The 56,617-nt window shown below is 68.5% G+C and carries 49 protein-coding genes and 1 riboswitch (1 of these 50 cut by a window edge); of the genes, 24 read left to right on the top strand and 25 right to left on the bottom strand.

Annotated features, from left to right (window positions below; genetic code table 11):
- Together AC1Q6E_RS25995 and fdhF are read left to right on the top strand one after the other, a co-directional pair.
- On the top strand, nt 1-756 hold the final stretch of the coding sequence (locus AC1Q6E_RS25995) for an NADH-ubiquinone oxidoreductase-F iron-sulfur binding region domain-containing protein (RefSeq protein ID WP_152793601.1). The gene continues 981 nt to the left of window position 1, outside the view; 756 of the gene's 1,737 nt are visible here — the last part of the coding sequence; its start codon lies off the left edge, out of view; its stop codon occupies nt 754-756.
- Between the two features lies 1 nt (nt 757).
- Complete coding sequence (gene fdhF / locus AC1Q6E_RS25990) at nt 758-3,568, top strand: formate dehydrogenase subunit alpha (protein ID WP_492573811.1); 2,811 nt, start codon at nt 758-760, stop codon at nt 3,566-3,568.
- Between the two features lie 21 nt (nt 3,569-3,589).
- Here the strand turns inward: fdhF and AC1Q6E_RS25985 are convergent, their stop codons facing one another.
- The 5 genes from AC1Q6E_RS25985 to AC1Q6E_RS25965 all read right to left on the bottom strand — a co-directional run bounded on the left by AC1Q6E_RS25985 (nt 3,590) and on the right by AC1Q6E_RS25965 (nt 9,647).
- A complete protein-coding gene (locus tag AC1Q6E_RS25985) occupies nt 3,590-4,936 on the bottom strand; it encodes a HipA domain-containing protein (RefSeq protein WP_296558285.1) in 1,347 nt (448 codons plus the stop codon).
- On the bottom strand, nt 4,936-5,241 hold the full coding sequence (locus AC1Q6E_RS25980; RefSeq protein ID WP_296558284.1) for a helix-turn-helix domain-containing protein: 306 nt from the start codon (nt 5,239-5,241) through the stop codon (nt 4,936-4,938). The genes AC1Q6E_RS25985 and AC1Q6E_RS25980 overlap by 1 nt, the downstream gene beginning before the upstream one ends.
- Before the next feature lie 168 nt (nt 5,242-5,409).
- Entirely contained in the window at nt 5,410-6,867 is a 1,458-nt protein-coding gene (locus AC1Q6E_RS25975; RefSeq protein ID WP_296558282.1) for an aldehyde dehydrogenase family protein, read from the bottom strand.
- A gap of 22 nt (nt 6,868-6,889) precedes the next feature.
- Nucleotides 6,890-7,861, bottom strand: coding sequence for a Bug family tripartite tricarboxylate transporter substrate binding protein (locus tag AC1Q6E_RS25970; RefSeq protein ID WP_296558280.1), 972 nt, complete (start codon nt 7,859-7,861; stop codon nt 6,890-6,892).
- Nucleotides 7,862-7,931: 70 nt separating this feature from the next.
- The gene (locus tag AC1Q6E_RS25965; protein ID WP_492573810.1) at nt 7,932-9,647 is read right to left on the bottom strand and encodes a thiamine pyrophosphate-requiring protein; all 1,716 of its coding nucleotides are present in this window, start codon (nt 9,645-9,647) and stop codon (nt 7,932-7,934) included.
- A 99-nt stretch (nt 9,648-9,746) separates the two neighbouring features.
- Here AC1Q6E_RS25965 and AC1Q6E_RS25960 point away from each other — a divergent pair, with 99 nt between their 5' ends.
- From AC1Q6E_RS25960 to AC1Q6E_RS25945, 4 genes are all read left to right on the top strand, one after another.
- Complete coding sequence (locus AC1Q6E_RS25960) at nt 9,747-10,682, top strand: LysR family transcriptional regulator (protein WP_296558276.1); 936 nt, start codon at nt 9,747-9,749, stop codon at nt 10,680-10,682.
- A 44-nt stretch (nt 10,683-10,726) separates the two neighbouring features.
- On the top strand, nt 10,727-11,962 hold the full coding sequence (locus AC1Q6E_RS25955; RefSeq protein WP_152793609.1) for an MFS transporter: 1,236 nt from the start codon (nt 10,727-10,729) through the stop codon (nt 11,960-11,962).
- A 78-nt stretch (nt 11,963-12,040) separates the two neighbouring features.
- The gene (locus AC1Q6E_RS25950; RefSeq protein WP_152793610.1) at nt 12,041-12,595 is read left to right on the top strand and encodes a hypothetical protein; all 555 of its coding nucleotides are present in this window, start codon (nt 12,041-12,043) and stop codon (nt 12,593-12,595) included.
- A gap of 18 nt (nt 12,596-12,613) precedes the next feature.
- Complete coding sequence (locus AC1Q6E_RS25945) at nt 12,614-13,195, top strand: hypothetical protein (RefSeq protein ID WP_152793611.1); 582 nt, start codon at nt 12,614-12,616, stop codon at nt 13,193-13,195.
- Between the two features lie 19 nt (nt 13,196-13,214).
- On the opposite strand, the gene AC1Q6E_RS25940 is transcribed toward AC1Q6E_RS25945, so the two are convergent.
- The 6 genes from AC1Q6E_RS25940 to AC1Q6E_RS25915 form a co-directional block, all read right to left on the bottom strand.
- Nucleotides 13,215-13,562, bottom strand: coding sequence for a DUF4870 family protein (locus tag AC1Q6E_RS25940; RefSeq protein WP_152793612.1), 348 nt, complete (start codon nt 13,560-13,562; stop codon nt 13,215-13,217).
- 74 nt (nt 13,563-13,636) lie between these two features.
- Nucleotides 13,637-14,296 (bottom strand): protein-methionine-sulfoxide reductase heme-binding subunit MsrQ, encoded by a 660-nt coding sequence (msrQ, locus tag AC1Q6E_RS25935; protein WP_152793613.1) that lies wholly within the window; start codon nt 14,294-14,296, stop codon nt 13,637-13,639.
- 1 nt (nt 14,297) lies between these two features.
- Nucleotides 14,298-15,263: a protein-methionine-sulfoxide reductase catalytic subunit MsrP gene (msrP, locus tag AC1Q6E_RS25930; protein WP_152793614.1), complete on the bottom strand. Its 966-nt coding sequence runs from the start codon at nt 15,261-15,263 to the stop codon at nt 14,298-14,300.
- Between the two features lie 82 nt (nt 15,264-15,345).
- Nucleotides 15,346-16,620: a c-type cytochrome biogenesis protein CcsB gene (ccsB, locus tag AC1Q6E_RS25925; RefSeq protein ID WP_492573831.1), complete on the bottom strand. Its 1,275-nt coding sequence runs from the start codon at nt 16,618-16,620 to the stop codon at nt 15,346-15,348.
- A 58-nt stretch (nt 16,621-16,678) separates the two neighbouring features.
- Nucleotides 16,679-18,811, bottom strand: coding sequence for a cytochrome c biogenesis protein ResB (locus AC1Q6E_RS25920; RefSeq protein WP_492573830.1), 2,133 nt, complete (start codon nt 18,809-18,811; stop codon nt 16,679-16,681).
- Nucleotides 18,812-19,021: 210 nt separating this feature from the next.
- The gene (locus AC1Q6E_RS25915) at nt 19,022-19,702 is read right to left on the bottom strand and encodes a c-type cytochrome (RefSeq protein ID WP_152793616.1); all 681 of its coding nucleotides are present in this window, start codon (nt 19,700-19,702) and stop codon (nt 19,022-19,024) included.
- 306 nt (nt 19,703-20,008) lie between these two features.
- Between AC1Q6E_RS25915 and AC1Q6E_RS25910 the strand changes: the two genes are divergently transcribed.
- The 5 genes from AC1Q6E_RS25910 to AC1Q6E_RS25890 all read left to right on the top strand — a co-directional run bounded on the left by AC1Q6E_RS25910 (nt 20,009) and on the right by AC1Q6E_RS25890 (nt 24,653).
- Nucleotides 20,009-20,533: a gamma carbonic anhydrase family protein gene (locus AC1Q6E_RS25910; protein ID WP_152793617.1), complete on the top strand. Its 525-nt coding sequence runs from the start codon at nt 20,009-20,011 to the stop codon at nt 20,531-20,533.
- Nucleotides 20,534-20,604: 71 nt separating this feature from the next.
- On the top strand, nt 20,605-21,228 hold the full coding sequence (gene yihA, locus AC1Q6E_RS25905) for a ribosome biogenesis GTP-binding protein YihA/YsxC (protein ID WP_296558265.1): 624 nt from the start codon (nt 20,605-20,607) through the stop codon (nt 21,226-21,228).
- An 82-nt stretch (nt 21,229-21,310) separates the two neighbouring features.
- Entirely contained in the window at nt 21,311-22,321 is a 1,011-nt protein-coding gene (hemB, locus tag AC1Q6E_RS25900; RefSeq protein WP_152793619.1) for a porphobilinogen synthase, read from the top strand.
- A 4-nt stretch (nt 22,322-22,325) separates the two neighbouring features.
- Nucleotides 22,326-23,534, top strand: a complete 1,209-nt coding sequence (locus AC1Q6E_RS25895; protein WP_152793620.1) for a magnesium transporter CorA family protein — start codon at nt 22,326-22,328, stop codon at nt 23,532-23,534.
- A 3-nt stretch (nt 23,535-23,537) separates the two neighbouring features.
- Nucleotides 23,538-24,653: a PAS domain-containing protein gene (locus tag AC1Q6E_RS25890; protein ID WP_152793621.1), complete on the top strand. Its 1,116-nt coding sequence runs from the start codon at nt 23,538-23,540 to the stop codon at nt 24,651-24,653.
- Nucleotides 24,654-24,665: 12 nt separating this feature from the next.
- Here the strand turns inward: AC1Q6E_RS25890 and dsbD are convergent, their stop codons facing one another.
- From dsbD to AC1Q6E_RS25870, 4 genes are all read right to left on the bottom strand, one after another.
- Nucleotides 24,666-26,594: a protein-disulfide reductase DsbD gene (dsbD, locus tag AC1Q6E_RS25885; RefSeq protein ID WP_492573809.1), complete on the bottom strand. Its 1,929-nt coding sequence runs from the start codon at nt 26,592-26,594 to the stop codon at nt 24,666-24,668.
- Nucleotides 26,594-26,935, bottom strand: coding sequence for a divalent-cation tolerance protein CutA (cutA, locus tag AC1Q6E_RS25880; protein WP_152792802.1), 342 nt, complete (start codon nt 26,933-26,935; stop codon nt 26,594-26,596). Before cutA ends, dsbD begins: the two co-directional genes overlap by 1 nt.
- Before the next feature lie 16 nt (nt 26,936-26,951).
- A complete protein-coding gene (locus tag AC1Q6E_RS25875; protein ID WP_492573808.1) occupies nt 26,952-27,761 on the bottom strand; it encodes an ABC transporter permease in 810 nt (269 codons plus the stop codon).
- A 73-nt stretch (nt 27,762-27,834) separates the two neighbouring features.
- The gene (locus AC1Q6E_RS25870) at nt 27,835-28,794 is read right to left on the bottom strand and encodes an ATP-binding cassette domain-containing protein (RefSeq protein ID WP_152792801.1); all 960 of its coding nucleotides are present in this window, start codon (nt 28,792-28,794) and stop codon (nt 27,835-27,837) included.
- A gap of 144 nt (nt 28,795-28,938) precedes the next feature.
- On the opposite strand from AC1Q6E_RS25870, the gene AC1Q6E_RS25865 reads away from it, so the two are divergent.
- Both AC1Q6E_RS25865 and AC1Q6E_RS25860 read left to right on the top strand, forming a co-directional pair.
- Nucleotides 28,939-30,036, top strand: a complete 1,098-nt coding sequence (locus AC1Q6E_RS25865; RefSeq protein ID WP_492573807.1) for a helix-turn-helix transcriptional regulator — start codon at nt 28,939-28,941, stop codon at nt 30,034-30,036.
- A gap of 138 nt (nt 30,037-30,174) precedes the next feature.
- Nucleotides 30,175-30,283: riboswitch (glycine riboswitch) on the top strand.
- A gap of 46 nt (nt 30,284-30,329) precedes the next feature.
- Complete coding sequence (locus tag AC1Q6E_RS25860; protein WP_152792799.1) at nt 30,330-31,622, top strand: D-amino acid dehydrogenase; 1,293 nt, start codon at nt 30,330-30,332, stop codon at nt 31,620-31,622.
- Nucleotides 31,623-31,628: 6 nt separating this feature from the next.
- Here AC1Q6E_RS25860 and AC1Q6E_RS25855 read toward each other — a convergent pair whose 3' ends face one another.
- The 5 genes from AC1Q6E_RS25855 to AC1Q6E_RS25835 form a co-directional block, all read right to left on the bottom strand.
- Entirely contained in the window at nt 31,629-33,308 is a 1,680-nt protein-coding gene (locus AC1Q6E_RS25855) for a GMC family oxidoreductase (protein WP_152792798.1), read from the bottom strand.
- Nucleotides 33,309-33,416: 108 nt separating this feature from the next.
- Entirely contained in the window at nt 33,417-34,889 is a 1,473-nt protein-coding gene (locus tag AC1Q6E_RS25850; protein ID WP_492573806.1) for an aldehyde dehydrogenase family protein, read from the bottom strand.
- A 139-nt stretch (nt 34,890-35,028) separates the two neighbouring features.
- Entirely contained in the window at nt 35,029-36,024 is a 996-nt protein-coding gene (locus AC1Q6E_RS25845; protein ID WP_152792796.1) for a TRAP transporter substrate-binding protein, read from the bottom strand.
- Nucleotides 36,025-36,062: 38 nt separating this feature from the next.
- Entirely contained in the window at nt 36,063-37,340 is a 1,278-nt protein-coding gene (locus AC1Q6E_RS25840) for a TRAP transporter large permease (RefSeq protein WP_152792795.1), read from the bottom strand.
- Entirely contained in the window at nt 37,337-37,888 is a 552-nt protein-coding gene (locus AC1Q6E_RS25835; RefSeq protein WP_492573805.1) for a TRAP transporter small permease, read from the bottom strand. Before AC1Q6E_RS25835 ends, AC1Q6E_RS25840 begins: the two co-directional genes overlap by 4 nt.
- 106 nt (nt 37,889-37,994) lie before the next feature.
- Here AC1Q6E_RS25835 and AC1Q6E_RS25830 point away from each other — a divergent pair, with 106 nt between their 5' ends.
- On the top strand, nt 37,995-38,942 hold the full coding sequence (locus AC1Q6E_RS25830) for a LysR family transcriptional regulator (RefSeq protein ID WP_152792793.1): 948 nt from the start codon (nt 37,995-37,997) through the stop codon (nt 38,940-38,942).
- 187 nt (nt 38,943-39,129) lie between these two features.
- Entirely contained in the window at nt 39,130-39,612 is a 483-nt protein-coding gene (locus AC1Q6E_RS25825) for a cupin domain-containing protein (RefSeq protein ID WP_296558331.1), read from the top strand.
- Between the two features lie 11 nt (nt 39,613-39,623).
- Here AC1Q6E_RS25825 and AC1Q6E_RS25820 read toward each other — a convergent pair whose 3' ends face one another.
- The 4 genes from AC1Q6E_RS25820 to AC1Q6E_RS25805 form a co-directional block, all read right to left on the bottom strand.
- On the bottom strand, nt 39,624-40,535 hold the full coding sequence (locus AC1Q6E_RS25820; RefSeq protein ID WP_492573804.1) for a LysR substrate-binding domain-containing protein: 912 nt from the start codon (nt 40,533-40,535) through the stop codon (nt 39,624-39,626).
- The gene (locus AC1Q6E_RS25815) at nt 40,535-41,527 is read right to left on the bottom strand and encodes a Bug family tripartite tricarboxylate transporter substrate binding protein (RefSeq protein ID WP_152792790.1); all 993 of its coding nucleotides are present in this window, start codon (nt 41,525-41,527) and stop codon (nt 40,535-40,537) included. Before AC1Q6E_RS25815 ends, AC1Q6E_RS25820 begins: the two co-directional genes overlap by 1 nt.
- A 120-nt stretch (nt 41,528-41,647) precedes the next feature.
- Nucleotides 41,648-43,228, bottom strand: a complete 1,581-nt coding sequence (locus tag AC1Q6E_RS25810; protein WP_296558245.1) for a hydantoinase B/oxoprolinase family protein — start codon at nt 43,226-43,228, stop codon at nt 41,648-41,650.
- Complete coding sequence (locus tag AC1Q6E_RS25805; RefSeq protein WP_492573803.1) at nt 43,228-45,318, bottom strand: hydantoinase/oxoprolinase family protein; 2,091 nt, start codon at nt 45,316-45,318, stop codon at nt 43,228-43,230. The genes AC1Q6E_RS25810 and AC1Q6E_RS25805 overlap by 1 nt, the downstream gene beginning before the upstream one ends.
- Nucleotides 45,319-45,422: 104 nt before the next feature.
- On the opposite strand from AC1Q6E_RS25805, the gene AC1Q6E_RS25800 reads away from it, so the two are divergent.
- From AC1Q6E_RS25800 to AC1Q6E_RS25790, 3 genes are all read left to right on the top strand, one after another.
- Entirely contained in the window at nt 45,423-46,352 is a 930-nt protein-coding gene (locus tag AC1Q6E_RS25800) for a LysR substrate-binding domain-containing protein (RefSeq protein WP_152792787.1), read from the top strand.
- Nucleotides 46,353-46,442: 90 nt separating this feature from the next.
- The gene (locus tag AC1Q6E_RS25795) at nt 46,443-47,633 is read left to right on the top strand and encodes an aminotransferase class V-fold PLP-dependent enzyme (RefSeq protein ID WP_296558240.1); all 1,191 of its coding nucleotides are present in this window, start codon (nt 46,443-46,445) and stop codon (nt 47,631-47,633) included.
- Nucleotides 47,611-48,699 carry a GntG family PLP-dependent aldolase gene (locus tag AC1Q6E_RS25790; RefSeq protein ID WP_492573802.1) on the top strand — a complete coding sequence of 363 codons (1,089 nt, stop codon included), beginning with the start codon at nt 47,611-47,613 and terminating at the stop codon, nt 48,697-48,699. Before AC1Q6E_RS25795 ends, AC1Q6E_RS25790 begins: the two co-directional genes overlap by 23 nt.
- On the opposite strand, the gene AC1Q6E_RS25785 is transcribed toward AC1Q6E_RS25790, so the two are convergent.
- Nucleotides 48,696-49,664 (bottom strand): LysR family transcriptional regulator, encoded by a 969-nt coding sequence (locus AC1Q6E_RS25785; protein WP_296558237.1) that lies wholly within the window; start codon nt 49,662-49,664, stop codon nt 48,696-48,698. The genes AC1Q6E_RS25790 and AC1Q6E_RS25785 overlap by 4 nt on opposite strands.
- A 125-nt stretch (nt 49,665-49,789) precedes the next feature.
- Between AC1Q6E_RS25785 and AC1Q6E_RS25780 the strand changes: the two genes are divergently transcribed.
- Genes AC1Q6E_RS25780 through AC1Q6E_RS25755 form a run of 6 tightly spaced genes read left to right on the top strand, consistent with a single transcriptional unit; the run spans nt 49,790 to nt 56,460 of the window.
- Nucleotides 49,790-51,298 (top strand): FAD-dependent monooxygenase, encoded by a 1,509-nt coding sequence (locus AC1Q6E_RS25780; RefSeq protein WP_492573801.1) that lies wholly within the window; start codon nt 49,790-49,792, stop codon nt 51,296-51,298.
- Nucleotides 51,295-52,632: an amidohydrolase family protein gene (locus AC1Q6E_RS25775; RefSeq protein ID WP_296558231.1), complete on the top strand. Its 1,338-nt coding sequence runs from the start codon at nt 51,295-51,297 to the stop codon at nt 52,630-52,632. Before AC1Q6E_RS25780 ends, AC1Q6E_RS25775 begins: the two co-directional genes overlap by 4 nt.
- On the top strand, nt 52,629-53,642 hold the full coding sequence (locus AC1Q6E_RS25770) for an alpha/beta hydrolase (RefSeq protein WP_296558229.1): 1,014 nt from the start codon (nt 52,629-52,631) through the stop codon (nt 53,640-53,642). The genes AC1Q6E_RS25775 and AC1Q6E_RS25770 overlap by 4 nt, the downstream gene beginning before the upstream one ends.
- Nucleotides 53,639-54,622 (top strand): Bug family tripartite tricarboxylate transporter substrate binding protein, encoded by a 984-nt coding sequence (locus tag AC1Q6E_RS25765; RefSeq protein ID WP_296558227.1) that lies wholly within the window; start codon nt 53,639-53,641, stop codon nt 54,620-54,622. Before AC1Q6E_RS25770 ends, AC1Q6E_RS25765 begins: the two co-directional genes overlap by 4 nt.
- 10 nt (nt 54,623-54,632) lie before the next feature.
- Complete coding sequence (locus AC1Q6E_RS25760; RefSeq protein ID WP_296558225.1) at nt 54,633-55,586, top strand: VOC family protein; 954 nt, start codon at nt 54,633-54,635, stop codon at nt 55,584-55,586.
- A gap of 19 nt (nt 55,587-55,605) precedes the next feature.
- The gene (locus AC1Q6E_RS25755) at nt 55,606-56,460 is read left to right on the top strand and encodes a fumarylacetoacetate hydrolase family protein (RefSeq protein WP_152792778.1); all 855 of its coding nucleotides are present in this window, start codon (nt 55,606-55,608) and stop codon (nt 56,458-56,460) included.
- Nucleotides 56,461-56,617: the final 157 nt, after the last annotated feature.

Genomic DNA, 56,617 nt, shown 5'->3' with positions numbered 1-56,617 from the left:
CGGGGAGCCGGCGCCTACATCTGCGGCGAGGAATCGGCCATGATCGAATCCATCGAAGGCAAGCGCGGCATGCCCAGGCTGCGCCCGCCCTATGTCGCGCAGGTCGGCTTGTTCGGCCGCCCCACGCTCGAACACAACTTCGAGACCCTGCACTGGGTGCGCGACATCCTGGAACGCGGCGGCGCCTGGTTCGCCTCGCAGGGCCGGCACGGCCGCAAGGGCCTGCGCTCGTTCTCGGTGTCGGGGCGCGTGCGCCAGCCCGGCGTCCACCTGGCGCCGGCCGGCATCACCATCCAGGAACTGATCGACGAATACTGCGGCGGCATGCAGGATGGCCACGATTTCTATGCCTACCTGCCCGGCGGCGCATCCGGCGGCATCCTGCCGGCGTCGATGAACGACATCCCGCTGGATTTCGACACGCTGCAGCCCTATGGCTGCTTCATCGGCTCGGCGGCGGTCATGGTCCTGTCCCATCGCGACACCGCCGTGGGCGCGGCGCGCAACATGATGGGTTTCTTCAAGGACGAGTCCTGTGGCCAATGCACGCCCTGCCGCGTAGGCACGGCCAAGGCGCTGGAGCTGATACGCCAGCCCGAGTGGGACATCCCGCTGCTGGAGGAATTGTCCGCCGTCATGCGCGACGCCTCGATATGCGGACTGGGCCAGGCGGCCCCCAACCCCGTGGACTGCGTCATCAAGTACTTCCCCCAAGAACTGAGCCCGGGGTCATCGGGCCGCGCCACGGACAATTGACATGAATGCCATCAATCGCCGCGAGCTCGGCCTCTCCCCGGTCACCGTGACCTTCCGCCTGAACGGGCAGGAGGTCAGCGCCGCCGACAACGAAACGCTGATCCAGGTCGCCGATCGCCTGGGTATCGAGATTCCCCGCCTGTGCCATGCCGACGGACTGGAGCCGGTCGGCAACTGCCGTTCGTGCGTGGTCGAGATCGCCGGTGAACGCGTGCTGGCGCCGTCGTGCTGCCGCACGCCGCGCGCCGGCATGGAGGTCACGACAGACAGCGGGCGCGCGGTGCGCGCGCAGAAGATGGTGCTCGAACTGTTGCAGGCCGACATGCCCGAGACCTCGTACACGCGCAACAACGAAGTGGACCTCTGGGCGCGAAAGCTGGGCGTGGGCAAGCCGCGCTTCGCCCCGCGCGCGGCGGTGGCCGCCGACACCTCGCATCCGGCCATCGCCGTCAACCTGGATGCCTGCATCCAGTGCACGCGCTGCCTGCGCGCCTGCCGCGACGAACAGGTCAATGACGTGATCGGGCTGGCCCATCGCGGCGATCATGCGAAGATCGTGTTCGACATGGACGACGCCATGGGCGCCTCGACTTGCGTGGCCTGCGGCGAATGCGTGCAGGCCTGTCCCACCGGCGCGCTGATGCCCGCGCGCGAGGTGGCGCTGCAGGTGCCCGACAAAGAGGTCGAGTCGGTCTGCCCCTATTGCGGCGTGGGCTGCCAGCTGACCTACCACGTCAAGGACAACCGCATCCTGTACGTCGAGGGCCGCGACGGCCCGGCCAACCACGAGCGCCTGTGCGTCAAGGGCCGCTACGGCTTCGACTACGCCCACCATCCCCAGCGCCTGACCCGGCCGCTGATCCGCCGCGCGGACGCCCCCAAGCGCGGCGACGCGGCCATGGATCCGGATCGCGTCATGGACGTGTTCCGCGAAGCGACGTGGGACGAGGCGCTGGACCTGGTGGGCGAACGGCTGCGAACGATCCGCGACACGCACGGCAAGCGCGCGCTGGCCGGCTTCGGCTCGGCCAAGGGCAGCAACGAAGAGGCCTATCTGTTCCAGAAGCTGGTGCGCACGGGCTTCGGCAGCAACAACGTCGATCACTGCACGCGGCTGTGCCATGCCTCGTCGGTGGCGGCGCTGCTGGAGGGCATCGGCTCGGGCGCGGTGTCCAATCCCGTGATGGACGTGGGCAAGGCCGAGGTGGTGATCGTGATCGGCGCCAACCCCACGGTGAACCACCCGGTGGCGGCGAGCTGGATCAAGAACGCGGTGAAGAACGGCACCAAACTGATCGTGGCCGACCCGCGCCGCTCGGACCTCGCGCGGCTGGCGCACCGCTTCCTGCAATTCAAGCCGGACACCGACGTGGCGATGCTGAACGCCATGATGCACGTGATCGTCCATGAGGGGCTGGTCGACCAGGATTTCATCGCCAGCCGCACCATCGGCTACGACGAGTTGCGCAGGAACGTGGAAGGCTACAGCCCCGAGAGCATGGCGCCGATCTGCGGCATCGCCGCGGACACGCTGCGCGAGGTGGCTCGGCTGTACGCCACGTCCAAGGGGTCGATGATCCTGTGGGGCATGGGGGTGTCGCAGCACGTGCACGGCACGGACAACGCGCGCTGCCTGATCGCGCTGGCGCTGATGACCGGCCAGATCGGCCGCCCCGGCACGGGCCTGCATCCGCTGCGCGGGCAGAACAACGTGCAGGGCGCCTCCGACGCGGGGTTGATTCCCATGATGTATCCGGACTACCAGCGCGTGGACGATACGGCCGCGCGCGAGAAGTTCGAGCAGTTGTGGGGCATGCCGCTGGATTCCCAGCCGGGGCTGACGGTGGTGGAGGTGATGCACGCGATCAAGGCCGGCACGGTGCGGGGCATGTATGTAATGGGCGAGAATCCGGCGATGTCGGATCCGGATGCCAATCATGCGCGCGAGGCGCTGGCGGCGCTGGACCATCTGGTGGTGCAGGACATTTTCCTGACGGAGACGGCCTATCTGGCCGATGTCATCCTGCCGGCCTCGGCCTTTCCGGAGAAGACGGGGACGTTCACGAATACGGACCGGGTGGTGCAGATGGGCAGGCAGGCCCTGGATCCGCCGGGGGACGCGCGCCAGGATCTGTGGATCATCCAGCAGTTGGCGGCGCGCATGGGGCTGGACTGGCGGTACCGCGACGTGTCGGAGGTGTTCGACGAGATGCGCCATTCAATGCCGAGCATAGGCGGCATCACCTGGGACCGTCTGCAGGCGGAGCATGCGGTGACGTATCCGTGCCTGGCGGAAGGCGATGCGGGGGATCCGGTGGTGTTCACGAGCACGTTCCCGACGGAGACGGGCCGTGCGCGTTTCGTGCCGGCGGACATTATTCCGGCGAATGAGCGGCCGGATGAGGAATATCCGCGGGTGTTGATCACGGGGCGGCAACTGGAGCACTGGCACACGGGGAGCATGACGCGGCGGGCGTCGGTACTGGATGCGATCGAGCCGGATCCGGTGGCCTTGGTGCATCCGCTGGATCTGGAGGAGATCGGGGCGCGGCCGGGGGAGGTGATTACGCTGGAGTCGCGGCGGGGCGAGGTGTCGCTGTATGCGCGGGCGGAGGAAGGAACGCCGCGAGGGGCGGTGTTCGTACCGTTCTGCTATTACGAGGCGGCGATCAACAAGTTGACGAATGCGGCGCTGGATCCGTTCGGGAAGATTCCGGAGTTCAAGTATTGCGCGATACGGATCCGGGCGGGGGGAGCGGAGCCGGTGCAGAGTAGTTATGGGGGTGGGCAGATATTGGGATTGGGCTCTTGAGCCGGTCGCTGGTGACCAGGGTCACAACAATCCCTGATCGACCTTGGGCACTTCCGGCGCGATCCGAATCAGTCGTTCGGCTTGCGTGACGACGAACCGGGCAATGTCCTGCACCCGGCCGCGTTCATCTCCAAGATATACCGCGCTCTGGGCCAGGCCAGGCGCCAGCTTCGTGGCCTGCCTCGCCATGGAAACCAGTTCCCGAGCGACCAATGTCGCGGGCAAGGCGGCGCGGTGGGCAAAGTCCGCCAGGTCGAAGGCCGTCATGGCCTCGCAGTGAAACTCATCTCCATAGCCCATGGCCATCTCCTGCTCGATGGCTTTGCCGTAGGTATGGACGCAGACCAGATCGTAGAGATTTGCGGGAGCAAGCCCGGCGCCGCGCAGGAAGAACGACAGGTTCTTCCCGTGGGCGTCACTGTTTCCGATCAGCAACTGCAAGATCGCCCAGCGCAGAAAGAATTGGCGCGCGACGGCGGGGTTCTCGAAATCCTTGGCCAGCATGAAGAGCTTTTCGAAGCTCACGCCATCCCGAATATGCCGGACATGCTCGCTGCTGCCCATGTTGCGCTCGTACTTGAGCGCAACAGGTACATCCAGGGCCTGGCACGCGTCGATGACATGTCGCCGGTGTACTGCGATGGCCGCCTGGCCATCTTGTGCTCGGACGACGGTCCTGTCGAATCGTTCGACGAGAAGGATGGGCTCGGGTAGGCGCCGGATATGTACAGGCGCCACCGGCAGTCCCATGCGTGAGGCCAAGGTCATGCAGAAGTGCTCGTTGGCCACCATGCAGGGCGTGGCAGGATTGTGCGATTCCGGCTTGAGGATGTGAGTGGAAGCCAGTGGCGCCTCGACCAGGCTGATGCGCTCGCCTTCGAGAAGCACTTGCAGCTTGTCCTGAAAGCCTGCTGTCGATAGCCGAACCTGCCCGTCCCAAACGGGGAAGGGAATGCTGTCGCGTTTGCGAATTCGCTCGCTCAATTCTGCATCGGTGATCAGTCGGCGCGGCGCGGAGACTGCCGCCTGCCCCGCCTCGCTCCCCTCAGGCAGAAAGCTCAACGCTCCCACCGGTTCACGGCCCAGGAGGTTGATCAACCCGAAAATGTTGTTCTTGGAAATGTGGTGAAGGCTCGATGCGACATCAAGCGCACGACCTTCCGGAAGCAGGTTTTGCAGAAACCGGGCGACCACGCCGGAAGCGGCGGGCGGCCCGGCCAGCGGGATGTGCGGTGACAGAGGAAAGGCCTGGGCAACGCCCGGCCAACCGGGATCGTAGGCAAATGCGTACCGATCCTCCGTGGATTCGAAAGCCAGGGTTCCCACCTGCCCTTGTGGTGCGGTGACATTCAAGACATGACGAGCCATCAGTCGCCTGCCTTCATCCCGGGCTCGCCCTCGATCGCATTCAATGCCGTGGTGGCCTGGGATTTGTCCACGACGAAACAAGCCAGGCCCAGCCCCTGGAGAACCGACATCAGCTTGTCGGTGCCAACAGCTTTGCCGTTTTCCAGGCGCGACAGGGTGTCCTTGGAGACGCCAACGAGAGCGGCCGCATCGTCGATGCGGAGCCGCGAATGCGCGCGTCGATTTCGAACCAGTTGCCCAAGGGCCTGAAGATCCACCACGAGCGGACTCTCCGGGCCGGTAGGCTTGGTGAGCGTTCTGGCCATAATTCTCACATTTCAGGAATAAAAATCGAGACGGACTCCTTCGCCAAATTATTCCTTAAATATAAGAAAAAATAAACAAAACGCCATCGCCTTACTATAGTTCCTTGTAAATAAGAATAATCGAAGCCATCGGCCTTTGCGCTGCCCCCGCCCTTCGCCCCCACGACCTCACAGCGGGTTGCTGTCCTGGTAGATGATCTTCGACTCCGTGAAGTCGTTCAGCGCCTCATGCCCATGCAGGCGCCCCAGCCCGCTGCGGCGATAGCCCCCTGTCTCGGCTTCGGCCATCAGCTTGTTGTGATCGTTGATCCAGACCGTGCCCCGGCGCAGCTTGCGGGCGACGCGCTGGGCGCGGGCGCCGTCGCGGGTCCAGACGCTGGAGGACAGGCCGTAGACGGTGTGGTTGGCGCGGGCGACGGCTTCGGCTTCGTCGTGGAATTTTTCCAGCACGACGAAGGGGCCGAAGATTTCCTGCTGGACGAAGAAGGCGCTGGTGTCGCCGTGGGCGACCAGGGACGGCGTCAGAAAGGCGCCATGGGGGTGCTGGCCGTCCAGCGTGGCGCCTTCCAGCAGCACTTCGTCGGCCTCGTTCATGGCGCGGTGGATCTGGGACTGGACGCGATCGCGCGAGCCGCGGTCGATCAGGGGGCCGAGGTGGTGGCCGGGTAGCCAGCCGGGCCCGGCCTTCAGGGCGGCCAGGGCGTCGCGCAGGTGGGCGCGGGCGGCGTCGTAGGCGTCGGCGTGGACCAATACGCGGCGCGCGGCGGTGCATTGCTGGCCGGAGATGATGGTGGCGGCGTCGGCGATCTTGCGCATCACGTCGGGGATGGGGGCGTCGTCGAAGACGATGCAACTGGCCTTGTCGCCCAGTTCCAGCGACAGTTTCTTCATGGTGGGCGCGGCCGAGGCGTAGATGCGCTGGCCGGTTTCGTTCGAACCAGTGAAGCTGATGACGTCCACGTCGTCGGACTGGCAGATCAGTTGCGAGACGTCGGCGCCGTCCTCGACCACCATGTTGACGACGCCCGGCGGCAGGCCGGGAATGTTGATCAATTCCTTCAGCATCTCGCAGGTGACGAGCGCGGTCTGCCAGGCCGGCTTGATCACGGTCGTGCATCCGGCCGCCAGTGCCGGAGCCAGGCTGCGCACCAGCAGCAGGGCGGGAGCGTTCCAGGGCACGATGATGCCGGCCACGCCGGCGGGTTCGCGCAGCTGGGTCGAGAGCACGCCCGGGCTCACCTCCTGCGCGTTGCCGGCGATGTAGCGCGCCAGGCCGGCGTAGTAGTTGATCTCGGAAATGGCGCCGTGCATTTCGCCGGCGGACTGGGCGATGACCTTGCCGTTCTCCAGCGTCAGCAACATCGCCAGTTCCTGGGCGCGCGGGGCGAGGTTGCGCGCCCATTGCAGCAGCACGTCCTGCCGCAGGCGGGGCGAGCCGGCCCAGGCCGAGTCTTCGAAAGCCTGGCGGGCCGCGCCGATGGCGGCTCGGGCAGTGGCGGCGTCGGCCGTGGCGACCGTGCCGACGAGCTCGCCGTTGGCGGGGTTGATGTTGTCCAGCACCTGTGCCGCGCCGGTTTCCTGCAGGGCGCCGGCGACGATCAGGCCGGAGTGATATCGGTTCGTCATGTTTTCTCCAGGTTCTCTCTGGCTATTCGACCTTGATGTCGTTCTCGCGCGCCACCTTGGTCCAGAGCGGCACTTCCTTCTCGATCAGGCGGCGGAACTCGTCGGAGGTGCTGGCCTGGGCCGAGCAGCCAAGGGCGGTCATCTTCTTGCTCACTTCGGGCAGGGCGACCACGCGCGCGATCTCCCTCTGCAATACCTGGACCACGTCTGCCGGCGTGCCGGCCGGCGCCAGCAGGCCCGCCCACAACTCGACGTCCAGGTCCACCCCCGCCTCCCTCATGGTCGGCACCTCGGGCAGGAAATCGGCCCGCTGCGGGGAGGTCACGGCCAGTGCCCGCACGCGCTTGCTCTGCAAGCCCGTCATGGCCGGCGCCGGATCGGTGATGGCCATGGTGACGTTGCCCGCCATGACGGCCTGGATCGACTCGTTGCTGCCTTTGTAGGGAATGTGCGCGAAGCGCGCGCCGGTCTTGCCGTTGAACAGTTCGGTCACGAGTTGGAACGAGGCGGCGCTGGAACCGTAGTTGGCCTTGTCGGGATGCTGCTTCGAATAGGCCACCAGGTCGCTCACCGACTTGATCGGCAGCGAGGCGTCCGAGACCAGCACCAGCGGGAACTTCGCCGTCAACGAAACAGGCGTGAAGTCTTCGATCTTGTAGGGCAGCTTGGCGTACAGGGCGGGATTGAACGAGATGGGACCGCTCGCCCCCCAGAACAGGGTATAGCCGTCCGGCCTGGCCTTGGCCACGTAGGCCGCGCCCACGATGGAGGCCACGCCTGGGCGGTTCTCGACGATCACGGGCTGCTTGAGCCCCTTGGTCATTTCCTCGGCCACGATCCGGGCCAGGACATCGTTGCCCCCGCCCGCGGCGTAGCCGACGATGATGGTGATGGGGCGCGCGGGATAGGCCGGCTGCGCGTGCGCGGCCGGCAGGCCGAGCGGCGAGATGGCCAGCGCCAGCGCGGCCAGGTTCAGGATGCGGCGTACTTGCATGGTGTCTCCTTCCATAGGACTCGTTCGTTCCTTTGTTTCCGGCCACGGGCGGCGCCGGCCGCCCGCGCCGCTAGATCCCGCCGATGCGCACGTGCAGCACCGCGGCCCGGCCATCATCGACGGCCCGCAGGCAGCGGGCGATCGCGGCCGGCACGTCGTCGGGGTCCTCCACCGTCTCGCCGTGGCCGCCGAAGGCCTGGGCGATCAGTTCGAAGCGGCGCGTCTCGCCATACAGCCGCGCCTGGAACTCGTCGGCGCCGGCCGCCGAGCCGTCGGGATGCACGCGCAGCACGGCCTCCTTCACCGCCTGCCATCCGCCGTTGTCCAGCACCACGGTCAGGATGGGCAGCCGGTAGCGCTGCGCGACGTCATAGACCGAGGTGGGCGTGCCGAAATGGAACCCGCCATCGCCGACGACCTGCACCACGCGGGCATCCGGCCGCGCCAGCTTGACGCCCAGGGCCATGCCGCCGCTGTAGCCCAGGCCGCCCCCGGCCGTACCGAGCAGGGTCAACGGCCGGGTCCGGCGGATATGCCCCAGCACCGCGGGCGCGTTGCGGATGGCTTCGTTGACGACCACGTCGTCCTGGGACAGCGCCGCGCTCAACTGCGCGCACAGGTAGGCGGGCGAGATCGCGCCGCGCGTGCCACGCTTGCCCGCGGCCCGGGCCAGGCCCTCGGCGCGGGTCTTCGCCTGGGCCCGGCAGCCATCCAGGCGGGCGCGCACGCGCTCATGGAAATCCTGGCCGGCGCGGGCCCGCACGATGGCGCTGACCTGGCGCAACACCGTGGCGCAGTCGGCCTGCACCCGCATGTCCGTCGCGAAGCCCCACATGGGGAAATCCTTCTTGATCGGATCGACGTCGACATGCAGCCAGCGTACGCCGGGCCGCTCGGCCACGTACTTGGGCAGCCAGGGCACGTCCACGTCCAGCAGCAGTCCCAGGTCGGCATCGGCCTGCGCCGCGCCGGGGTCGAAGCCGCCGAAGCAGGGCGAATCGCGCGAGATGCCCAGGTAGCTGGGCGCGAATTCGTAGACGCGGATGCCGCACAACAGGGCCAGTTCCTCCAGCGCCTCGACCGCCTCGGCCTTGCGGCCGAGATAGGCGGTAACGGCCATCGGCCGCTCGGCCCGCATCAGGGCCTCGGCGATCTGCGCGGCGCGCGCCTCGTCGATGCCGCCGGCGGCCACGGGACCATAGCGGTCCTGGCCGAAAGCCTGCACCTGGTCTTCTTTCCATTCCTGCGTCAGCGCCTCGCGCGGCAGGGTCAGATAGACGGGGCCCGGCGGATCGCTCTGCATGACCGAGTGTCCGCGCCGCACGACTTCGCGCGCGTTGATGCCGGTCGAGAGCGAGTATTCCCATTTGACGTAGGGGCGGACCAGGCTGGCCATGTCGAACGGGTCTTGCACGAAGTGCACGTAGTTGTCGCGCGATCCTGGCAGCTCGCCGCGCACGGTGCCGGGCGCCCGCCCCGCCATCAGCATGACCGGCAGCCGCGAGCGGAACATGTTGTGCATGCCCATGGCGGCGTTCGCCGTGCCGGCGTCCACGTGGACCATCACCGCCTGCCCCTGCCCGGTCATCGCCGCGTAGCCGGCTGCCATGTGGATCGCGACGTTTTCGTGCGGGCAGAGCATGAAGCGGGGATGCCGGCGCCCCTGCTCGCGCCAGCGCGCGAGCTCCTCGATGACGGAGGCGTGGTCGGTGCCCAGGTTGGAAAACACGTACTCGATGCCGAGGTCCGTGAGTCCCTGGAGCAAGTAGTGGGCGCTGCTGTGCATGGGGTCTCCTGTAGGGGGTGGTCCATGTTAGGAATCGCAGTGAAATCCGTAAAATGAAATGAACTGATATCTGACATGCACGATAGGTATATCTCTGCCATGGCCAAACGTCTTTCGCACCAGGTGGATCTGAACCTGCTCGAACTCTTCCTTGCCGTGTACGGCAGCCGGAACCTCACCGCGGCCGGCCGGGAACTCGGACTGAGCCAGCCCGCGATGAGCCGCGCCCTCGCCCGCCTGCGCGACGCCTATGGCGACCCGCTGTTCGTGCGGCAGCCGCACGGCCTGCTTCCCACCCCCTTCGCCGACGGCCTGAATTCGTCGCTGCACCAGGCCCTGGACATCGTTCGCTGGACGCTGCATACGCCGGCCTTCGTCCCCGCCAACGAACGGCGCGTGTTCACCCTGGCGATGTCCGACATCAGCGAACAGGTGTTCCTGCCCGGCCTGGCCCGGCGGGTGGCGGAACAGGCGCCCGGCGTGCACCTGCGCACCAGCCAGTTGCAGGGCAAGGCGCTGCGCGACGCCATGGCGGACGGCAACGTGGACCTGGCCATCGGCCACCTGCGCCTGGATCCGGAGGGATTGCAGACCGACCGGCTGTTCTCCGCGAGCTATGCCTGCATCGCCCGGAGCGACCACCCCGCCATACGCACGCGGATGACCATGGCGAACTTCCGCCAGCTCGGCCATGTGATCTCGGAAGGCTCGATGACCGGGCATGCCCACGTGCTGGAAGGCATTCTCGCCTCGCCCAGGGTGGGCGCGCCCGTCGCCCTGCGCGTGGGGCACTTTCTGTCGATCGGCCGCATCGTCGCCCAGACCGACTACATCGCCACCATCCCGCGCACACTGGCCGCCACGTTCGAAACCGCCTGGGGCGTCAGGATGTACGCGCCGCCGATGCGGCTGCCCGCCTATGACGTGTCACAGTTCTGGCACGAACGCTACGCGCGCGAGCCGGGGCGGATCTGGCTGCGCACGGTGATCCACGAATTGTTCAGCCGGTCGGCGCAGAAGCCGGCGGTTCTGTAACCGGGCTCGACATCCGGGGCAGCCGGTTGCTATGTTGCCTGACCATGGAAACACACGATACGGACGGCGCCGGCCGGACCGATGGCGGCTACGGCTGGATCATCGTCGCCGCCGGTGCGCTGATCACCTGCGTGGCCGCGGGAGCCATGTTCTCCCTGGCGGTCTACCTGCAGCCCATCTCGGCCGATACGGGCTGGTCGCGCGCCGGCATCTCGGCGGCCATGACGCTCGATTTCCTGGTGATGGGCATCGCGGCATTCGGCTGGGGCGCGCTGAGTGATCGCTACGGCACGCGCCCCGTGGTCCTGGCCGCCTCGGTGCTGCTGGGCCTGGGGCTGCTGCTGGCGAGCCGCGCCACCTCGCTGACGGCCTTCCAGCTCGGCTATGGCGTGCTGGTGGGGGTGGCGGGCGGCGCGTTCTTCGCCCCGCTGATGGCCCTGGCCACGACCTGGTTCGAGCGCCACCGGGCGTTAGCGGTCTCGCTCGTTTCAGCCGGGATGGGCGTCGCCCCCATGACGGTCTCGCCGCTGGCGGGCTGGCTCATCCTCGAATACGGCTGGCGCACGGCGATGGCCACGACAGGTATCGCCGCCCTGCTGCTCCTGATCCCCGCCGGCCTGCTCATCCGCCAGCCGCCCGCGGCCTGGCTGGCCGGGCAAGCCCACGCCGAGGCGGCCGGCCCCGCCCCGTCCGTGCGGCAGGCCCTGCGGTCGGCGCCCTTCATCGCGCTGGCGCTGACCTTCTTCCTGTGCTGCGCCGCCCATTCCGGCCCGATCTTCCACGTCGTCAGCTTCGCCACGTTCTGCGGCATCGCGCCCATGGCGGCCGTGACCATCTACAGCGTGGAAGGACTGGCGGGACTGGGGGGACGGCTGCTGCTGGGCGCGCTGGCCGACAGGCTGGGCACCAGGCGGGTGCTGATCGCGGGCCTGCTGCTACAGGCGGTGGTGATAGGCGTCTATTCGCAGGCCCGCCTGATCGGCGAGTTCTACGGCCTGTCCATCCTGCTGGGCGCCGCCTACGGCGGCGTGATGCCGCTGTACGCGGTGCTGGCGCGGGACTGGTTCGGCCCGCGCATCATGGGCAGCATCTTCGGCGCCGCGGTCATGGCCTCGAGCCTGGGCATGGCCTTCGGGCCGCTGGCCGGCGGCTGGATCTTCGACCACTTCAACGGCTATGCCTGGCTGTACCTGGGCTCGGCCGCGGTCGGCATCGGCGCGGTCGCGGTGGCGTTCGCCTTCCCGCGGTCGCCGGCCCGGCCAGCGCTTCAGGCGGGCTGAATCGCTGTTTTTCCCTCCCTCTCAAAGGTTACTATATGTGTCAAATTATTAGTAACCCGACTCGACGAGGGAAATGGAATGATGCGCAGTGTTGGAGTGATGGTTGCCGCTGTCGTGCTTTCAGGCTGCGCGATGACCGCGCCGCAGTATTCGGCCCGAATGGACAATGTGATCAAGCTGAAGGATGCGGAGTTCCGGGACGCCAGGGTGGCGGACTTCAGCAGCCTGGCCGCCAAGGACAACGCCAACCCGATTTCCCTGCGCGGATCGTCGCTCGAGTCGCCTTACGGCAAATCCTATTCCGCCTACCTGACCGAGGCCATCAAGCAGGAACTCACGCTCGCGGGCAAGTACTCGCAGGCCTCGAACGTGGAAATCTCGGGTGAACTCCAGAAGAACGATCTGAACGCGGGATCGTTCACCACCGGCGACGGCTTCATCGCCGCGCGCGTGGTGGTCAGGAAGGGGGGGCAGGTCGCGTACGACCAGGTCAAGTCCGCCACGATCACCTGGCCTTCCTCCTTCGTGGGTGCCGTTGCGATCCCCGCCGCCGCGCAGTCCTATCCCACGCTCGTGCAAACGCTGCTGGACACGCTGTTCAGCGACAAGGCGTTCCTGGACGCGCTCAAGTAATCGACACGGAGTTTCCGCATGAATCTCATCAAACGCCTGGGCGCCTTGGCGGCGATCCTGGTTCTGGCAGGTTGCGCGCATCCCATATCGATCGCCCCCGACGTCTCCAAGCTCACCCCGGGCGAAAACGGGCGGCGGATCGAGGCCCGCGTGGCCTACCATATTCCCGATTCGCTGCAGGAGAAGAACGTCATCACGGCGGGCGGCGGCGGAGACAAGGTCCAGTACAAGCCGTACAAGGACATGGAAGCCGCTTTCTACATGATGCTGGGCAACGTCTTCGCGCAGGTCACCAAGACGAAGGCCGTACCCCCCGCCGCCGCCGAGAATGTGAGCTACGTGATCACGCCCGAGATACTGACCGCCTCGTCCTCCGAAAGCCTGCTCACGTGGCCGCCAACGCGTTTCCAGACCCAGCTGACCTGCGTCATCAGCGACGCGGCAGGCAACCCCGTGACCACGATCAGCGTGATGGGGGAAGGCACCGCGGAATTCGACGAGTTCAGGACCAACTTCAACCTGGCCGCGCAGCGTTCGACGCAAGACGCCCTGCTGAAAATGCGGGACGCCCTGCTGGCCGACGCGGCCTTGAAGAAATAGTCCGGAAAATCCCCGCCCCTCAGGCGGGGTACATCGGCTTGTTGTCGTTCAGGTTCAGCCAGCCCTTCACGATGCGGTAGATGTACCAGATGAAGGCCACGAACCAGACGACCCAGCCGATGAAGGCCCACACCGTCAGCGCCCCCACGATGGCCCACAGCACCGTGAACCAGAACGTGCGGATCTGCCAGCGGAAGTGGCTGTCCAGCCACGTGCCGGCCATGTCGCCCTTCTTGACGTAGTTGATGATGATCGCAACGATGCTGCTCAGGCCGATGAGGATGGCCAACGCATACAGCGCGTAGACCACGGTGGTCAGATTCTTGGCGGATTGAAGCTTGGCGGTGTCGACCGTGACGTCGTTCATGATGCACCTCTTGTTGTTGTCGGCAGCGGGCATCGGGAAGCGCATGGCCGGGCGGCCCGCGCCGCCTGCCCCGCTCACGGCCTGGCGGCACGCCGGCGCACCAGGCGCCATCCCATCAACCCCGCGAAGACCACAGTGTAGAGAAACACCGCCGAAAAATCATTCTTGCCGGCCTTCTGCCACCAATAGTGCAACAGCACGAGCACGCCTATCAGGTAGACCAACCGGTGCAGCGACTGCCAGCGCGACCCCAGCCGCCGCATCCAGCCGCGCGTCGAGGTGGCCGCGAGCAGGCAAAGTCCCAGGAAGCCGGCGAATCCCATCGTGATGAACGGCCGCTTGGCCACGTCGCGCGCGATGGACATGAGGTCGAACCACTGGTCCCACCAGATATAGGTGGTGAAATGCAGGCAGGCGTAGAAGAAGGCGAACAGCCCGCACATGCGGCGCACTCGCAGCAGGGCCGGCTGGCCCAGCAGGGCGCGCAGGGGGCTGATTGCCAGCGTGACCAGCAGCGCCACCAGGGTCCAGGTGCCCGACGAACGGGTCAGGAACTCCACGGGATTGGCCGTCAACCCGTCCGTTGCCCCCAGCCACACCCAGCGCGCCAGCGGCAGCAGCGCGACGATGAACAGCAGGACCTTGAAGCGCCCCACGGCCAGCCCGAACAGGCGCGGCTCGGACGGCACGGCCCGGGTGGCGGTACGCGGCGGCGCGGCGGGCACGTCCGCCATCTCAGTAATCGCGGGCCAGGTCCATGCCGGCGTACAGACTGGCGACCTGGTCGCCGTAGCCGTTGAACATCAAGGTCTTGCGCTTGGGCGAGAACAGGCCGTCCTCGCCGATGCGCCGCTCGGAGGCCTGGCTCCAGCGCGGATGGGGCACGTTGGGATTCACGTTGGCGTAGAAGCCGTATTCCTGCGGCGCGGCCTTGACCCAGCTGGTGACGGGCTGCTTTTCCACGAAGCGTATCTTCACCAGCGACTTGCCCGACTTGAAACCGTATTTCCAGGGCACCACCACCCGCACCGGCGCGCCGTTCTGGTTGGGCAGGGTTTCGCCATAGACGCCGAAGGTAAGCAGGGTCAGGGGCTGCATGGCCTCGTCCATGCGCAGCGCCTCGACATAGGGCCAGTCGAGCACGCGCGTGCGCAGGCCGGGCATGGTGTCGGGCTGCACGGCGGTGACGAACTCGACGAAGCGGGCGTTGCCGGTGGGTTCGACCCGGCGGATCAGCGCCGCCAGCGAATATCCGGTCCAGGGAATCACCATGGACCAGCCTTCGACGCAGCGCAGCCGGTAGACCCGCTCTTCCAGCGGGGCCAGCTTGCGCAGGTCGTCCAGGGACAGCACCTGCGGCTTCTTGACCTCGCCCTCGATCGCGATGGTCCAGGGCGAGGTGCGGAAGCGCCCCGCATAGTCCGATGGATCGCCCTTGTCGGTGCCGAATTCGTAGAAATTGTTGTAGGTGGTGACGTCCTTCTGCGAGGTCGGCTTGTCCATCACCACGAAAGCGCCGTTACGCTGCGCCGCCAGCTTCACGCCGGTCGTCTGCGCGAACGCCTGCCGGTCGGCCCACCCCGCCAGCCCCATCGCCGAGGCGGCCAGCCCCGCCTGCAGCATCAACCGCCGCCGGTCGCGATAGACCGCTTCCGGCGTGATCTCGGAAGGCAAAACATCGGAAGGCCTGCGTATCAGCATGACGGTCTCCAGTCCGTACTCCTGCCGCAGCCGCGGCATCGTCGAGTATAGACACGCCTTGCCGAAAAAGATTCAAGGGGGGCTACAGCTCTCCGTAGGAATGCAGGCCCGACAGGAACATGTTCACGCCCAGGAAGGCAAAACCCGTCACCAGCAGGCCCACCAGGGCCCAGTAGGCGGCGGCGTTGCCGCGCAGGCCCTTGATCAGCCGCATGTGCAGCCAGGCCGCATAGTTGAGCCAGACGATCAGCGCCCAGGTTTCCTTGGGATCCCACTGCCAGTAGGCGCCCCAGGCATCGGCCGCCCACAGCGCGCCCAGCACCGTGGCGACGGTGAAGAACGCGAAGCCCACGGCGATGGCCTTGTACATGATGTCGTCCAGCACCTCGAGCGCGGGCAGGCGCTCGGCAAGCTGGCGGCGGCCCAGCAGGATGCCGCCGACGATCATCGCCGCGATGCCGGCGTAGGTCATCCAGTAGGCCGGCATGCCAGTCTGGCGGAAGATCAGGGGCTCGACCGCCAGCAGCACGCCCAGGACGAACAAGGGAGCCAGTTTCACCCACGAAGAAGTCTTGCCGTGGGCCTTGACCAGATAGGCGAAAGCGACCATGGCAGCCAGCGAGAACGTGCCATAGCCGATGAAATTGGCCGGCACGTGCAGTTTCATCCACCAGCTTTGCAAGGCCGGCACCAGCGGCTGGATCTGCTGCGCGCCGCGGTCGAAGGTGTACCAGATCAGGAAAGCGACGGCCGAGGCGATGACCAGCAGCACGAAACCGCCCAGGCTGCGTGTGTCGTATTTGCGCTCGTAGTACAGGTAGAACAGCGCCGTGATCAGCGAGAAGAGGATGAAGACTTCGTAGAGGTTGCTGACCGGGATGTAACCGATGTCCGGGCTGAGCAGATAGCTTTCGTGCCAGCGTACCAGCAGGCCCGTCAGGCCGGCGAACACCGCGCTCCAGGTCAGCGCCGTCCCCAGCCAGGCGGCCGTGCCGCTGCGGGCGATCAGGCCTATCCAGTAACACGCGGTGGCGATGACGAACAGCGCGCACATCCACAGGATGGCGGACTGCGAGGACAGCAGGTACTTGAGAAGGAAGGCCTGGTCGGCCCGCGCCAGATCGCCCTGGTAAAGGGTGACGGCCAGGCCGCCGCTGATGGCCGCCGCGATCATCAGCGCGCGCAGCGGCCGCCACAGCCAGGCCAGCCAGGCCAGCACGACCGCCGCGCCGGCCAGGATGGCCTTGTCGTAGTAGGTCATGATCCCGCCCACCCGCTGGAACGCGAAGGCGGCGCCCGCCGCCAGCAGCACGGCAAAGGCGATGTCGGTCCAGTCGAGCCCCCGGGGGCCGTCCATGCCCCGGCGGGAAGCCCGCCCGGCGCCGTCGCGGGCGGATGAGGTCAGTTCCATTTAGCTACCCTTTCTGCTGCGGCGGCAAGGCGGCGATATCCGCCTTGAGCCGTTCGAATTCCTGGTTGAAATCCAGCGTGCGCCGCTGGGAGGTCATGGCCATCAAGGTCTGCGCGCCCTGCCCGTCCTGTCCCGGTTTGACCCACATCCAGACGCGGCGCTCGCGGATGTAGAACATCGAGAACACGCCCAGGATGAGCAGCACGCAGCCCAGGTATACCGCATTTTTACCGGGGGTCCGGCTCAATTGGAACACGCTGGCCTGGACGTGATGGAAATCCTTCAGGCTCAGCACGACCGGCGCCGGATACAGGAACAGGTCCGACATCGCCCCCACGGCGGCCTGGGTCCAGGCCGCGGCCGCGGCAGCTTCGGGCCCGCCGGTCGGCAGCGGGGGCAGCCCGGCACGCTCGCGCTCGACCGCGCGCAGCTCGCCCATCGCGCCGCCCAGCAGCTTGACCACGACATCGGCCGCGCGCTGCTGCTCGCCGGACGAGACGTTGGTTTCCAGGAAGCGGGCGATGGATTGCAGGCCGCCGTCCGCGAAAGTGTCCAGGGCCCGCTCGGCCGAGGCCTGCAACTGGGCGGTCAGCTCACCGTCGGCGGCGCCGCCCGAGGCCAGCCGGTTGGCGTGGGCGAACCGGCGCGCGGCCTGCGCGCGGGCCTGCGGATCCTGCAGGATCGCGCGCAGCCCCATGAATTCCTTCAGGGAGTTGTCGGCGTCGGCCGGCATGCGCACATAGCGGAAATCCTCGTCGGGATTGGTGCGCACCCCGGACAGGAAGACCCCCACGCCGTCGACTTCGACCGGCAGCATGTAGTTGTGGAATTCGTGTGCCTGGCCGCTGGCGTCGCGCAGCTTGTATTGCACGCTGGGGCCGACGTTGCGGAAATCCTGATTCTGGCCCACGCGCGCGGCGCTGCCGGATACCGCCGCCACATGTTCGCGCAGCGCCTTGGGCTCGGCCGCGCCCACGCGGCCGTTGGCGAAGTTTTCGACGTTGATGGGGCGGAAACCGCTGAATTCGACGGTCAGGTCCTTCAGCGCGTCGCTGTCCGGGGCGCCATCTGCCACCAGCTGCGCCGTGCCCCCTACCTTGCCCGACACCGGAAAAGTATAGGGCTGGCCGCCGCGCAGGGCATAGCCGGTCAGGTCCAACGAACTGCCGCCGTCGTCGAAACTCGATTGATAGACCGTCACGCCCTTGTAGCGCAGCGGCTCATTGACCTTGATGGTGGCGGGGAAATGCTCGCCTGTCTCGTTGTCGGTGACCTCGACCTCGCTCGCGAACAGGCGCGGCATGCCGGTGGAATAGTATTCGACGATGAACTTCTTCAGCTCCAGCGTGAACGGCAAGGGCTGGACCAGCGCGCCGTCGTCCACCATGACGATGCCGTTGCGGGCCTTGCCGCCCTCGGGCACCAGCACGCTGCTGCGGAAGCTGGGGTTGCCGAGGCCCAGGCGCCCGGAAGCGGGCACGTCGGCGATGGCCATGTTCTCGAACAGGGGCTTCTTGCCGGCCAGCCAGATCTGGAGTCGTATCGGCAGCTCGCTGTCGAGCAAGCCGCCGATGCAGACGATGACGATGGCCGTATGGGCGAAGATATAGCCCAGCCGGTTGCCGCTGCCCCGCTTGGCCGCCAGCAGGGTGGCCGGGCCCTCGGCCCGGGTGCGCACGGCATAGCCCTGGCGCTTGAGCAGCCCGGCCAGCGCGCCGGCCACCTGGGACGGCGCATCGGTCGACACGAACTCGGCACGGTGATGGAACGACCGCAGGCTGTTCTCGCGCACGTGCTCGCGGAACGAGCGCATGTCGCGCACCATCTTGGGCGCGGTGCGGATGATGCAGAGACTGGTGGAGACCACCAGGAATCCCATGATGAGCAGGAACCACCACGCGTTATAGACGTGATAGAGCGAGAAGGTCTCGAACACCTCGAACCAGAACGGTCCGAACTGGTTGACGTAGTTGTTCGACGGCTGGTTCTGTACCAGCACCGTGCCGACGATGCTGGCCAGGCAGATGAAGACCAGCAGGCTGACGGCGAACCGCATCGAGGCCAGCAATTCGAGCAGGTCGGTGCCGAGACCGCGCGAAGCAGGGCGGGAAGCGGAAGGTGTGGCAATGGTCATGATGGGTGCTGCGGGCCTCGGTTCTGACAGGTCGGTTGCCGGAGGACGCCTGTCAAGGAATGCAAAGAAAGGCCCCCACGCTTGCCGCTGCGCGGCGGCGCTGCCCCCCGAGGGACCATTTTCCATCCTGGGGCGGCCCGGCGATGCAAAAGGGGCGGAAGATCCGCCCCTTCAGTGACCATGATCGACAGCAGTGGTTCCGGGCGCCGGCGATCAGCGCAGGCCAGCGATGTAGTCGGCCACGGCCTTGATTTCGGCGTCGGTCATCTTGTTCGCGATCTGCGCCATCGGCACGTTATTGTGCCTCGCGCCGCTGCGGAAGGCCACCAGTTGGGCCTCGGTGTATTCGCCGAACTGGCCGCCCACGCGCGGGTATTGCGAAGGGATGCCGGCGCCGTTGGGGCTGTGGCAGGAGGCGCAGGCCGGAACGCCCTTGCTGGCGATGCCGGCGCGGAAGATGCGCTGGCCCAGCTCGACGGTGTCCTTGCTCTTGGCCACGGCGGGCTTCAGGGTCTGGGCGCCGAGATAGGCCGAGATGTTGCGCATGTCCTCGTCGGTCAGGCCGGCGACGTTGACATTCATGACGGCATTGACGCGCTCGGGCGTCTTGGCGCCTTCCTTGACCTTGAAGTTGGCGAGCTGCTTGTAGATGTAATCGGGGTGCTGGCCAGCCAGCTTGGGATTGGCCGCGCCGGCGCTGTTGCCGCCGGGGCCATGGCAACTGGCACAGGAAATGATGTTGCGGGACGCGTCGCCATTGGCGAACAACTGCTCGCCCTTGGCCGCATCGACCTTGGGACGGGGTTGGGCATCGGCGGCCAGGGACGGCAGGGCCACCGTCGCACCCAACATTGCACCGCTCGCGACAAGCATCAGGGACAGCACACGCTTCATGAAAACCTCGACCTAAATTCCACAATCAGGCTACGGATACGCGACTCACGGATGCCCTGCTCCTGCTGCTCCTGCCGGCATGCGGCAAGAATTCTCCTTGCAGGTGTCTCCGCGGGGCCCACCTACCCCGTTATCGATTCGACCCGGCTCGCGCCGGAGGTGATCGTTCTTCTACTGCGAGTTTTGTTCTACTGCAAACTCTTGCCACCGAAAGCGCGCCACCCGGCGCTGCTTTCCGATGCTAAGTAACCGCTTATTATAGCAACTACAACGTAGTCCATAGAAAACTATTCGGGAAAGACCACCATGGCTGTCTACCAGCTCGGCGCCCACGCGCCCCACATTCCGGACTCGGCCTACGTGGCCGAGGAAGCCGCCGTCATCGGCAGGGCCAGGCTGGGCGAGAACGCCAGCGTCTGGCCGGGCGCGGTCATCCGCGCCGACAACGACGACATCGTCCTGGGCGAATCCAGCAATGTCCAGGAAGGCGCGGTGCTGCACACCGACCCGGGCCTCAAGCTCACCATCGGCGACTACGTGACGGTCGGGCACCAGGCCATGCTGCACGGCTGCACCATCGGCGACGGCTCGCTGATCGGCATCCAGGCCGTGGTGCTGAACCGCGCGGTCATCGGCAAGAACTGCCTGGTGGGCGCGGGCGCCATCGTCACCGAAGGCAAGGAATTTCCCGACCGCTCGCTGATCCTGGGCGCCCCGGCCAAGGTCGTGCGCCAGCTCACGGACGAGGACATCGCCCGCATCCGCGCCGGCGTGGAGAGCTACGTGAAGCGGCAGCAGTTGTTCAAGAAAGATCTCAAGCGGGTCGGCTGACCGGCGGGCCGCCGCGGGGCGGGCCGTACAATAGGGGGTTATTGTCCAACTTCGCCGCGCGGCGACGCCCAGTGTCCATTCTCCATCGCGCTCATTTCACGACGTCCGCCGCCCGGCTCGACCAGTTGCCCCCGCCCGGGGCGCCGGAAGTCTGCTTCGTCGGCCGCTCCAACGCCGGCAAGTCGTCGGCGATCAACGTGCTGACCCAGCAGCGGCGCCTGGCCTTCTCCAGCAAGACGCCGGGCCGCACCCGGCTGATCAACATGTTCGGCCTTCCCGACCCGCTCGACCCCGAGCGCGACCTGGGATTCCTGGTCGACCTGCCCGGCTACGGCTATGCCTCGGTGGCCAGGGAAGACCGCTCGCAGTGGGCCCAGGTGCTGGGTGGCTACCTGCGCGACCGGCCCTCGCTGGCCGGCATCGTGCTGCTGGTGGACATCCGCCGCGGCGTGACCGACCTGGACCGCAACCTGATCGACTGGATCGCTCCTTCCGGCAAGCCGGTGCTGGCCCTGCTGACCAAGGCCGACAAATTCCCCTACGGCCAGCGCATCAAGGCCCAGTTCGCCGTCAAGAAAGAACTCGCCGCCATCGGCGCGCTGCACACCGTGCCGTTTTCTTCGACCCATCGCCTCGGCCTGGAAGAAGCGGCCGCCTACATCGAGGGCTGGCTGATGCCCCAGGTCGCCGCATGACGCCTGCGGGGGCGCGATGGTATCTTGCGATGGCCCGGGGGTCCGTCCCCCGCCGCGCAGCATTGACAGGACGGAAACCACAATGAGCCAACACGAAGTATTCGCCGACTTTCCCGCCGGACGGCCCCGACGCCTGCGGCGCGACGATTTCACCCGCCGCCTGGTGCGCGAGAGCCGGCTGTCCGCCGACGACCTCATCTATCCCGTGTTCGTGGCCGAAGGCAAGGGGCTGCGCCAGCCGGTGCCGTCGCTGCCCGGCGTCGAGCGTTACAGCCTGGATACCCTGCTACCGGTGGCCGAGGAATGCGTCGAACTCGGGATCCCGGTCCTGGCGCTGTTCCCCGTGATCGCGCCGGAACTGAAGACGCCGGACGGCATCGCCGCGACGCGGCCCGACGGCCTGGTCCCGCGCGTGGTGGCCGAGCTCAAGAAGCGTCTGCCCGAGCTGGGCATCCTGACCGATGTCGCGCTCGACCCCTACACCAGCCACGGACAGGACGGACTGATCGACGAGGCCGGCTACGTACAGAACGAGCCCACGGTCGAGATCCTGGTCCAGCAGGCCCTGGTGCAGGCCGAAGCCGGCGTGGACATCGTCGCGCCCAGCGACATGATGGACGGCCGCATCGGCGCCATCCGCCAGGCGCTGGAGGCACGCGGCCACATCCACACCCGCATCATGGCCTACTCGGCCAAGTACGCCAGCGCGTTCTACGGCCCCTTCCGCGATGCCGTCGGCTCCGCCTCGAACCTGGGCAAGTCGAACAAGGCCGCCTACCAGATGGATCCGGGCAACATCGACGAGGCCCTGCGCGAAGTCGCGCTGGACCTGCGCGAAGGCGCGGACATGGTCATGGTCAAGCCCGGCATGCCCTACCTGGACGTGCTGCGGCGGGTCAAGGATACCTTCCGCGTCCCCACCTTCGCCTATCAGGTCAGCGGCGAATACGCGATGATCAAGGCGGCCGGCGCCAACGGCTGGCTGGACGAGGACAAGGTCGTCATGGAAGCCCTGCTGGCGTTCAAGCGCGCCGGCGCCGACGGCATCCTGACCTATTTCGCGCTCGACGCGGCCCGCAAGCTGAAAGGCTGACGCCATGGACGTCCTCTGGATATCGGAAAACGGAGGGCCCCGTCCACACAACGCGGCGCAACTGGCCGCCAGCAAGGGCTTCCTGTGGATAGACGCGGGCGCCGAGGACCTAGCGGCCAACCCCGACGCGTGGCGCGACGACATCGCGCGGCTGACCGGCGTGCAGTTGCACGACCTGCACCTGCAGGATGCCGCCAATCCGGTCCACCCTTCGTACTTCGACAACACCGCCACCTACGAGATGGTGGTGTTCCGCCGCATCGTGACCGACGCGCCGGCGGCCGAGCCACGTCCCGCCGCGGCCAACGGCAAGCTCGGCATCCCGCTGCTGGCCAGCCTGCGCACGCAGCCGGTGTCGTTCTTCGTGCTGGGGCAGGCGCTGATCACCGTCCGCCACGGCTACAGCGCCACCTGCCAGGAAATGAAGCGCCGCCTGGCCGAGCAGCGCGGCGAGGTCGCGCCCGAGGGACGGCGGGACCGCACGCCCAGCAGCATCGGCCCGCTGGGCCGCGCGCCGTCCGGCCCCGCCGAACTGATGCTGAGGCTGCTCAACGGCATGGTCGACAAGTACCTGGCGCTGCGCCAGCCCCTGACCTTGCAGCTCGATCGCTGGCAGCGCGAGCTGCTCAACCCCAACGGCCGTTTCCGCAACTGGCTGGCGCTGCTCGATGCCCGCATCGTGCTGCGGCGCCTGGAGAACATCTGCGAGGAACAATACGACGCCTTGTCCGAACTGCGCGACGCGGCCATGGACCGCAGCGAGGACGCCTGGGGCTCCGGCGCCTTCGACCAGCGGCGCGATACGCTGCTGGTCCGCATCAACGACGTCATGGAACACGTGAATCGCGTGCTGAGCCATGCGCGGCGCATGGAATCGTCGGTCGAGAACGCGGTGCAGCTGCATTTCTCCGCCACGGCCCACCGCACCAACGAGATCATGCGCATCCTGACCGTGGTCACCGTCATCTTCATGCCGCTCACGCTCATCACCGGGATCTTCGGCATGAACGTGGATCACCTGCCCTTCGTCCACGAAAGCGGTTCGTTCTGGTGGATCATGGTGGGCATGATGCTGCTGGCGCTGCTGCTGTGGAGCTGGTTCTCGGCCCGGCGTTTCCTGGAAATGCGGCCCTACCGGGTGGCGGAGGCGCTGGCGCGCAAGGCGGGACTTCGGACCGGCAAGGAAGACCCGGACACCGCCGACAGGCTTTGATCCATGGCCGGGCACTCCTCGCTCCAGGACCGTTCGCGATCGATCGCCGCGCGCCTGTATGAAGGCATCGCGGCGCCGGACCAGTGGCAGGCCGGGCTGGGCCTGCTGGCCGCCGAAGTCGGCGGCCGGGCCTTCCACCAGGTAACGGTGGACCTGCGCGACGGCAGCGTGCCGGACCGCGTGATCTGCGACGCCGCGCCGCTGCACAAGTTCGACGAATATGCCGAGCACTACGTCCAGGACGACGAACGGCTGGCGCTTTTCGCCCATCTGCGGGAAGGCAGTTTCATCCTCGACCACGAACACCTGGACAGCCGGCAGATGTCGCGCTCGGCGGTCTATTCGGACTTCCTGCACGGCCTGGACCTGCGCCACACCCTGTGTCTGCTGCTGCGCGACGACGGCGAGACACGCGACTACCTGGGCATCATGCGGCCGGCGGACCACCGCCCCTACGGGGAACACGAGCGTGCTCTGATCGAAATCGTCATGCCCGACATGGTCCGCGCGGCACGGCTGCGCGCGCGCATGATGCAGTTGCAACGCGCGGCGCTGCTGGGCCGCGCCGCGCTGGACGGACTGCCGCGGGGCGTGGCCGTCGTCGATGCCCGGGGCCGGGTCGAATACGCCAACGCCCGCGCCGAACAGTACATACGCACATCGCCGTGGCTGAACGCGAAAGGCGGCATCCTGGGCATGCGGGACCCGTCCACCCAGCGACGCCTGCAGGCCGCGCTGAGCCTGGCCTGCTCGGCAGAAAAAAAGGCGGATCTCTTTCCCACCGGCGGGCCTCTCCCGCCGGACTGGATCACCGTCCTGCCGCTGGACACCCTGCACGTGCTGGCCGGGCTGCGCGATACGCCGCTGGCCCTGGTCATCTTTTCCGGGCCCGCCGACAGCCTGCCATTGGACACGCAGCTCATGACCCAGGCCCTGGGCATCACGCCGGCCGAAGCACGCCTGGCGCAAGCCCTGGCCACCGGACAGACCATCAAGACATTCGCCGCCGCGCAGGCCATCTCGCCAGAGACCGCGCGCAGCCACCTGAAGAGCCTGTTCAGGAAAACCGGCTGCCGGCGGCAGGTCGAGCTGGTGCAGTTGATCCGGACCCTGGCCTGACCGCGGGCCTCGTCAGCGCGCGGCCGCCGCCAACACGTCGTCCAGCACCCGGGCGAAACGCTCCGCGCCCTGGAAGCCGATGACCCGCTGGGGCAGCGGCGCGCCGCCCGGCGCGAAGAACACGATGCCGGGGGGGCCGAACAGCTTGAAGCGCTTGAGCAACTCGCGGTCGTCCGCATTGTTGGCGGTCACGTCCGCCTGCACCAGGCGCATGCCGGCCAGCCGCTGCGCGACGTCGGCGCGGGGGAAGGTCAGCGCCTCCATCTCCTTGCACGACACGCACCAGTCGGCGTAGAAATCCAGCATCACCGGACGATCGGAAGCCGCCAGCAGCGCATCGAGCTCGGCCACCGAGCGCACACGCTCGAATGCCGCGCCCGCCCCGGGCCGCGACGCCCCGCCCCCCGGGGGACTCCAAAGACCTTCCCCTGCGCCCTGGACCGGAGCCGGCCCCTGTACAGGCGGCGCCAGGACCTGGATCGGGCCTTCGCCGCGCGACGCGGCAAGGTGGCCCAGCGGTTGCAGCGGATCGCGGCCGCCGCTTGCCACGCCCACGGCCTGCAAGACGCCGGCCAGCGCGAACAGGACACCCAGGCCCTTGAGTACGCGGCGGCCGGTGCCGGCCTCGGCGGGCAAGGCATCGAAGGCGTGCAGCAGGGTGGCCGCCAGGATGGCCAGCACCGCCCAGCCCGCCATCTGGACCCAACCCGGCAGCACGGGCCAAAGCATCCACCAGGCCACCGCCAGCAGCAGCATGCCGAAGAAGCGTTTCACACCATCCATCCAGAGTCCCGCCTTGGGTAGAAGCGCGCCCGCCGAGGCGCCGGCGGCCAGCAGCGGCACGCCCATGCCCCAGGCCAGCGCGAACAAGGCGACGCCCCCCAGCAGCACGTCGCCCGTCTGCGAGACGTACAACAGCGCGCCCGCCAGCGGCGCGGCGACGCAGGGCCCGACGATCAGCGCGGACACGGCGCCCATCGCCACCGCCCCGGTGGCGCGGCCGCCGGGCAGGCGCGAGACCCGGTCCGACAGGGACGTCTGCCAGCTCGCCGGCAACTGCAACGTGAACACGTCGAACATGGCCAGGGCCAGCACCGCCAGCAGCGCGGCGAACACCCCCAGTACCCAGGGCGTCTGCAACGAGGCCGCCAGGCTGACGCCGCTCAGCGCCGCCAGCAGGCCGACCGCCGTATACACCACCGACATGCCCAGTACATAGGCCGCCGCGAGGCCCAGGCCCCGCAGGCGCGGCCGGGCATGCGCGGCGGCGTCGCCGACCACGATGGCCGACAGGATGGGCACCATGGGCAGCACACAGGGCGTGAGCGACAGCAGCAGCCCCAGGCCCATGAACACCAATGCCGTGCGGACCAGGCCGCTGCCGGCCAGCATGCCGGCCAGCCCCACGTCGTCCGCGCCGGCGAGGGCCGACCACCGCAGGCCCTGCTCCGCCCCGCCCTCGATCTGCGGCAGGCCGCCCGGCGCCGACGCGGCGGCGATGCGCACCTTGTGCTCGGCCGGCGGATAGCACAGGCCGGCGTCGGCGCAACCCTGGCTGGTCACCGCCAACGCGAACGCCGCGCCGGTGGGGATCGTCAGGCGCGCCGCCACCTTGTCGCGGTAGGTCTCGACCTCCTTGTCGAAGGTCTGGTCGAACTTGACCTGCCCGGGCGGCAATTGGGGCTCGCCCAGCGCCACGTCCGGCGGATCCGCGACGAATCGGAATTGCTCGCGGTACATGTAGTAGCCCGGCGCGATCGCCCAGGACAGCTCGATGGCGTCGGGCGCCACGGCACGCGCGGAGAAGCGGAAGGCCTGCTCCGGCGGCAGGAAATCCGCCGCCGGCGCGAAGCGAGGCAGCAACACGGCACACACCCACGCCAGGCAGGCCAGGACCCGGAAAATGCGCGGGCAGGCCACCCGCAAACGGAACATGGACATCAGCTTTTCGTTTCCTGCCGGACCCAATCCAGATAGGCCGGCAATCCTTCGGTCACGGGCACGGCGATGATCTCGGGCACCTCGTAGGGATGCAGCCGGGCGATCGTCTCCTGCACGGCCCTCTGGCGGGCCGCCGTGGTCTTGATCAGCAGCGGAATCTCGTCGGCGGACTCCACCTCCCCCTTCCACCGGTAGATGGACAACACCGGCGCGCCGACGTTCACACAGGCGGCCACACCGTCTTCGACGAGGCGGCGGGCGATGTCCCGGGCGGTATCGGCGTCGGGGGCGTTGCAGAATACCAGCACGACTTCACGGGCGGCCTCGGACGGCGATGGCATGGGGGACTCCATGGTTTCAGCGCAACAGCCGGCGGCGCATCAACGCGGTGGCCAGCCAGACGGCGACCGCCGCGGTCAGCGCCAGTTGAAACACCGGCCCCCAGGGCTGGTCGGGCATCCGGCCCAGCACCAGCGGCCTCACCAGCTCGATGGCCGGAGCCAGCGGCAACAGCCGGGCCGCCTGCACCAGCGCCTCGGGCAGTTGCGACACCGGAAAGAACACGCCGGACAGGAACACCATCGGCGTCACGCCCAGCGTGAAGTAATACATGAAGAAATCGAAGCCCTTGGCCAGGGCCGACATGACCAGCGCCAGGGCGGAGAAGGTCACCCCCAGCAGGACCAGCACCAGCGGAATCCACCACAGCGTGGCGGCGCGCGAAATGTCCAGCGCCACCACCACCAGCAGGATCGCCAGCCCGCTTTTCATGCTCTTGGCCGCGGCCCACAGGATCTCGGCGAATACCACGTCGTCCAGCGACAGCGGCGTATTCAGCATCGCGTCCCACGAACGCTGGATATGCAGCCGGGAAAAGGCGCTGTAGGTCGCCTCGAACGTGGCCGCGTACAACGCGCCCATGCAGATCGAGCCGGCGGCCAGGAAAGTCACGTACGGGACGCCCTCTATGCCCGGCAGCAGGCTGCCCAGCCCATAGCCCAACGCCAGCAACGCCACCATCGGATCCATGACATCGCCCAGCACCGTCGTCAACGCCGTCTTGCGCCACACCAGGAAATTTCGCCGCAACACCGGCACGCACCCGCGCCCCGGCCGGGGCAGGCCCCAGACCCCGGGGCGCGGAGCATCCATCGCCTGTTCGCTCATCTCAGTCCTCAATCCAGGAAACCGCGGATCCGCCGGCTTCGCCCCCTGGGGGCGCGTCAGCGCGCAGGGGGGTTCATTCTCTCAGATCGCGGCCGGCCAGCCGCAGGAACAGGTCTTCCAGGTTGGCCGGCCGGTGCAGATAACGTACCCGGCCCCCTTCGCGCAGCAGAGCCAGCACGGGCTCCGGCTCGGCCGTGTAGCAGTAGACCGTCTCGCCACTGACCTCGACGCGGCCCGGCATGACGGCGCGGTGGCGCTCCAGCCAATCGAGGGCGCCTTCCCCGAACACTTCCACCACCTCGGGTTCGACGTGGCGCGCGATCAGGTCCTGGGGGGCCCCCTCGGCGATCATCCTGCCCCGGTCCAACAGGCCCAGCCGGTCGCAGAGGCGCTCGGCCTCATCCATGAAATGCGTGGTCAGCAGGATGGTCTTGCCCTGCGCCAACAACGTTTTCAGGCGCTCCCAGATCAGGTGGCGCGCCTGCGGGTCCAGGCCGGTGGTGGGCTCATCCATCACGATCAGGTCAGGATCGTTGACCAGCGCCCGCGCCAGCGTCAGGCGCCGCTTCATGCCGCCCGACAGCTCGTTGATGCGCGCCGTGCGCTTGGACGCCAGCGACGCGAACTCCAGCAGGCCGGGAATGCGCCGGCGGATCTCGGCGTCGGCCAGGCCGAAGTAGCGGCCGAACACGAGTAGATTTTCCTCGACCGTGAAATCGGGATCGAGATTGTCGATCTGCGGCACCACCCCTATGCGCGCCCTGGCCTGGCGCGCCTGCGCCGGCACCGGGTAATCCAGCAGCCTGATCGCGCCGCCATCCACCGGGGTCAGGCCCAGGATGGACCGCAAGGTGGTGGTCTTGCCGGCGCCGTTGGGGCCCAGCAAGCCATAGCACTCGCCGCGCGCGATCTCGAAGGACAGCGCGTCCACGATGACACGCCCGCCGTAGCGCTTGTCCAGCCGCTCGACCCGCAGCGCGGGTCCCGGGGTAGCCAGGGGCCTGGCCCCCGCATGCAGCGAATTGGTGGTCATGCTTTGATAGTACCCCGGAGCGTAGCCACGCCGGCTGCGACATCCGCGCGCAGGGTTTTCCTGATGTGGCCAGGGAATAGAAGTGATTGCCCGCTTCGCATTCCCCGTAACATGATGTAACCATTGAACGGCCATACGATCACAATGGGTATTACCCCCTCTCAGGAAATCTACGACGTCCTCGTCGGACTCTGCTACGAAAGCGTGCTGGACAACACCCGCTGGCCGGCGCTGCTCGACGCGCTGGCTGCGGCCAGCGGCAGGCAGTTCGGCGCGATCGCCATCCACCGCCCCGGCGAGACCGCTGCAACCGTCACGCTGGCGGCCCGGTGCGACCCCGCCGCCATCCAGGCCTACAACGCCCACTACGGCGCCATCGATCCAATACGCGAGCTGATCGCCGCGACGAACGACGGCCAGTGGACCCACGACCGCCGCGAATTGCCGGCCGAAACCCTCCAGCATCACCCGTACTACCAGGAATTCCAGCAGGCCCAGGGCATGGACGACCGCGCGTCGATCCGGCTGGACGGCCAGGACTCCTGCGTCTATGTCGCGCTGCTGACCGCCATCGGCGTGCGGCCCGATGCCTCCCACGACGATCTGCTGGTACGCCTCGCGCCCCACCTGCAGCGCGCCGGCACGCTCTACGACACGTTGGCCGGGCTGCGCGACGGCCTCGGCCGGCGGGACCGGTTGCTGGACAGCCTGCCCACCCCGCTATGGCTGCTCGATGACGGACGGCGCGTGGCCTACCGCAATGCCGCGGCCGAACGGCATGCCGCCCGGCCCGATGGCGCCCTGTGCGAACACGACGGCCAGATACGCCCCCGCCGCGCCCCCGCCAGCCGGCTCGAAACCGCCATCCTCCAGGCCGCCGGACACGCGGGACCGCGCCGCGCCGCGCGCATCGCGCCCCCCACCGCCGGCGGCCCGGACATCCTGGTCACGCCGCTGTCCGAGGATCATCCTGACAACCCCTTGCAGCGCCCGCTCGTCGCGGTCAGCGTGATCGATCCCGAGCAACAGAACCTCAAGGTGACCGACCTCTTCCAGTTCAGCCGGGCCGAGGCGCGCCTGGCAGCCAAACTGCAGGAAGGGCTGAGCCTGTCCGAATATGCCGAGCGCCAGGGCATCGCGCTCAGCACCGCGCGCACGCAATTGCGCGCGCTCTTCACGAAGACGGGCACGCATCGGCAGGGCGAACTCGTAAGCCTGCTGCTGAGACTCGCTCGGCATTGATCGAAACCCTCGCGATACCGAGGATGGCAATGGCGGAAAGCCCATGCTATCCTGCCTCGCACCAGGAGAACGAAGCGGCGCGGCCTGCCGCTTCTACCGAAGGCGTATCCCCTGAAACGCTCAGGTCACAAGACTGGCAACCAAACAACTGGAGAGCGTCGCGCCCCCTGACGGGCGTGGCCGCCGAAGGGGCAAGCAGCGCCAATCGGCGCGCGAATCTCTCAGGCAAAAGGACAGTAGGGGCAAGCGGCAGACACCTGCCGCTTGCCCCTGTTTTTTTGCGAGAGCCTGCAATGAAAGTCATCGTCATGGGCGCCGGCATCACTGGCGTCACGTCGGCCTGGTACCTCGCCAAGGCCGGGCACGAGGTCGTCGTCCTGGAACGCAACGCGGGCGCCGCGCGCGAAACCAGCTTCGGCAACGGCGGCCAGATCTCCGTCAGCCACGCCGAGCCCTGGGCCAACCCGTCCGCCCCGCTGAAGCTCCTGCGCTGGCTCGGCCGCGAGGACGCCCCGCTGCTGTTCCGCCTGCGCGCCGATCCCGACCAATGGAAGTGGGGCCTGCAATTCCTGCGCGAGTGCACCGCGGCGCGATCGCGGCACAACATGATCCAGATCCTGAACCTGGGCACCTACAGCCGAGCCAGCCTGCAGGAACTGCGCGCCGAGACCGGCATCCGCTACGACCACCTGCAACGGGGCATCCTGCATTTCTATACCAGCCAGAAGGAATTCGACGCCGCGCTCGAGCCGGCCCGCATCATGCGCGAGATGGGTTGCGAACGGCAGGTGATCGATCGCGAGGAAGTCGTGCGCATCGAACCCGCGCTGGCGCAGATCGCGTCCCGCCTGGCGGGCGCCACCTACACCAGCGCCGACGAATCGGGCGACGTGCATCTGTTCACCACCCGCCTGGCCGAGCTGTGCGCGCAGCGCGGCGTCAGTTTCCGCTACGGCGTACGCGTGCAGGCGCTGCGCACCGAGGGAGGAGCCATGACCGGCGTCGAGATCGCCGGCGAAAACGGCGGCTACGAAACGGTCACGGGCGATGCCTACGTGCTGGCGCTGGGCAGCTTCAGCCCGCAACTGGCGCGGCAGGCGGGCGTTCCCTTGTCCATCTATCCGGCCAAGGGCTATTCGGCCACCCTGCCGGTGCTCGACCCCGCGCTGGCGCCCGAGGTCAGCCTGACCGACGACGAATACAAACTGGTGTTCTCGCGCCTGGGCGACCGGCTGCGCGTGGCCGGCACCGCTGAACTGAACGGCTACGGGCTGGCGCTGAATCCGGTGCGCTGCGAAGCGCTGGTCAAGCGCACGCTGGACATCTTTCCCGGCATGAGCCGGCCCGAGCTGGCGCAGTATTGGGCCGGCCTGCGTCCGGCCACGCCGGGCAACGTGCCCTATATCGGCGCCTCCAAGGTACGCGGCCTGTACCTGAACACCGGCCACGGCACCCTGGGCTGGACGCACGGCTGCGGCTCAGGCCGCGCGGTGGCGGAGATCATCGACGGCCGCCAGCCCGAGGTGGACTTCGCGTTCACGGGCCGGGAATCGATGCCGCCCGCACCCCGGCTGGCGGCGGCCTGATGTCCGTCAGGCCGGGATGGTCTGGCGCCCGGGCCGCGGACGCGACACCGGCGTCCCGCGCCTGTCGCGTGCCATTGGCGGCCGGCCCAGGATATGGTCGGCCGCCTTCTCCGCCATCATGATGATGGGCGCATTGGTCGGCCCCCGCACCACGCGCGGCATGGCCGACCCGTCCACCACGCGCAGGCCCTCCACGCCGCGAACCCGCAACTGTGCATCCAGCACCGCATCCGGGTCCGCATCGCTTCCCATCCTGCACGTGCCCACCGGGTGGTGCAGGGTGATGGCCGTGCGCCGGATGAAAGCATCGATGTCGGCGTCGCTCGTGGCCGCGGGGCCGGGCGCCAGCTCTTCGGCCCGGAACGGCGCCAGCGGCGGCTGTTCGCCGATGGCCCGCATGATGCGCACCATCTGGCGCACGGCGCGCCGGTCGTGGTCGGTGGACAGGAAATTCTGGCGGATCACGGCGGGCGCCGTGGGATCGCCGCTCGCCAGCGAGACGCTGCCCCGGCTCTCGGGCGTGACGAAGACGCCCTTGATGGCGAAGGCATCGACATAGGGCTTGAGCAGCGGGCCGAAATGTGGACCGGCGTCCATGGGCGCGGCGGCCAGCAGCAACTGCAGGTCGGGCAGCGGCAGCCCGGGATGGCTGCGCACCAGGCCCACGGCCGCGGCGGGCACCTTGCTGGACAGGCCCGAGCCGAACATCCAGGTACGCAACAGATCGAAGCCGATACGGTCCAGGCGCAGCGCACGGTGCAGCGGACCCGTTTGCTTGCGGCGCCAGCGGACGTCGCACACCACGTGGTCCTGCAGATTGCGTCCCACGCCGGGCAGGTCGACCCGGGCCGCGATGCCGTGCCGGCCGAGTTCTGCGGCATTGCCTATGCCCGAGAGCATCAGCAGTTGCGGCGAATTGATCACGCCCCCCGCCAGCAGCACCTCGCGTTCGCACCGTACCTGCTCGCGGCGGCCGCCGCGCAGGACTTCGACGCCCACGGCGCGACCCTGCTCCATCAGCACCTTCGTGGTCAACGCACCGGTCCACACCGTGACGTTGCCGCGCGCCACCGCCGGCCGCAGGTAGGCCGACGCGGCGCTCCAGCGGCGGCCACGGCGGATGGTGGCCTGCATGGGACCGAAGCCTTCGATGCTGGCGCCGTTGTAGTCGTCGTTGCGGCCGTGGCCGGCCAGATCCGTGGCGCGCAGGAAGGCGTCCACCAACGGGTCCTCGTAGTGCAGGCGCGTCACGGTCAGCGGACCGTCGCCGCCACGCAGGTCGCTGGCGCCCTCTTCCCACGATTCGCTGCGGCGGAAATACGGCAGCACGTCATCGTAGGACCACCCTTCCAGCCCCAGGCCGCGCGCCCAGTGGTCGTAGTCTTCCCTGGCGCCGCGCGCATAGGCCATGCCGTTGATCGAGGTCGAGCCGCCCAGCACCTTGCCGCGCGCGCACTCGATGCGGCGGTCGTCCATGCCGGGTTCGGGCTCGGTGAAATAGCCCCAGTCGTACATCCGGTGCTTGAGGATCAGGCCCCAGGTCAGCGGGATGCGGATCACGGGCGAACGGTCGGGGCCGCCGGCCTCCAGCACCAGTATCTTCAGCGCCGGGTCGGCGCCCAGCCGGTAGGCCAGCGTGCATCCCGCGGAGCCCGCGCCCACGATGATGTAGTCATAGTGATTCATGTCATTTTCCAAGCCGCCAGCGCATGTCGATCCAGGGCGCCGCGGATCCGGCTCCGCCGGTCCGCCAGCGCCGCCCCCTGGGGGGGCGCCCGGAGGGCGTAGGGGGGACTAGTTCAGTTTCAGATTGACGTTCTTGGTGTAGGTGAATTCCAGGAGTTCTTCGAAGCATTCCTCGCGCCCGATGCCCGACTGCTTCACCCCGCCGAAGGGCGCGCCGATGAAGTGCTGGCTGGTGTTGTTGATCCAGACGTAGCCGGTGTGGATGCGGCGGGCGGCCCGGTGCGCGGTGTCCAGGTCGCGGGTCCAGATCGAACCGGTCAGGCCGAAATCCACGGCGTTGACGTCGGCCCACATCGCATCCTCGTCGGACCAGCGGAACACCGACATGATGGGACCGAACACTTCCTCGCGCGCCAGCCGCATGTCCGGCCGCATGTCGGCGAAGATGGTCGGTTCGAAGAAGAACCCGTCGCGCAGCGCGGGATCCTCGGGCTGACGCCCCCCCGTCACCAACCGTCCGCCCTCGTCCAGCGCGGACTGCACGAAGCCCCGCACCTTCTCCAACTGGGCCCGGCTGACCAGCGACCCCATGGTCGTGGCCGGATCCGTCGGAATGCCGGGCCGGTGCCGCCTGGGCAGCAGTTCGGCCACGCGTGCCAGGACCTCGTCATGGATGCTTTCGTGCAGGAAGACGCGGCTGGTGGAGCCGCAGCTCTGGCCCGACCACGTGAAATTCATGCCGCCCACGATGCCGTCCACCAGCTTGTCGAGGTCCGCGTCGGGGTAGGCGATCAAGGCGTTCTTGCCGCCCAGCTCCAGCAGCACCGGCTTCAGGCCGTCGGCCGCCGTCTTCATGACGGACCTGCCCGTGGGCACGCCGCCGATCAGCGTGATCTTGCGCACCAGCGGATGCTCGGCCAGCGCCTGCCCGCACTCGCGGCTGCCGCACAGGAAATTGACCACCCCCTTGGGGAAGACGTGGCCGATCAGTTCGGCCAGCCGGATGATGGACAGCGGCGCCTGGTCGGGCGACTTCACCACCACCGTGTTGCCCGCCGCCAGCGGCGCCGCCAGGCGCATGGCGGCGAACATCAGCGGATGGTTGTAGGCGACGATGCGCGCCACGACGCCCAGCGGCTCGCGCACGGTGTAGTCGAGGTAGCCGGGTCCCATGGGCAGGGTCTCGCCCTTGACCTCGGTGGCCAGGCCGGCGAAATACTCCAGGCTGTCGGCCGCGAAGTCCGCGTCCTTGGCCAGGATGGACACCGGATTGCCGTTGTTCAGCGCATCCAGCAGCGCCAGCTCCCGGGCATGGGCGCGCAGGATGTCCGCCGCCCGGCGCAGCGTGCGGCCACGCTCCATCGGCGGCGTGGCCGCCCAGGCGGGAAAGGCGTCCTGGGCCGCGCGCACCGCGGCGTCGACGTCGCGCGCGTCGGCCACCGGCGCATCGGCCAGGTGCTCGTCATACGTGGGATTGATGGTCGGCGCGTAGACGCCGGCCAGGGGCTCGTGCCAGGCTCCCCCATAGAACAGCTGGCGGTGGGTCGGCAGGATGCCGGCGGGAATCTCGTGTGCGCGCATGGCGTCTCCGATAAATCAGTACAGTCGGTTTTCATGGCCCGGTATCCCCGGAGCCGTCCTTCCAGGACGCCGCGGATCCGGCTTCGCCGGTCCGCCAGCGTCGCCCCCCCGGGGGGGCGCCCGCAGGGCGTAGGGGGGGTCAATGCCTAAGGCGGACAGCGGCGGCGCGCAGCGCCTCGTAGTCCTTGCGGGCATCGGCCGACAGTTCCTTCATCGCGGCGGGGATCACCGCGTCCAGGTAGGCCTTGGCGTCGACCGAGGACAGCTCGACCATCTCGCCGCCGCCCTTCTCCCAGATCGCCCGAGCCTCGGCCACGCGCGCATGCACACGCGGACCGATCTCGGCATCGGTCTTGCGCGCGGCCTGGCGCAGCGGCTGCTCCAGCGGCCCCGCCGACTTCAGGAAGGTGGGACTGGCCAGCCCGACGATGGCGATGTAGGTGGACGGCAGCAGCGTCTGCGACTTGGCGACGTCGAAGTACTTCAGCGCCGACGGAATGGGCGTGCCGGAATAGACGCCGTCCAGCGTACCGTTCTGGAACGCGGGCAGCACCTCGCCCAGCGACATCGACACGGGGTTGGCGCCCAGTTGCCGCAGTTGCGCGATCAGGATCGAGGAACCGGGCACGCGGATTTTCTGCCCGGCCAGGTCCGACAGCTTGCGGACGGGCTTGCGCGAAACGATGCTGCACTGGGAATGCACGAGCGTGGTCAGCACCTCGACGCCCTTCTTCGAGGCGATGGACGCGAGCCTGGCCTTGACCTCGGGATCGGCCAGCACTTTCATGCCGTGGTCGATGCTGTCGAACACGCCGGGCACGGCCAGCGCGCCGAAGCGCGCGTCCAGGCCCTCGTACATGCCCGAGGCGTTCAGCGCCATCTCGACGGTGCCCATGCTCACGCCTTCGATCGTGCGCTGCGCGGTGCCGAGCTGGCTGGCCGGATACACCTGCCCCTTGACCTTGTTCTGCGTGGCCGCCTCCAGGTTGACCTTGTAGGCATTCAGCCAGTCGACGCCCAGGTCGTCGGACGTGGTGGTGCTGAGTTTCATGACCAGGTTCTGCGCGCGGGCGGCGGGCAGGAGCGCGAGCGCTCCCAGGCCGGCCAGATGCGCCAGGCATAGACGGCGATTCATGGTGATGTCTCCAGTGGTGGATGGCCGACGGACGGCCGTCAGTTCAACAGCAAGCGCATGCCCCAGAGGGATATGTCCGGGATATAGGTGATCAGCCCCAGCGCGATCAGGTAGATGACGACGAACGGCACGATGCCGCGGTAGATGCTTTCGAGCGGCAGCTTGAGCACGCTTTGGGCGACGAAGATGTTGATGCCGAAGGGGGGATGGAAAAGGCCGATGGACAGGTTCACCGTGACGATGATTCCGAAGTGCACGGGGTCCACGCCGATGGCGGTCACCAGCGGCATCAGCAACGGCGACAGCAACAGGATGGCGGACAGCGGATCGATGAAACACCCCACCGCCAGCAACAGGATGTTGATCGCCAGCAGCAGCGACCAGCCCGGCAGGTGCAGGTCGGTCAGCCATTGCACCAGCGCGGCGGGAACCTGGTGCACCGTCAGCAGCCAGCCGAACACGTTGGCGCAGGCCACGATGATCAGGATCTGCCCGGTGAACACCGCGGTCGTGCCGGCGCTGGCGAGAATGTCGCGCCACGACAGCTCGCGGTAGAAGTAGCGCGCCACGACGATGGCGTACAGGCAGGCCACGGCGGCCGCCTCGGTCGGCGAGAACACCCCGCCGTAGATCCCGCCCAGGATGATGACGGGCGCGCCCAGCGCCCCCAGGCCTCGCACCGCGGCCCGGCCGAAGGCCGACCACGAGAAGGGCTCGCCGCCGCCGATGCGATGGCGGCGGGCGTACCACATGACATAGGCGCACAGCATGCCGGCCAGCAGCAGCCCCGGCAACACGCCCGCGGCGTACAGCCGGGGAACCGACTGCTGCGCGGCCGCGCCGTAGACGATCATCGGGATGCTGGGCGGGATGATGATGTCGATGGCGCCCACCGCCGTCAGCAGCCCCGCCGAGAATTTCTCGGGATAGCCGCTGCGCCGCAGCGCGGGCAGCATCGCGCGCCCGATGGTCGCGACCGTGGCCGCGCTCACGCCGGAAATCGCGCCGAACAGCGCCGAGGAACCGACGGTGGTCACCGCCAGGCTGCCGCGCACCGAGCCCACGCCCGCATTGACGAAATTCACCAGCCGGTCCGCCACCGACCCGCGGCCCATCAATTCGCCGGCGAAGATGAAGAATGGAATCGCCAGCAGCGCATAGGCATCGATGGCGCCGAAAAGATTCTGGTGCAGGGCCGTGAGCGGCACATCCATGAAGAACAGCAGCGCCACGCTGACCGACGCCAGCAGCACGAGGAAGATGGGAAAGCCCAGAAGGAGCAGGCCAAGGGGGAGAAAACCCAGCGCGAAACTCATGACAACGCCTCCTCGGCCCCATCCACCGGTTCGCTCCGGCGCAGGCCGCCCCCGGCCATGCGCAGCGCCACGTCGACCAGGCCGACGAGCACCATGGCGGCGAATGCCACCGCCACCAGTGAATGCGGGATCCACATCGGGATGTGTCCGTTCTCGCTCACGCTGCCGATCTGGTGGATGCGCCAGGCGTATTCCGACGAGATGAAGCAGACGAAGCCGCACAGCGCCACGGCCGCCAGCGCCTCCATCGCGGACAGGAACCGACGCAGCTCCACCGGGAAGTAGCGGTTCAGCACGTCCATGCGCAGATGCTGCCCGCGCACCGCCGCCACGGCCGAACCGAAGAAGGCCAGCGCGGCCATCAGGTAGACCTGCAATTCGTCGGCCCCCGTGATCGAGCGGCCGAACACATAGCGCGCCACCACGTTGGCCACATTGATCGCGACGGCCGCCAACAGCGCGCTGGCCAGGGCCCGCTCCAGGCTGGTGGCGGCGTGCTCCAGGCCGCGCAGGATGCGCCGCGCGCCGCCGGGCTGGGTACTGGACATGGTGTCTCCTCTCGTTGTGGGGAGAGATCCTAGGTTGACGCCAACCATTCGTCTAATTCAAATATCTTCCTTATTACATAGTCATTCAGCTATGGATTGAATCCTCATGGCCCGCTTCGACCCCTATCTCACCTTGCAGAAACTCGAAGTCTTCTGCGTGGTGGCCGAACTCCAGAGCGTCACGCGCGCCGCGGACTACCTGTTCGTCACCCAGCCGGTCGTCACCTCGCACATCCGCAGCCTGGAGGAAAAGCTGGGCACGGCGCTGGTCCGCCGCGAAGGCCGCGGCATCGCGCTGACGGCCACTGGCCAACGCGTCTACAAATGGGCGCAGGAAGTCGTCACCCGCACGCGCGAACTGGAACGGGAACTGGGCGGCTCGACGGATCTCGCCCCGGGCCAGGCGGTGGTCGCCGCGTCCATGAGCGTGGGCACCTATCTGCTGAGCCAGTTGATCTGCGATTTCCAGGTGCTGCGGCCCGACGGCCAGGTCCATGTCTCGATCTCGAACCCGCAGGTAGCGCTGGAAGCCACGCGCACCGGCGCCTGCGACTTCGCCGTTCTCATCATCGCGCCCACGCAGAATCTGGATGGCCTGGCGGTACGCCCGCTGTGGGACGAGGACCTGCTGCTGATCAGCGCCCCGGACAGCCGCTGGGTGGGCGGCGAGGCGCGGCGCGAGGAGATCTCGCGCCTGCCCTTCATCAGCACCGCGAACAGCACCGTCATGCAGCAACTGGAGGAAGGGCAGTTGCGCGCCAACGGCATCCCGTCCCGGCGCATCGTGCTCAACCTGGGCCATCCGGAAGCGCAGAAGGAAGCCGTGCGGCGCGACCTGGGCGTGTGCTTCTTCTCCAAGACCGCGGTGGAACGCGACCTGGCGCGCGGCGAGCTGCGCTGCGTACGGACGCCCGGCCTCGCGCTCACGCTGCCGCTTTACCTGGCCAGCCGCGAGGACAAGGAATTCTCCGCCTTCCAACTGGCCCTGAAGCGGCACATCGAAGAAGCCCGGCCGCCAGGACTCAAGCCTTTTCAGGGCAAACCTGAACCCTGAATTGTTTTACATATAAGACGATGATTTATTAATGGAACGATTATGATCTAGATCAAGGCCCCGGCCGGCCGCCGTTCCTAGACTGGCAGCTCTGTTTCCCACCATGCCGCAAGCAGGAGCTGCCATGAACGATCCCGTCGATACCCTGATCGATGCCGCCAAACCCACCCTCCGGCGCCCCGAGGGCATGAGCTTCGGCGACTGGATGAACTCGCGCTGTGTTCAGCGCTCCACCCGCCAGTACGACTGGAACGCGCTGAAGTTCCAGGCCGACTACGACCCCAAGTACGGCCGCGCCCAGATGCGCTACCTCGGCACCGGCGCCACCGGCGTCGCCAGCGATTCCAATACCGTGCCGGCGGTGCACTTCACCTTCTCGACCATGATCATCCCCGCCGGCCACGTCGGCCCGCTGCATCTGCACGAGGACACCGAGGAAGTCTTCTTCGTGCTGCGCGGCAAGGTCCGCATCATGTGCGAATCGAAGGAAGGCGAATACTGGGAGATCGAGGCCGGCGAACGCGACCTGATCTCGGTCCCGCCCGGCGTCTACCGGGGCGAGGTCAACATCGGCGACGAAGAGGCGCTGATGTGCGTGATGCTGGGTTCGCCCAAGCCGCAGACGCCGACCTACAAGCCGGACGATCCCCTGTCGCGGGTCAAGCGCTGAGGACCGCGCCGTCAGCCCGGCGCCAGGCCTCCCGCCCACTCCAGGAAGGCCTTGACCGCAGGCTTGCGATAGGCCCGCTCGGTACACACCGCGTAGTAGTCCAGGCCGTCGCACGTCTCCCAGGACGTGGGGCGCGCCAGGCGGCCGGCCGCCTCGGCGTCGGCGACCAGCGAGGAACGGCTGACGGCCACGCCCAGCGACGCCTCCGCGGCCGCGAGCATGGAAGCCGAGTCGTTGAAATCGATGCGCAGGTCGCCCGGCGGGAGGCCGTCCAGCCCCTCCGCCCGCGGCGATGCGTCGTCGCGTTCGATATTGCGCAGCCATGGCACGCGCGGGCGCGCCGCGGGGTCGCGCAATTGTGCGCGGATCGCCGGCGCGCACACCGGCACGATGCGGTCCCGCGTCAGTCGCAGCGCGCGGCAGTCCAGCCAGTCCCCCGCGCCCAGCCGGATCGAGACGTCCACCCCCGAACTGGCGATGTCCGCGAAGTAGCGGTGGATATCCAGGCTCAGGTGGATGTGCGGATGGGCCTCGGTGAAACCTGCCAGGCGGGGGATCAGGACACGCAGCGCGAAGCTGCGCGCCACCGACAGCACCAGGGTCTGGCGCTCGGCCCGCAGCGTGAGCCGGCCTATCCCCGCGCCCAGCGTCTCGAAGCCGCGCCGGGTGAAGTCATACAGCAGTTCCCCCTCTTGCGTGAAGCGCAGCCCGCGGGCATGGCGCTCGAACAGGCGCACGCCCAGGTGGTCTTCGAGCGCGCGGATCTGGCGGCTGAGGGCGCCCTGCGTGATGCCGAGCTCCTCGGCCGCCCGCACCAGATTCAGGTGACGTGCCGAGACATCGAAGGCCAGCATGAGCCGCGTCGACGGCAACCTCGCGAGCAGCGAGGACGACGCGGGCGGCAAGGCGGGGGCGGTGGCCATCAGTGCAGCCGGATGTCGGCTTCCTTCAGCAAAGTCTTGTATTTGGCGATCTCGCGGCCGACGAACTCCTTGGCCTGGGCCGGGGTCGTCTGCATCGGCACGCCCGCGGTGTCCATGAGCTTCTTGGCGATATCCGGCTGCTGCATCGCTTGCTGGACCAGGGCATTGACCTTCTGGATCACTGGCTCGGGCGTCCCGCTGGCGGCGAACATGCCGAACCAGCTTTCGACGTTGAACGACGACACCTCGGGCGCTTCGCGGATGGTCGGCACCTGCGGCAGCGGCGGATAGCGTTCGGGCAGCGCCATGCCCAGCATCTTCAGTTCGCCCCGGTCGACGAAACCGCGGATCGAGCCCGGGCTGGCGTAGGTCATGGTCACCCGCCCCGTCGCCACCTCCATCGCGGCCTGGGGCGCGCCGCTGTAGGGCACGTGCCGGGCCTCGATGCCGGCCATTTTGTTGAACACCTCGCCGGTCACGTGCTGGATGGTGCCCACGCCGCTCGAGGAAAAGGTCAGTTCGCCCGGATGCTTGCGGGCGTAGGCAATCAGCTCGGAAACGCTGTTCGCCGGAAAATCCCGCTTCACGACCAGCACGTTGGGCGCGGTGGTAACCATGCTGACGGGCGTCAGGTCCCGGCTGGTGTCGTAGTCGACTTCCTTATTGATGACGGGATTGATCACGATCTCGCCCGCGGCACAGACCAGGAAGGTATAGCCATCGGCGGGAAAACCCAGCACGTGCTTGATGGCGATGATGCCCCCCGCGCCCGGCTTGTTCTCGACCACGACCTGCTGGCCCAGTTGCTCGGACACGTAGCGTCCGATCATGCGCGCGGCCACGTCCACCGCGCCGCCGGCGGCATAGGGAACGACAAAGCGCAGCGGCCGGGTGGGATAGGCGTCCGCCGCCACCGAGGGGAAGGCCGCCAGCGCGATGGCCATGGCCGGCAGCCACCGCGCCAGCCGGTAAACAGTCTTGATCGGATACATGAGGATTCCTTTGCTTTGTATGTCTATTGGAAAAGCTCGCGGCAACCGCCGCACTGCCTGACAGTGTCTCCCTGCTCTTCGATACGCGGCGGGGCCTCCTGGAGGCCCCGCCGCGCCAACTCACGCGGGCGTCCCGTAGCCTCCCGCTCCCGGCGTGCACACCCGCAGGACGTCGTTCCTGCGCAGCCGGATCTCCGCCGCCGCCGACGGCAGGCGCCGCTCTCCGGGCGTACCCGGATTCAGGATGAATTCCCCCAGCGCGCCGTCGGCCCCGCCGGCCATGCCGGCGGCCGGTACGTTCTGGCGCTCGGACGACAGGCTCAGCACCGTATCGTCGCCCAAGGCGCGGTAGTCGCGCACCACGCCGTGGCCGCCGCGGTGGTGTCCCGCGCCGCCGGAATCTCTGCGCAGCGCATAGCGTTCGATCAAGAACGGATAGGCGTGCTCCAGCGCCTCGACCGGCAGGTTGGAAGAACCCGAGGCATGCACCCGCACGGCATCGACGCCGGGCTGGTAGGCCCGCGCGCCCATGGCGCCGGCAATCGTCTCGTAGTTCACGTAATAGCCGCCCGTGCGCGGGTCGGTCCCGGCCAGCACGATCAACTGGTGCGGCCCGCAACCGGCCAGGGCCCGGTCGGGAATGGCCTGCGACAGCGCGGCCGCGATCGCATCGCCCAGCACGGCGCAGGAAATCGAACGGGCGCCCACCGCCGCGGGCGAAACCGGCCCGACCACCGAGCCGGACGGAGCACTGATGTCCATGGTGCGGAAATAGCCCGAGTTGGCGGGCACGTCGGGATCCAGCAAGCTCTTGACCACCGTGTACACCGTGGCGACCAGCGCCCGCAGCGGGATATTGCGCGCCGCCGCCAGTTGCGGCGCGGAGCCGGCGAAATCGAAGTTCAGCTTGCCGTCACCCACGGTCAGGACCAGACGTATCGCGGCCTTTTCTCCCGCCTCCACGCCATCCAGGTATTCGCAGGCTTCATAGCGGCCCGGCGGAACCTTGGCGATGGCGGCGGCAAAGCGCCGCTCGGTGAAGTCCAGGTAGGCGGCCATGATGGCCTGGGTCTGCGCCACGCCGTAGCGCTCGAACAGCGTCTGCACGCTGCGCTGGCCGACCGTGTTGGCGGCGATCTGGGCGCGCAGGTCGCCCGCCCGTTCGTCGGGCGTGCGCGAGTTCAGCATCAGGATGTCGAACACGTCCCGGTTGACCTGGCCCGCGCTGACGATGCGCACCGGCGGAATGCGCAGTCCTTCCTGGAAGATGGACTGGCAGACCGCGGCCTCGGAACCCGGCACCATGCCGCCCACGTCCGCGTGATGGGCGATGCAGGCCACATAGGCCACGATCTCCCCGTCGATGAAGACGGGCGAAATGACGTTGATGTCGGGCAGGTGCGAACCGCCGCCGTTGTAGGGATCGTTGGCCAGGAACATGTCGCCTGGCCGGATCTCCTGCCGGGGAAACCGTTCGAGCACGGCCTGTACCACGCCCACCATCGAGCCCAGGTGGATCGGCACGCGCTGGGGCAGCGCCACGACATTGCCGAGATGGTCGAACACCGCGGTCGAACAATCGCCGCGCTCCTTGATGTTGGGAGAGAACGCGGTGCGCATCAGCGCCGCGCTCATTTCCTCGGTCACGCCCAGCAGATAGCGGGCGACGACCTCGGCACGGATGGGGTCGACGGGAGTCATCAATGGGCTTCCTTGCCCGGCGCGCCGGGCGTGAGATCGATGTGCAGGCTGCCGTCCGCGCCGACGCGGGTCGACGAGCCGGGCGGAATGACCGTGGTGGTATCCATCTGCTCGACGATGGCGGGCCCGTCCAGGCAGGCGCCTGCCAGCAGGTCGTCCCGCTGCAGCACGGGCGTGTCGACGAAACCGGTCGCGGCGAACCATACGCGGCGCGTGGGCGCCCCGGCGACGGGATCGGTCCGCGCGTCCTGCCGGGCGATGGCCGCGGCCTCCAGGCGCTCGCGGGCGATGACGACCGACACGCGCAGGTTGACCACCTCCACGCCCTGGGCGCGCATGTCGTAGCCGTACAGATCGGCATGGCGGGCGTGATAGGCGTCGATGGCCAGCGCCAGCGCGGTGGCGTCGAGCTCGCCCGCGGCGATGTCCAGGATCAGTTCCGCGTTCTGGCCCAGATAGCGCAGATCGAGTTGCCAGTGCCGCGCGACGCCTCCGGCATCAAGGCCGACCCCCTCGGAGGCCAGCCAGTCATCCGCGCGGCGCGCCAGCTCGCGCAGGCCCGCGTTCAGTAGCGGCAGCCGGTCGGGCATGGCCGGAACCAGGCGGGTCAGGGAAAAATCGCCCTGCCGGTCCGACTGGAGCAGGCCCTGCGCCGACATGAGCCCGGGCCGCGGCGGAACGATGACGTGGCGCATGCCCGCCATCGTGGCGACATCGGCCGCATGCAGGGGACCCGCGCCGCCGAAGGCGACCAGCGCGTAGTCGCGCGGGTCTTCGCCCTGCTCGACGGAAATCACGCGCACCGCGCCCGTCATGTTGGCGTTGGCGATCTCCAGTATGCCGATCGCGACCTCCTCCGCGCCACGGCCCATGGCGGTGGCGACCTCGTCGCGGATGGCCCGGGCCGCCAGTTCCGGGTGCATGGACATGCGCCCGCCCAGCAGCGCGACCGGGCTCAGCCGGCCCAGCAGCACGTTGGCATCCGTGACCGTGGGCCTGGTGCCGCCGCGCCCATACGAGGCCGGGCCGGGATAGGCGCTGGCGCTCTTGGGCCCGACCTTGAGCAGCCCGCCCGCGTCCAGCCAGGCCAGGCTGCCGCCTCCCGCGCCTATGGTGTGGATGTCCAGGGTACGGGTGCGCACGGGAAAGCCCCCCATGTCGCGCTCGCTCTTCATGGCCGGCCGGCCATCGCGGATCAGGCAGACGTCGGTACTCGTGCCCCCCATGTCGAAGGTGATGAGGTTGCGCACGCCGCAGGCCTCGCCCAGCGCCGCGGTGCTGACGACCCCCCCCGCCGGGCCCGAGAAGAAAGTGTTGATGGGACGCTGCCGCACGGTCTGGGTGGTGACCGCGCCGCCGTTCGATTGCATGACGTGGGGACTCGACCGCACGCCCAGGTCCCGCACGCCCATCTCGAAGCGTTGCAGGTAATCGTCCATCACCGGCATCAGGCTGGCGTTGACGACCGTGGTGATGAAACGCTCGTACTCGCGGAACTCGGGCAGCACTTCGGACGAGACACTGACATAGGCCTCGGGCCAGTGCCGCGCCACCAGTTGGCGCGCGCGCTCCTCGTGCGCCGCGTTCTGGTAGGCATGCAGGAAGCAGATGGCGACCGTCTGCACGCCGCGCCCGCGCAACGCGTTCAGCGCGCCCAGCACGTCCTCGTCGCGCAGCGGCGTGACGACCTCGCCGTCGGCGGCGATGCGTTCGGCCACTTCGGCGCGGCAATCGTCGGGCACCGGGGGCATGGGCTTGGGCACGTCCAGGTTGAAATAGTGGGGACGGCGCTGCCGCGCGAGGCTCAGCACGTCGCCGAACCCCTGCGTGGTGATCAACCCCGTCCGCGCCCACTGCCCTTCCAGCACCGCGTTGGTCGCCAGCGTGGTGCCGAGCACCAGGAACCCGACCTGCGCGGGATCGACCGCCGCCAGACTCATGATCTCGGCGATGCCGTTCAATATCCCCTGCGCGGGGTCCGCCGTCAGCGTGGGCACCTTGTGGTAGTGCCAGCGGCCGCCGCGCGTATCGCCCAACACCAGGTCGGTGAATGTGCCGCCCGTGTCGATGCCTATCCAGTATTCGCTCATTCCTTCCTCGGCAAGGACCGCGGATCGGTCCTGTCGGCAGGACTATGAGCTTGCTAGACTGTTACGACAATTGGATATTTATTTACCATTCATAGGCGATACGTATGAATTTCAAGCTGCGGCAACTCGAAGGTTTCGTGGCCGCCGCGGAGACCGGCGCGTTCAGCAAGGCCGCGGACCGGCTGGCCATGACCCAGCCCGCCTTCTCGCAACTCATACGCGAACTCGAGGCCATGGTGGGCGTGCGCCTGTTCGAGCGAACCACGCGGCGCATGGAGCTGACCGAAGGCGGGCGCCTGCTGCTGGCGCAGGTCAAGCGCCCGCTGGACGACCTGCAGCACGCCTATGCCAACCTGCGCGAGCTGGCCGGCGGCGAAAGCGGGACCGTGACCTTCGCCGTCCTGCCTTCGTCGGCATTCGGCCTCGGAACCCGCGCGATCGCCCAGTTGCGCGAGCGCTTTCCCAAAGTCCAGGTACGCCAGATCGAGGACCAGAACGACCTCCTGATCGACAAGGTGCTCCAGCGCGAAGTGGAGTTCGGCCTGGGCATGTATTCGCACGAGATTCCGGCGCTGCGGTTCGACTTCATGTTCACCGACGAACTGGTCGCCATCCTGCCCGCCGGCCATGCCCGCGCGCGCGCCCGCCAGATCGGCTGGCCCGAGCTTGCCGCGATGCCGCTGGTGCTGCTGCCCGCGCCATCCAGCGTCAGGCGGCTGGTCGATGCGGGACTGGCGCAGGCCGGCAGCCATCGCGCGCCGGCCTTCGAGGTGGTGAACATGGTCACGGCCCTGAGCATGGTGCGCGAAGGCCTGGGCGTGACCGTGCTGCCCCGCGTCGGCCTGGAAGCCATGAACCTGGCCGGACTGGTGCACCGGCCCATCGGCCCGCCCAGGCCCCAGCGGCAGATGGGCATCCTGCGCCGGGTGGACCGCCCCCTGTCGGCCGCCGCCGAGACGCTGATCGGTTTCCTGCACGGGCAGGCCGGAGAGGTCGCCCGCACCGCGGCGCGCGGCCAACGCGGTATGTCCTGAGGTCATAGCTCGCGCACCGAAAAATCGATAGGCGCGCAAAGTCGCGCTGACTATGCTGCCGGACATTCCCCGCATTTGTCCGAGCCCGCCATGACAACCGTTACCGACATGTCCCCCTTTGCCGCCCTGCGCGCCCGCTTCCCCGGCACCGCCCAGCGCGCCCACCTGGACGTGGCCAGCCGCAGCCTGATTCCCGCCAGCAGCCTGGAGATCGCCCAGGCCCACCTGCTCGAACGCGTGAACGGCGTCATCGACAAGGACCGCTACTTCAGCCTGGTCGAGACGGTGCGCCAGTCCTTCGCGCGCCTGGTCAACGCCGATCCGATCGAGATCGCCATGACCAAGAACGTATCCGAAGGCCTGAACATCGTCGCGGCCTCCATCGACTGGCGGCCCGGGGATGAAGTCATCCTGTGCTCCGACATCGAACACCCCAACAACCTCTATACCTGGCGCAACCAGGAACGGCTGGGCGTGGTGGTGCGCGACCTGCCGTCGCCCGACGGACTGTTCCCGCTGCAGGCCGCGCTCGATCGGCTGGGCGAGGGATCGCGCGTGCGCGTGGTGACCGTTTCCGCCACCTCGTTCAAGCCGGGGCTGCGCACCGATCTGCATGCGCTCGGCCGGGCCTGCCGCGCCGCCGGCGCGCATCTGGTGGTGGATGCGGCGCAGGCGGCCGGGATCACGCACCTGGACGTCGAGGCCATGGGCATCGACGCGCTGGCGGCCAGCACGCAAAAGGGACTGTGCTCGCTGTACGGCATGGGGCTGCTGTATGTGCGCCGCGCTTTTGCCGAGTCGTTGACGCCGCCCTACCTGGCGCGCTTCGGCGTCACCATCGCCGCGACCCACGAAGCCGATTACGACAAGGGCCCCATCCACTACAAGGCCGGCGCCCAGCGCTTCGATGTGGGCAACTACAACTTCCTGGCGTCGGCGCTCGTGGCCGATACCCTGTCCATGTTGCTGGCGTGCGGCACGCCCGCGATCGACCGACACGTCACGGCACTGGCCACCTCGCTCGCCGACGGCCTGGCCGAGCGCGGCTGCGGCGTGGTGCGGCCCGCGGGGGCCATCATGGCCAACATGGTGTGCCTGCGCATCCCCGGCGGCGGTCCCGCGTCGGCCGAACTGCAACGCCATCTCCAGGAGCACCGGGTACAGGCCGCCGTCCGGCGCGACCTGCTGCGATTCTCCATCCATGCCTACAACGACCGGTCGGACATCGACCGCGCCGTGGCCGTGACCGCGCAGTGGCATGAGCGCCAGTCCCGCGCCTGATCGCGCGCCCGCCACCGGGGCCGGACGCCGCATCGACCTGCGCAGCGATACCGTCACGGAGCCCACCGAGGCCATGCGCGAGGCGATGCGCATGGCCGTCGTCGGCGACGACGGGCTGGACGGCGACCCGACCGTGGGCGAACTGGAAGCGGCGGGCGCCGCGGCCATGGGCAAGGAAGACGCCTTGTTCGTGGCCAGCGGCACCATGGGCAACCTGGTCGCGGCCCTGGTGCACGCCAGCAGAGGGGGCGAGGCGCTGGTCGATGAACACGCGCACGTGGCCCGTTCCGAGGGTGGCGGCATTTCGCGCCTGGCCGGCCTGATGTGCACGGCGGTCCGGTCGCGCGGCGGCATGATGGACCTCGACGCGCTGGCGGCGTCGATGCGCGGCGGCTATTCCCGCCATGGCGCCCCCACGGCGATGGTCGTGATCGAAACGAGCCACAATCATGCGGGCGGCCGCGCCCTGCCGCTGCCCTACCTCGCCGCCGTGAGCGGACACGCGCGGGCGGCCGGCGCGGCCGTCCATATCGACGGCGCGCGGATCTTCAATGCGGCGCTGGCGCAGGGCGTCCCGCCCGCGGCCATCGCCGCATTCGGCGACACGGTGACGTTCTGCCTGTCCAAGGGCCTGAGCGCGCCCATGGGCTCGATCCTGGCGGGTTCCCGCGACTTCGTCGTCCGCGCCCGCAGCTATCGCCGCATGGTGGGCGGCGGCCTGCGCCAGGCGGGCTGCGTCGCCGCCGCGGGCCTGGTCGCCTTGCGCGACATGGCCGGACGGCTGGCCGACGACCACCGGCGCGCGTACGCCTTATGGGCCAGCCTGCGGGCACAAGCTCCGGCGCTGGTCGGAAATGCGCCGGACACGAACATCGTGCTCATCCACCTGGGCGCCTCGAGCCCCGGCGCAGCGACCGCCTGCGCCGCGCGGCTGTCCGCCCGGGGAATACTCGTCCGCCCGCGCGATGCCGATACCCTGCGGATCGTGATCCATCGGCACATCGACGACGATGCGATTCGAGTCGCCGCAGCGCAGATCACCCTCGCCACCGGGTCCGAACACTAGGCGCGCGCGTCTTCGCCTCGCCGGCGCCGCGGCGGAACGCGCGGCGCCTCGTCCAGCGCGGGCAAATCCCCGGCCGTGGCCCGCAACAACCCCCGCAGCCAGGAAATGGCCGGATCCCGCTCCTGGTACTTGTGCCATTGCAGGTTCTCCGCGAAGCGGGGAATCTCAATCGGACAAGGCACCACCCGCAGCGCAAAACGCGCCGCCATGTGGCGCGCCAGCCGGGTCGGCAGGGTCGCGATGCGCGGCGTGCCCACCAGCAACTCCGGCACCAGCGTGAAGTTGGGGGCGATCACGTCCTGCCGGCGCTGACGCCGGCCGCGCGACAGCATCTTCGCGTCATAGGTGATCCGCCGCCCGCCGCCCCATTCCACGCCCACGTGCGCAGCCTCGAAATAGGCTTCGCTCGACAGTTCGAACGCCGGGTCGACATGCGCTTCGCACACCAGGCAGGAAAACGTGTCCTCGAACAGCGGTTCGGCCGGGTGCCCCGCCACGACCGCGAACTCCGGCGCGATCAGGAGTTCGATCCCGCCGCTGTCCAGGTGCTCGGGCGTCTGGGGGCTGATCGCCCGCAGGTCGAACTGCATCAGCGGCGCCAGCTTCGCCGCCCGCCGCACCACCTCCGCCAGCAGCACCGTGATGACATAGTCCGAGGATTCGATCGTGAAGCGGCGCGTGGCCGTGGCCGGATCGAAGGTGGGCCGGGCGCGCGTCACGGTCTGGATCTGCAGCAGCACGTCGCGCACCGGCTTGACCAGCTGCTCGGCCAGCGGGGTCGGCACCAGGGTCTTGCCCACCGGCACCAGCAGCTCGTCGTCGAAATACTCGCGCAGCCGCCCCAGCGCCAGGCTGGTCGCGGGCTGGCTCAGGAAGATGCGCTCGGCGGCGCGGCTCACGCTGCGGGTGGCCAGGAGGGCGTCGAGCACCACCAGCAGATTCAAGTCCAGCTTGTTGAAGCGCATGGCCCATCCATTTACCAAACAAATGGTTCGAATTTAAACAATTAACTTTACGTCTGTCGACGGGCTCGCCACCATGCGAGGCATGCGGCTCGAAGCCGCCTTGACGAAAAAGCTGGAGACAGACAATGCAGTGGGATGTGATCGTGGTCGGTGGCGGCCCGTCGGGGCTGACCCTGGCCGCCGAACTGGCGGGCTCGGGAGCCAGGACGCTGGTCCTGGAGCGGCGCACCGAAGGCGTGCAGTCGCGCGCCGGCACCCTGTTGCCGCGCGTGCTGGAACTGTTCGACGCGCGCGGCATCGCCGACCGCTTCATCCGGCGCACACGCGACATCAGCCCGTATCCGTTCCGCCCCTCGCACATCTGGGCTGGCTTCCACCCCATCGAATGGCATTACCTGGAAACCCGCTACGGCTTCACGCTGGGACTGCCGCAGAACCTGACCGAGGAAATCCTGTGGACCTGGGCCGAGGAAAGCGGCGCCGAGATACGGCGCGGCGCCGAAGCCCGGGCCGTGCGGCAATCGGCGGACGGGGTCGAAGTGGATGTCGGCAGCGAGGACGGCACCACGACTACCCTGCGCGCCCGCTATCTGGTCGGCGCCGACGGCGGCCGCAGCGTCGTGCGCGGCCAGGCCGGCCTGCCCTTCGACGGCCGCGGCGGCTCGTTCCGCGGCATCGTGATCGACGCCGAACTGGACGCCCCCTGGCCCGGCGGCCGCGTCAACGTCGACAACGAGATGGGCTGGGTGCGCGGCTACGCCTTCGGCGACGGCATCACCCGCTTCAACATCGTGCATCGCGACCGGCGGCATGCGGCCAAGGATGAGCCCGTCACGCTGGAAGAAGCCCTGCAATGCATCCGCGACGTGCACGGCACCGACTACGGCATCCGCGGCCACCGCTGGGCCTCGCGCTTCGACGACCAGATGCGCGCCGTGCCCACGCTGCGCAGCGGCCGCGTCTTCCTGGTGGGCGAATCGGCGCGCATCCACTACCCCGCCAGCGGCGTGGGCATGAACTTCTGCCTGCAGGACGCCTTCAACCTGGGATGGAAGCTGGCCCACGTGGTGCGGGGCCACAGCGACGCCGCCATCCTCGACAGCTATGACGAGGAACGCCTGCCGGTCATGCGCGACCTGCTCGACAGCGTCGCGGCCCAGTGTGCGCTGCAATTCAATTTCGAACCCGAAGGCGTCGCCCTGAAGCGGCGCATGCAGCGCGAGTACATTCCGCTGCCCGACGTGCAGCGCAAGCTGGTGCGCGAACTCTGCGGCCTGACCCACCCCTATCCCGCGCCGCCAGGCAGCCACCCGCTGGCCGGGCAGCACGCCCCGGACATCGACCTGATCGGACTGGACGGCCAGTCGGTGCGCCTGGCCGAACTGCTGCGCGAGCGGCGCTTCGTGCTGCTGGACCTGGAAGGCTACAGCGGCCAGTACGCGGACCTGCCGCTGGAAGGGCTGCCCGTGCGCCACGTGCAGGCGCGCCTGGGCCGGGCGCCCGCCGCGCTGGCCGGCGTCCAGGGGCTGCTGGTGCGGCCGGACGGCTACATCGCCTGGGCCGGCACCTCCGTGCAACAGGGCGGCGAAGTGCGCGCCGAGCTGGCACGCTGGCTGCGCGGAGCGCGGGCATGAGCCGTCGCACGCTCATCCGCCAGGGTTGGATCGTCAGCGTCGATCCCCAGGTGGGCGATCTGCGCCAGGGCGACCTCCTGATCGAGGACGACCGCATCGCCGCGATCGCGCCGAACCTCGCGGTCGACGATGCGGAGCAGATCGATGCCCGCGGGATGATCGTCCTGCCCGGCTTCGTCGACACGCACCGCCATACCTGGCAGACCTGCGTGCGGCACCGCTATGCCGACATCGATCCGCAGGTCTATTTTGCCGAGATGCTGGGCGCCAAGGGCGCGGCCTTCCGCGCCGAGGACGTCTACACCGGCACGCTGCTGGGCGCGGTCTCGGCGCTGGACGGCGGCATCACCACCATGATGGACTGGTCGCACGTGCAGAACAGTCCCGAGCACAGCGACGCCGCCGTCCAGGCCCTGCGGGACGCCGGCCTGCGGGCCGTGTTCGGCCACGGCTGGCCGCTGGTCGAGGGCGCGAGCTGGATGTTCGACAGCCAGCGCGGCCACCCACGCGACATCCGCCGGCTGCGCCGGGAGTTCTTTGCCTCGGACGACCAGTTGCTGACGCTGGCCATGGCGGCGCGCGGCCCCGAGATGGCCCGCCGCGAAGTCTGGCTGGACGACCTGCGCCTGGCGCGCGAACTGGGCATACGCTCCAGCATCCACATGGGCGCCTACGCGCGCAACGCGCCCATCCGCGCGATCGCGCAGATGCAGGCCGAAGGCGCGCTGGGCCCGGACCTGACCTTCGTGCACTGCTGCTTCTGCGGCCATGACGAGATCGCGATGATGGCCGACGCCGGCGTCACCGCCTCGCTGGGCGTGCATTGCGAGATGAACGCCCAGGGCATCGGCGACATCCCCTTCGACCGCCTGCTGGCCGCCGGCATCCGGCCCAGCCTGAGCGGCGATACCGAGACGAAATGCGCCGGCGACATGTTCACCCAGATGCGCCACGCTTTCGCCTATTACCGGTCCTGGATGGGCGGCGGCCACTCGCGCGTGCCGGACGCGCCGGCCACGCTCACGCTGCGCGACGTGCTGGAATTCGCCACGCTGGCCGGCGCCCGCGCCACCGGCCTGGACCACAAGACCGGCTCGCTCACGCCCGGCAAGGAGGCCGACATCGTGCTGATACGCGGCGACGACCTGAACCTGACACCGGTGTCGGACGCCGTCGGCGCCGTGGTGCTGGCGGCCCATCCCGGCAACGTCGATACCGTGTTCGTGGCCGGCCGCGCCGTCAAACGCGCGGGACAACTGCTGCACCTCGACGTCGAGGCGCTGCGGCGGCGCGCCCGGGCCTCGCAGGCGCACGTGCTGGAGCTGCCGGCATGACGGCCGCGCCTGCCGTCCCCCTGGACGCGGACCTGGCCCGCATCGTGGCCGCCCTGCGCGCGCAAGGCGCCCCCGCGCCGTTCGCCGGCGGCGCACCCGAGGCCCGCCAGCGCATGGCGCGCGCCATCCTGGCCGCGCGCGACCGCCACGGCGTGCCCGAAGTAGGCGCCGTGCGCGACCTGACCGAGGCCGAGGCCCCGGTGCCAGGCCGCGTCTATCGTCCCGCCACGGCGGGCCCGCACGCCACCGTGGTCTTCTTCCACGGCGGCGGTTTCGTGCTGGGCAGCGTCGAACTGATGGACGACATCGCGCGCAAGCTGTGCCGCGACATGGACGCGGTGGTCGTGTCGGTGGACTACCGGCTGGCGCCCGAGCATCCCTACCCGGCCGCGCACGACGACGCCCTGGCCGCCACGCAATGGGTACAGGCGCATGCCCGTGAACTGGGCGGCGACCCGGCCCGCGTAGCCGTGGCCGGAGAAAGCGCGGGCGCCAACCTGGCGGCCAGCGCCGCCCTGCTGTGCCGCGACGCCGGCCGGCCGCTGGCGGCACAACTACTGGTCGTGCCCGGCCTGGACATGGCCCGCGATACGCGGCGCCTGGAGGCGGCTGGCCGCGACTATCCCATGCTGTCCCCGGCCGACCTGCGCGACATCGCCCGCCTGTACATGGGCGAACGCGCCGGGGAAGCCGCCACCTTCCCGCCTTCGCCGCTGCGCGCCGACGACCTGGCCGGGCTGCCCCCCACCGTCATCGCGGTGGCCGGGCACGACCCGTTGCGCAGCGAAGGCCTGGCCTACGCCGACGGGCTGCGCGGCGCCGGCGTGCCCGTCACGCTACTGCGCCACGACGACATGTTCCACCCCTTCCTGGGCTTCTTCGAAGCCTCGGCCGCGGCCCGCCGCGCCAACGACGACATCTGCCGGGCGTTCCGCGACTGCCTGGCATCCCTTCCCCAGGCCGGGGCCAAGTCCCCCGGTCACGTAGCCCCCCAAGAGGACCCACGATGAGACAAGCCAAGCAACTGATCGCCGGAGCGCTGGCCGCGCTGCTCGGCCTGGCCTGCCCGCTGCAGGCAGGCGCGCAACAACCCTACCCCAACAAGCCCATCCACGTGGTCTTTCCTTATCCCACCGGATCGCCCATCGACGTCATCGGCCGCCTGATCGCCGACCGGGCGGGCAAGCTGCTGGGCCAGCCGCTGGTGTTCGAGAACCGCGGCGGCGCCAACGGCATCGTCGGCACCAGCTACGCCGCCCGCATGGCGCCCGACGGCTACAACATCCACCTGACCACCACCTCGGCCCTGCTGCTCAACAGCTACCTGCGCAAGGACCTGCCCTACGAACCGCTCAAGAGCTTCACGCCCATCACCGCCGTGGCCGACCTGCCCGTCGCGCTGATGGTCAGCGCCAAGGTGCCGGCCAACACCACGCGCGAGTTCGTCGACTACCTGAAGCGCAATCCCGGCAAGCTCAATTTCGCCAGCGTCGGCAACGGCTCGTTCAACCACCTGCTGGGCGAACAGTTCAAGGCCGCCGCCGGCGTCGACATGCTGCACGTGCCCTACCAGGGCGCGGGCCAGATCGCCATCGAACTGCTGGCCGGCCGGCTCGACGCCACCATCCTGAGCGTGGGCAGCCTGCTCGGACAGTGGAAGCAGGGACAGATCAAGGTGCTGGCCTTCATGACTCCCAGGCGCCATCCGCTGCACCCCGACGTGCCCGCCATCACCGAGGACTTCCCCGACTTCCGCCCCTTCGGCAACTGGATGGGATTCGTCGCGCCCGCTGGCACGCCCGCGCCCATCGTCGCCAGGCTGGCCGACACCTTCCGCGCCGTGTTGCAGCAGCCCGACGTGCGCGCCAAGATCGAGGAACAGCACTGGAGCGTGATCGGCAGCAGCCCCGAGGCCTTCGCCGCGTCGCTGCGCGACGACACCGCCATCCTGCGCGCCGCCGTCGACATGGCGGGCATCAAACCGGAATAGGAGCACGCCGATGCGCGCCCCAGCCTTGACGACTCACCTCGAACGCCGCGCCGCCGTGCATTCGGTGGACTGCTTCGTGTACTCGGTGCCCGACCTGGCCGAGGCCGAACGCTTCTACCTGGCCTTCGGCCTGGACGTGCGGCGCGGCGCCGGCCATCTCGAACTGCGCACGCACGGCCATCCCCATGTGTGGAGCCGCGTCCACGAGCAAGGCCAGACCAAGCGCCTGCAATACGTCCGCTACGGCATCCACGCGGCCGACCTGGACGAAATGCGCGCGCGCATCGAGGCCGCGGGCCCGCGAACCGCCCCGCACGCACTGTCGGACGGCCAGGGGCTGTGGCTGCGCGATCCGGATGGCACGCCGCTGCAACTGGTGGTGGCGGACAAGGTTTCGCCCGCCGCCAAGAGCCCGCCCTTTGCCTTCGCCCCGGTCCCGCCCGGCCAGGGCGCCGCCCCGGCCCGCAGCCGCGTGCGGCCGGTGCGGCCGCGCCACCTTTCGCACGTCCTGTTCTTCACGCCCGACGTCGCACGCATGGTGGACTTCTGCCGGACCATACTGGGGCTGCGCGTGTCGGACCATTCCGGCGACCTCATCGCCTTCATGCACGGCATCCATGGCAGCGACCATCACCTCGTGGCTTTCGCCAAATCGCACGCACGCGGCCTGCATCACTCCAGCTGGGACGTTGGCAGCCTGGACGAGGTCGGCCGCGGCTCCGAGCAGATGCGCATCGCCGGCTACGCGCAGGGCTGGGGCGTCGGCCGCCACGTGCTGGGCTCGAACTACTTCTACTACGTGCGCGACCCCTGGGGCAGCTGGGCCGAATACTCGTACGATATCGACTACGTCCCGGCCGGCCTGGACTGGCCCGCCGCCGACCACCCGCCCGAGGACTCGCTCTACGTCTGGGGTCCGCCCCTGCCGGCCGACTTCATCACCAACCAGGAATACCCCGGCTGACGGGGAAACGAGACACGCCATGAGACTGATCGCCTTCAAGAACCCCGCCGGCGCGCCCGCCCTCGGTGCCCGCCTGGGCAACGACGTGGTCGACCTGACCGCGCGCGGCCTGCCCGCCACGCTGGACGAACTGCTGCGCGACCCCGGCGGCCTGGATGCCGCCCGCGCGGCGGCCGACGCGCCGGGCGAGCGCCTGGCCCTGGCCGGCCTCGCCCTGCTGCCGCCGCTGCAACACCCCGCCAAGGCTTTCGCCATCGGCCTGAACTATGTGGACCATGCCGCCGAAAGCAATTTCGCGCCGCCCGCGCATCCGGTGCTGTTCCAGCGCTTCCCGTCGTCCTGGGTGGCCCACGGCACCGCCATCGAACGCCCCCGCGTCTCCGTGCAGTTCGACTACGAGGCCGAACTGGTCGCGGTGATCGGCAAGGGCGGCCGCTACATTCCCAAGGAACGCGCGCTCGAACACGTGGCGGGCTATTCGCTGTTCAACGAAGGGTCGATCCGCGACTACCAGTTCCGCTCCAACCAGTGGCTGTGGGGCAAGAACTTCGACCGCAGCGGCGGCTTCGGCCCGGAGTTCGTCACCGCCGACGAACTGCCGCCGGGCGCCGCCGGGCTGCGGATCCAGTGCCGCCTGAACGGCCAGGTCATGCAGGACGCCAACACCCGCGACATGATCTTCGACGTGGCCACCCTGGTGGCGGCCTGCTCGGAAGGCATGGCGCTGCAACCGGGCGACATGATCATCACCGGCACCCCGTCGGGCGTGGGCCTGGCGCGCAAGCCACCGGTCTGGCTCAAGCCCGGCGATGTGTGCGAGATCGAGGTGGAGGGCGTGGGCCTGCTGCGCAACCCGGTGATCGACGAGGCTTGAGGCCCATCGATCGTCGTACATGGCCGGCAAGGGGCCCTAGGCTGAATCGACATTCATGAATGTCTGGGATAGGGTTCTTGAACCGTCCTTGACCGGTGGGGTGGGGCGGCCCGCGGTGGGGGGCCCCACCCCACCCGTCAAGGACCAACGACAGTGA

The sequence above is a fragment of the Pigmentiphaga sp. MLSB6-MA01 genome (genome assembly GCF_058793475.1).
Note: the sequence above shows the minus strand (reverse complement) of the source record. Positions and strands in the feature narration are given on the sequence as shown.

Coding starts and splice junctions, on each gene's coding strand:
- AC1Q6E_RS25785 (WP_296558237.1), bottom strand. CDS start 49,664: ATGCGCTTCAACAAGCTGGACTTGAATCTGCTGGTGGTGCTCGACGCC.
- AC1Q6E_RS25800 (WP_152792787.1), top strand. CDS start 45,423: ATGAATTTCAAGCTGCGGCAACTCGAAGGTTTCGTGGCCGCCGCGGAG.
- msrP (WP_152793614.1), bottom strand. CDS start 15,263: ATGCTGATACGCAGGCCTTCCGATGTTTTGCCTTCCGAGATCACGCCG.
- AC1Q6E_RS25805 (WP_492573803.1), bottom strand. CDS start 45,318: ATGAGCGAATACTGGATAGGCATCGACACGGGCGGCACATTCACCGAC.
- AC1Q6E_RS25980 (WP_296558284.1), bottom strand. CDS start 5,241: ATGGCCAGAACGCTCACCAAGCCTACCGGCCCGGAGAGTCCGCTCGTG.
- AC1Q6E_RS25850 (WP_492573806.1), bottom strand. CDS start 34,889: ATGCGCGCACACGAGATTCCCGCCGGCATCCTGCCGACCCACCGCCAG.
- AC1Q6E_RS25895 (WP_152793620.1), top strand. CDS start 22,326: ATGGACGTCCTCTGGATATCGGAAAACGGAGGGCCCCGTCCACACAAC.
- msrQ (WP_152793613.1), bottom strand. CDS start 14,296: ATGGCGGACGTGCCCGCCGCGCCGCCGCGTACCGCCACCCGGGCCGTG.
- AC1Q6E_RS25975 (WP_296558282.1), bottom strand. CDS start 6,867: ATGACGAACCGATATCACTCCGGCCTGATCGTCGCCGGCGCCCTGCAG.
- AC1Q6E_RS25755 (WP_152792778.1), top strand. CDS start 55,606: ATGAGACTGATCGCCTTCAAGAACCCCGCCGGCGCGCCCGCCCTCGGT.
- AC1Q6E_RS25840 (WP_152792795.1), bottom strand. CDS start 37,340: ATGAGTTTCGCGCTGGGTTTTCTCCCCCTTGGCCTGCTCCTTCTGGGC.
- AC1Q6E_RS25955 (WP_152793609.1), top strand. CDS start 10,727: ATGGAAACACACGATACGGACGGCGCCGGCCGGACCGATGGCGGCTAC.
- dsbD (WP_492573809.1), bottom strand. CDS start 26,594: ATGTCCATGTTCCGTTTGCGGGTGGCCTGCCCGCGCATTTTCCGGGTC.
- AC1Q6E_RS25855 (WP_152792798.1), bottom strand. CDS start 33,308: ATGAATCACTATGACTACATCATCGTGGGCGCGGGCTCCGCGGGATGC.
- AC1Q6E_RS25945 (WP_152793611.1), top strand. CDS start 12,614: ATGAATCTCATCAAACGCCTGGGCGCCTTGGCGGCGATCCTGGTTCTG.
- AC1Q6E_RS25950 (WP_152793610.1), top strand. CDS start 12,041: ATGATGCGCAGTGTTGGAGTGATGGTTGCCGCTGTCGTGCTTTCAGGC.
- AC1Q6E_RS25760 (WP_296558225.1), top strand. CDS start 54,633: ATGCGCGCCCCAGCCTTGACGACTCACCTCGAACGCCGCGCCGCCGTG.
- ccsB (WP_492573831.1), bottom strand. CDS start 16,620: ATGGACGGCCCCCGGGGGCTCGACTGGACCGACATCGCCTTTGCCGTG.
- AC1Q6E_RS25825 (WP_296558331.1), top strand. CDS start 39,130: ATGAGCTTCGGCGACTGGATGAACTCGCGCTGTGTTCAGCGCTCCACC.
- AC1Q6E_RS25875 (WP_492573808.1), bottom strand. CDS start 27,761: ATGAGCGAACAGGCGATGGATGCTCCGCGCCCCGGGGTCTGGGGCCTG.
- AC1Q6E_RS25865 (WP_492573807.1), top strand. CDS start 28,939: ATGGGTATTACCCCCTCTCAGGAAATCTACGACGTCCTCGTCGGACTC.
- cutA (WP_152792802.1), bottom strand. CDS start 26,935: ATGCCATCGCCGTCCGAGGCCGCCCGTGAAGTCGTGCTGGTATTCTGC.
- AC1Q6E_RS25815 (WP_152792790.1), bottom strand. CDS start 41,527: ATGTATCCGATCAAGACTGTTTACCGGCTGGCGCGGTGGCTGCCGGCC.
- AC1Q6E_RS25775 (WP_296558231.1), top strand. CDS start 51,295: ATGAGCCGTCGCACGCTCATCCGCCAGGGTTGGATCGTCAGCGTCGAT.
- AC1Q6E_RS25860 (WP_152792799.1), top strand. CDS start 30,330: ATGAAAGTCATCGTCATGGGCGCCGGCATCACTGGCGTCACGTCGGCC.
- AC1Q6E_RS25985 (WP_296558285.1), bottom strand. CDS start 4,936: ATGGCTCGTCATGTCTTGAATGTCACCGCACCACAAGGGCAGGTGGGA.
- AC1Q6E_RS25910 (WP_152793617.1), top strand. CDS start 20,009: ATGGCTGTCTACCAGCTCGGCGCCCACGCGCCCCACATTCCGGACTCG.
- AC1Q6E_RS25810 (WP_296558245.1), bottom strand. CDS start 43,228: ATGACTCCCGTCGACCCCATCCGTGCCGAGGTCGTCGCCCGCTATCTG.
- AC1Q6E_RS25915 (WP_152793616.1), bottom strand. CDS start 19,702: ATGAAGCGTGTGCTGTCCCTGATGCTTGTCGCGAGCGGTGCAATGTTG.
- AC1Q6E_RS25965 (WP_492573810.1), bottom strand. CDS start 9,647: ATGCACAGCAGCGCCCACTACTTGCTCCAGGGACTCACGGACCTCGGC.
- AC1Q6E_RS25780 (WP_492573801.1), top strand. CDS start 49,790: ATGCAGTGGGATGTGATCGTGGTCGGTGGCGGCCCGTCGGGGCTGACC.
- AC1Q6E_RS25770 (WP_296558229.1), top strand. CDS start 52,629: ATGACGGCCGCGCCTGCCGTCCCCCTGGACGCGGACCTGGCCCGCATC.
- AC1Q6E_RS25795 (WP_296558240.1), top strand. CDS start 46,443: ATGACAACCGTTACCGACATGTCCCCCTTTGCCGCCCTGCGCGCCCGC.
- fdhF (WP_492573811.1), top strand. CDS start 758: ATGAATGCCATCAATCGCCGCGAGCTCGGCCTCTCCCCGGTCACCGTG.
- AC1Q6E_RS25940 (WP_152793612.1), bottom strand. CDS start 13,562: ATGAACGACGTCACGGTCGACACCGCCAAGCTTCAATCCGCCAAGAAT.
- AC1Q6E_RS25960 (WP_296558276.1), top strand. CDS start 9,747: ATGGCCAAACGTCTTTCGCACCAGGTGGATCTGAACCTGCTCGAACTC.
- AC1Q6E_RS25845 (WP_152792796.1), bottom strand. CDS start 36,024: ATGAATCGCCGTCTATGCCTGGCGCATCTGGCCGGCCTGGGAGCGCTC.
- AC1Q6E_RS25835 (WP_492573805.1), bottom strand. CDS start 37,888: ATGTCCAGTACCCAGCCCGGCGGCGCGCGGCGCATCCTGCGCGGCCTG.
- AC1Q6E_RS25820 (WP_492573804.1), bottom strand. CDS start 40,535: ATGGCCACCGCCCCCGCCTTGCCGCCCGCGTCGTCCTCGCTGCTCGCG.
- AC1Q6E_RS25790 (WP_492573802.1), top strand. CDS start 47,611: ATGAGCGCCAGTCCCGCGCCTGATCGCGCGCCCGCCACCGGGGCCGGA.
- AC1Q6E_RS25970 (WP_296558280.1), bottom strand. CDS start 7,861: ATGCAAGTACGCCGCATCCTGAACCTGGCCGCGCTGGCGCTGGCCATC.
- AC1Q6E_RS25890 (WP_152793621.1), top strand. CDS start 23,538: ATGGCCGGGCACTCCTCGCTCCAGGACCGTTCGCGATCGATCGCCGCG.
- AC1Q6E_RS25765 (WP_296558227.1), top strand. CDS start 53,639: ATGAGACAAGCCAAGCAACTGATCGCCGGAGCGCTGGCCGCGCTGCTC.
- hemB (WP_152793619.1), top strand. CDS start 21,311: ATGAGCCAACACGAAGTATTCGCCGACTTTCCCGCCGGACGGCCCCGA.
- AC1Q6E_RS25830 (WP_152792793.1), top strand. CDS start 37,995: ATGGCCCGCTTCGACCCCTATCTCACCTTGCAGAAACTCGAAGTCTTC.
- AC1Q6E_RS25870 (WP_152792801.1), bottom strand. CDS start 28,794: ATGACCACCAATTCGCTGCATGCGGGGGCCAGGCCCCTGGCTACCCCG.